The sequence below is a fragment of the uncultured Streptomyces sp. genome (assembly GCF_947488945.1).
GTDB lineage: Bacteria > Actinomycetota > Actinomycetes > Streptomycetales > Streptomycetaceae > Streptomyces.
On the sequence record NZ_CANLBS010000027.1, the window covers coordinates 1 to 56820 of the forward strand.

A 56820-nucleotide genomic window follows, 5' to 3' on the forward strand; every position below is an offset into this window, starting at 1 on the left:
ACGGCCACGCGCGAGGCGGGGTCCTCGCGCAGGAGCGCGTCGAGAATCGTGTCGCTGATCTGATCAGCGATCTTGTCCGGGTGACCCTCGGTCACGGACTCCGAGGTGAAAAGACGGCGGGACACATCGCTCCCTGGGGTTGCAGCGGCTGCTGGCTGATCATTTGTGGAACGGTCGGGAGCTGCGCCCGACACGTTCCGCGAGCAGTTTATCGGTCGTTACCGGAGGTCGGACCACGCGTCTCGCCCCTTGGGAGTTCTGTGACGTGCGGCACCGAGCGTCCCGGCGGGTGAATCCTTCCACGAAAGCGGCCGGTGAGTCCGGCACGACGCCCATTCGGACGCCGTGCTGTCCGGAACCGGTTGCCGGGCGCCCTCAGGCCAACTCCGCCGCCACCAGGTCCCAGACCGTGTCGGCGAGCGCTTCCTTGGGGCCGTGCGGCACGGGGGTCTCGCCTCCGGTGCGGGCGAGCACGACGGCCTCGTTCTCCTCGGAGCCGAAGGTCTTCGCCTCCCCCACCTCGTTGACCACCAGGAAGTCGCACCCCTTGCGGAGCAGCTTCTCGCGGCCGTGGGCGAGGACGTCGTCGGTCTCGGCCGCGAAGCCGACCACGACCTGGCCCTCGCGGGCCCGTTCGGCGGAGATCTCGGCGAGGACGTCGGGGTTGCGCACCAGGGCGACGGCGTCGGGCTCCACTCCGTCGCGCTTCTTGATCTTGCCGGTGGCGTAGGCGGCGGGGCGGAAGTCCGCCACCGCGGCGGCCATCACCACCGCGTCCGCGTCGGCAGCGGCCTTGAGGACGGCCTCGCGGAGCTGGACGGCGGTGCCGACCCGGACGACGTCGGCGCCCGCGGGGTCGGCGAGTCCGGTGTTGGCCTCGATCAGGGTGACCCGCGCGCCGCGCGCCACCGCGGTGCGCGCGAGGGCGTACCCCTGCTTGCCGGAGGAGCGGTTGCCGAGGTAGCGGACGGGGTCGAGCGGTTCGCGGGTGCCTCCGGCGCTGATCACCACGTGGCGGCCGGCCAGGTCCGGCGCGGTGGCGCCGCGGGCCAGCACCCGGCGGCACACCTCGAAGATCTCGGCGGGGTCGGGCAGCCGCCCCTTGCCGGTGTCCACGCCGGTCAGCCGGCCCACGGCGGGTTCGACGACGACCGCACCGCGGCGGCGCAGGGTGGCGACGTTCTCTCGGGTGGCCGGGTGCTCCCACATCTCGGTGTGCATGGCGGGCGCGAAGACGACCGGACAGCGGGCGGTCAGCAGCGTGTTGGTCAGCAGGTCGTCGGCGAGGCCGTGGGCGGCCTTGGCCAGCATGTCGGCGGTGGCCGGGGCGACCACGACGAGGTCCGCGCTCTGCCCGGTGCGCACGTGCGGCACCTCGTGGACGTCGTCCCAGACCCCGGTGGAGACCGGGTGGCCGGAGAGCGCGGACCAGGTGGCCGCGCCGACGAAGTGCAGGGACGCCTCGGTCGGGACCACGCGCACGTCGTGGCCGGACTCGGTGAGCCTGCGCAGCAGCTCGCACGCCTTGTAGGCGGCGATGCCCCCGCTGACCCCCAGGACGACCTTCGGCTTCTCCACTGCGTCTCCCCGCACTCGGCTGCGTGTCTCCCCCATGCTGCCTCACCGGGCGGCGGGAACCGCCACGGCCCCCGCCCCCGGCGGGGGCCGGGCCCGGACACACCTCGGGCCCGGCGGTGGTCCGCCGGGCCCGGGATGAAGGTGGGTCGTGCCTACTGCGCGGGGCCCTCGATGGCCTCGGACGTCAGGAGACCCGCGTTGATCTCGCGGAGCGCGATCGAGAGCGGCTTCTCGTGCACGTGGGTGTCGACGAGCGGACCGACGTACTCCAGGAGGCCTTCACCGAGCTGCGAGTAGTACGCGTTGATCTGGCGCGCGCGCTTGGCGGCGTAGATCACGAGGCTGTACTTCGAGTCGGTGGCTTCGAGGAGCTCATCAATCGGCGGGTTGATGATGCCCTCGGGCGTGGTGATGGAAGAGGACACTCTCTGCCTTCCGAAGGGGGTGACAGTCAGAGAAGATCTCTGACAGTGCTGCCGTACTGCTTCCGACGACGACGCCCGCTGGGCGTCGTCACGTCGTGCGCATGAGGTGCGTCGGGCGGACCGATGCGTTGGAGCCTGTGCGCCGGGACCGATCGGCGACCCTCAGTCGGTGACGGCGCGGTGGTCGGAAGCCTGCAGCATCAAGGTTAGCAGCTCACGTGCGACGTCCTCGACGGAGGTGTTGACGAGGGTGGTGTCGAATTCCGCCTCGGCCGCCAGTTCGACCTTCGCGGCCGCGAGCCGGCGCTCGATCACGTCGGGTGCCTCGGTGCCGCGACCGGTGAGGCGGCGGACCAGCTCGTCCCAGCTCGGCGGGGCCAGGAAGACGAGCCGGGCCTCCGGCATCGACTCGCGGACCAGTCGCGCGCCCTGCAGGTCGATCTCCAGCAGGACCGGCTCGCCCGCCTCCAGGCGGTCGAGCACGGCCCGGCGCGGTGTGCCGTAGCGGTTGCCCGCGAATTCGGCCCACTCCAGCAGTTCCCCGTTGGCGATCAGCTTGTCGAACTCCTGATCGTCCACGAAGAAGTAGTGGACACCGTTGCGCTCCCCGGGGCGGGGCTTGCGGGTCGTCGCCGACACCGAGAGCCACACCTCGGGGTGCACCGTGCGCATATGGGCGACGACCGTGCTCTTGCCGACCCCGGAGGGGCCGGAGAGCACGGTCAGCCGCGGACGTTCGTCCGGGGGTACGGGGGTCGTCCCCCGGGATGTTGCAGCCATGCAGCGATTATCCAGGTTCTCGGGGGTGCCTGAGAACCTCAGGCGGCCGAGCCGCCGAACTCACGCTCCAGGGATGCGATCTGGTTGGAGCCGAGACCCCGGACCCGGCGGCTCTCGGAGATCCCGAGACGCTCCATGATCTGCTTGGCGCGGACCTTGCCCACGCCGGGCAGGGACTCCAGGAGGGCGGAGACCTTCATCTTGCCGATGACCTCGTTCTCACGGCCCTGCTTGATGACCTCGTGGAGGGAGGCGCCGGAGTGCTTGAGTCGATTCTTGACCTCGGCCCGCTCCCGGCGAGCCGCGGCGGCCTTTTCGAGCGCGGCTGCGCGCTGTTCAGGGGTAAGGGGCGGAAGAGCCACGCCTACGTCACCTCGGATGTCGATCTGTCGGATTCGGACCGGTGGGGAACCTGAGTGCTCCCCACCTGGTGAGTCGACGAACAACGTGTGCTCGTTGACTCTCGACGGAGACTAGCGGCCAACCGCCCCGGAGTCAGCGAGAACGAACGAAAAGTCCTGGTCAGCCTTGGCCGACCAGGACATTTTTCGCATAACAACCGGGATTTCGGTCAGGAAGTGGTCAACACGCTGTTACGTGGTGACGTCAACGATGTTCGACCGCCGTACGGATCTCCTCCGCGAAGCGCTCCGCGGCGTCCCGCAGACCCCTCGCGTCGGGTCCGTGGCGCAGCACGCCGCGGCTCACGCTGGGCACCACGTCGCCGACGGACGCGCCGAACACGCCGGGAAGGTCGGCCGGGGTCGCGCCCTGGGCGCCGATGCCCGGGGCGAGCAGCGGGCCGTTGATCGCCAGGTCCACGCCGGCGTCGCCGAGGGTGGCCCCGACGACCGCGCCGACCGAGCCGAGCGGCGTGGCGCCCTCGTTCTCGGCGGCCATGTGGTCGAGCATCACCTGGGCCAGCGGGCGTCCGTCGGGGGCCGTGGCGCGCTGCACCTCGGCGCCCTCCGGGTTGGAGGTCAGGCCGAGCACGAAGACACCGGAGCCGGAGACGGCCGCGGCGTCCAGGGCCGGGCGCAGCGAGCCGAAGCCGAGGTACGGGGAGACGGTGACCGCGTCGGAGAAGAGCGGCGAGCCCTTGTCGAGGTAGGTGGAGGCGTACGCGGCCATGGTGGAGCCGATGTCGCCGCGCTTGGCGTCCATCAGGACCAGTGCGCCGGCCGCACGGGCTTCCTCGACCGCCTTCTCCAGGACCGCGACACCGCGCGAGCCGAACCGCTCGAAGAAGGCCGACTGCGGCTTGAGGACCGCGACCCGGTCGGCCAGCGCCTCGACGACCGTGCGGGTGAAGCGCTCCAGCCCGGCCACGTCGTCGCCGAGGCCCCAGGAGGCGAGCAGGGAGGCGTGCGGGTCGATGCCGACGCAGAGCGGCCCGCGGGTGTCCATGGCGCGGCGCAGCCGTGCGCCGAAGGGTTCGGTGGTCATGCGGCGGCCTTCCGGGTGTCGGCGCCGACGGCTTCGGCGAGGGTGGCGTACGGGGACGCGGCCAGGCGGGCGGCCAGCCCCTTGTGGACGGCGCGGGCGTAGAACGGGCCCTCGTAGATGAAGGCGCTGTAGCCCTGGACGAGGGTGGCGCCGGCCAGGATGCGCTGCCAGGCGTCCTCGGCGTTCTCCACGCCCCCGACCCCGACCAGCGTGATCCGGTCGCCCACCCGCGCGTACAGCCGCCCGAGGACCGCCAGGGAGCGTGCCTTGAGCGGGGCGCCGGAGAGTCCGCCGGTCTCGGCGGTCAGCGACGGGGCGGAGGTCAGGCCGAGTCCGTCGCGGGCGATCGTGGTGTTGGTGGCGATGATGCCGTCCAGGCCGAGTTCCACGGCGAGGTCGGCGACGGCGTCGACGTCCTCGTCCGCGAGATCCGGGGCGATCTTGACCAGCAGCGGCACCCGGCGACCGGTGACGGTGCGGTCGGCGGCCTCGCGCACGGCCGTGAGCAGCGGGCGCAGCGACTCGGTGGCCTGGAGGTTGCGCAGGCCGGGGGTGTTGGGCGAGGAGACGTTGACCACGAGGTAGTCGGCGTGGGCGGCGAGCGCCTCGGTCGACTTCACGTAGTCGGCGGCGGCCTCGGCCTCGGGCACTGCCTTGGTCTTGCCGATGTTGACGCCGACGGTGGTCCGGAAGACCGGGTTGCGGGCGGCGAGGCGGGCCGCGACGGCGGCGGAACCCTCGTTGTTGAAGCCCATCCGGTTGATCAGCGCCCGGTCGGCGACGAGCCGGAACAGCCGCTTCTTCGGGTTGCCGGGCTGGGGGTCGCCCGTGACGGTGCCGATCTCGACGTGGTCGAAGCCGAGCATCGCCATGCCGTCGACGGCGATCGCGTTCTTGTCGAAGCCCGCGGCGAGGCCGAAGGGGCCGTGCATCCGCAGCCCGAACGCCTCGGTGCGCAGCGCCTCGTACCGGGGGGCCAGCGCGGCGGCGACGAAGGTGCGCAAGCCCGGGACGGCGGCGACGAGGCGGATCCAGCGGAAGGCGGTGTAGTGCGCCTTCTCGGGGTCCATCCGCCGGAAGACGAGGCGGAAGAAGAACTTGTACATCGAAGGTGTCCTCACGGAGAGGGGGACACCGTTTCCGGTGTCCCCCTGCTGGCTGACGGGCGGCGGTCCCGGCCCGGGGCCGGTCGCGCCGACTAGTCGCGGGCCGCGGTCAGGTGTTCCGCGTGCTCCTGGAGCGAACGTACGCCGACTCCCCCGTGGGTGAGCGCCTCGATGCCCTGGACGGCCGCGGCGAGCGCCTGGACGGTCGTCAGGCAGGGCACGGAGCGGGCCACCGCGGCGGTGCGGATCTCGTAGCCGTCGAGACGGCCGCCGGTGCCGTACGGCGTGTTGACGATGAGGTCGACCTCGCCGTCGTGGATGAGCTGGACGATGGTCTTCTCGCCCTGCGGGCCCACGCCCTCGGACTGCTTGCGCACCGCGGTCGCGTGGATGCCGTTGCGCTTGAGGACCTCGGCGGTGCCGGAGGTGGCCATCAGCTCGAAGCCGAGGGCGACCAGCTCGCGGGCCGGGAAGATCATCGAGCGCTTGTCGCGGTTGGCGACCGAGATGAACGCGCGGCCCTTGGTGGGCAGCGGGCCGTAGGCGCCGGCCTGCGACTTGGCGTAGGCGGTGCCGAAGACCGAGTCGATGCCCATGACCTCGCCGGTGGAGCGCATCTCCGGGCCGAGGACGGTGTCGACGCCGCGGCCGTTGACGTCGCGGAAGCGCGACCACGGCATGACGGCCTCCTTGACGGAGATCGGCGCGTCGAGCGGCAGGGTGCCGCCGTCGCCGGTCCTGGGCAGCAGGCCCTCCTCGCGCAGCTCGGCCACGGTCGCGCCCAGCGAGATGCGGGCGGCGGCCTTGGCGAGCGGGACCGCGGTCGCCTTCGAGGTGAAGGGGACGGTGCGGGAGGCGCGCGGGTTGGCCTCCAGGACGTAGAGGATGTCGCCGGAGAGCGCGAACTGGATGTTGATCAGTCCGCGGACGCCGACGCCCTTGGCGATGGCCTCGGTGGAGGTGCGCAGCCGCTTGATGTCGAAGCCGCCGAGGGTGATCGGGGGCAGCGCGCAGGCGGAGTCGCCGGAGTGGATGCCGGCTTCCTCGATGTGCTCCATGACGCCGCCGAGGTACAGCTCGGTGCCGTCGTAGAGCGCGTCGACGTCGATCTCGATGGCGTCGTCGAGGAAGCGGTCGACCAGGACCGGCCGGGTGGGGCTGATCTCGGTGGACTCGGCGATGTACGAGGAGAGGCGGGTCTCGTCGTACACGATCTCCATGCCGCGGCCGCCGAGCACGTAGGACGGGCGGACCAGGACCGGGTAGCCGATCTCGTCGGCGATGGCCTTGGCCTCGTCGAAGGTGGTGGCGGTGCCGTGCTTGGGGGCGGGCAGGCCGGCCTCGGCGAGCACCCGGCCGAAGGCGCCGCGGTCCTCGGCGGCGTGGATCGCCTCGGGGGGCGTGCCGACGACGGGGACGCCGTTGTCCTTGAGCGCCTGCGCCAGGCCCAGCGGGGTCTGGCCGCCGAGTTGGACGACGACGCCGGCGATCGGTCCGGCGAGGGACTCCGCGTGCACGATCTCCAGCACGTCTTCGAGCGTGAGCGGCTCGAAGTACAGGCGGTCGGAGGTGTCGTAGTCGGTGGAGACCGTCTCCGGGTTGCAGTTGACCATCACGGTCTCGTAGCCGGCGTCGCTGAGCGCGAAGGAGGCGTGGACGCAGGAGTAGTCGAATTCGATGCCCTGGCCGATGCGGTTGGGGCCGGAGCCGAGGATGATCACCGCGGGCTTGGTGCGCGGCGCGACCTCGCTCTCCTCGTCGTAGCTGGAGTAGAAGTACGGCGTCTTCGCGGCGAACTCGGCGGCACAGGTGTCGACCGTCTTGTAGACCGGGCGGATGCCCAGCGCGTGCCGGACCTCGCGCACGACGTCCTCGCGGAGGCCGCGGATCTCGCCGATCTGGGCGTCGGAGAAGCCGTGCCGCTTGGCCTCGGCGATGAGGTCGGCGTCCAGGCGTTCGGCGGCGGCCAGTTCGTCCGCCAGCTCCTTGATCAGGAAGAGCTGGTCGACGAACCAGGGGTCGATCTTCGTGGCGTCGAAGACCTCTTCCTGGGTGGCGCCGGCCCGGATGGCCCGCATGACGGTGTTGATGCGGCCGTCGGTGGGGCGGACCGCCTCGGCCAGCAGCTCGGCCTTGTCGCCGGGCTCGCCGGTGAAGGCGAACTGCGAGCCCTTCTTCTCCAGCGAGCGCAGCGCCTTCTGCAGCGCCTCGGTGAAGTTGCGGCCGATGGCCATGGCCTCGCCCACCGACTTCATGGTGGTGGTGAGGGTGGAGTCGGCGGACGGGAACTTCTCGAAGGCGAAGCGGGGGGCCTTGACCACGACGTAGTCGAGGGTCGGCTCGAAGGAGGCCGGGGTCTTCTCGGTGATGTCGTTGGGGATCTCGTCGAGCGTGTAGCCGACGGCCAGCTTGGCGGCGATCTTGGCGATCGGGAAGCCGGTCGCCTTGGAGGCGAGCGCCGAGGAGCGGGAGACGCGGGGGTTCATCTCGATGACGATGATCCGGCCGTCGGCCGGGTCGATCGCGAACTGGATGTTGCAGCCGCCGGTGTCGACGCCGACCTCGCGGATGATCGCGATGCCGATGTCGCGCAGCCGCTGGTACTCGCGGTCGGTGAGCGTCATCGCGGGGGCGACGGTGATCGAGTCGCCGGTGTGGACGCCCATCGGGTCGAAGTTCTCGATGGAGCAGACGACCACGACGTTGTCGTTCCGGTCGCGCATCAGCTCCAGCTCGTACTCCTTCCAGCCGAGGATGGACTCCTCCAGGAGGACCTCGGTGGTCGGGGAGAGCGTGAGGCCCTGTCCGGCGATGCGGCGCAGCTCCTCCTCGTCGTGGGCGAAGCCGGAGCCGGCGCCGCCCATGGTGAAGGAGGGGCGGACGACGACGGGGTAGCCGCCGAGGGTGTCGACGCCCTGGATGACGTCGTCCATGGTGTGGCAGATGACCGAGCGGGCGGACTCGCCGTAGCCGATCTTGGCCTTGACGGCCTCGACGACGCCCTTGAAGAGCTCGCGGTCCTCGCCCTTGTTGATGGCCTCGACGTTGGCGCCGATCAGCTCGACGTTGTACTTCTCCAGCACCCCGTTCTCGTGCATGGAGATCGCGGTGTTGAGCGCGGTCTGGCCGCCGAGGGTCGGCAGGAGGGCGTCGGGGCGCTCCTTGGCGATGATCTTCTCGACGAACTCGGGGGTGATCGGCTCGACGTAGGTGGCGTCGGCGATCTCCGGGTCGGTCATGATCGTGGCGGGGTTGGAGTTCACCAGGATGACGCGCAGGCCCTCGGCCTTGAGCACGCGGCAGGCCTGGGTGCCGGAGTAGTCGAATTCGGCGGCCTGGCCGATGACGATCGGACCGGAGCCGATGACCAGGACGGACTGGATATCGGAGCGCTTAGGCACGCTGGCCCTCCATCAGGGTGACGAAACGGTCGAAGAGGTACGCGGCGTCGTGCGGGCCGGCGGCTGCTTCGGGGTGGTACTGGACGCTGAAGGCGGGTCGGTCCAGGAGCTGGAGCCCTTCGACGACCTGGTCGTTCAGGCAGACGTGGGAGACCTCGGCGCGGCCGAACGCGGTGTCGGAGACCTCGTCCAGCGGCGCGTCGACGGCGAAGCCGTGGTTGTGCGCGGTGACCTCGACCTTGCCGGTCGTGCGGTCCTGCACGGGCTGGTTGATGCCGCGGTGGCCGTACTTCAGCTTGTACGTGCCGAAGCCGAGGGCGCGGCCGAGGATCTGGTTGCCGAAGCAGATCCCGAAGAGCGGGGTGGAGCGCTCCAGGACGCCGCGCATCAGGGCGACGGGGTGGTCGGCGGTGGAGGGGTCGCCGGGGCCGTTGGAGAAGAAGACGCCGTCGGGGGCGGTGGCGTAGATCTCGTCCAGGGTGGCGGTGGCGGGCAGCACGTGGACCTCGATGCCGCGCTCGGCCATCCGGTGCGGGGTCATGCCCTTGATGCCGAGGTCGACGGCGGCGACGGTGTACTTCTTCTCGCCGATCGCGGGGACGACGTAGGTCTCCTTGGTCGCGACCTCGGCGGAGAGGTCGGCGCCGGCCATCTCGGGGGCCTGCCGCACGCGCGCCAGCAGTGTGGCGTCGTCGGCCAAGGCCTCGCCGGAGAAGATGCCGACGCGCATGGCGCCGCGCTCGCGCAGGTGGCGGGTGAGGGCGCGGGTGTCGACGCCGCTGATGCCGACGACGCCCTGGCGCTCCAGTTCGTCGTCCAGTGTGCGGCGCGAGCGCCAGTTCGACGGGGTGCGGGCGGGGTCGCGCACGACGTAGCCGGAGACCCAGATCCGCTGCGACTCGGCGTCCTCGTCGTTCACGCCGGTGTTGCCGACGTGCGGGGCCGTCATCACGACGACCTGCCGGTGGTACGAGGGGTCGGTCAGCGTTTCCTGGTAGCCGGTCATGCCGGTCGAGAACACCGCCTCGCCGAAGGTCTCCCCCACGGCCCCGTAGGCGCGGCCGCGGAAGGCGCGGCCGTCCTCCAGGACGAGTACGGCGGGAGACACCCTTTCCCTCTGCGGGGTCTGCCCCGGATTGGAGATCGTCATCGTGCGGTGCCTTCCGTAGTGCTGGTGAGGTGCGTGATCGCGTCGACCCAGGCCTGGTGTTCGGCCGCGTGGTCGGAGCGGAATCCGGAGTCGATGAGCCCGTCGCCGTGGGCCCAGGTGATGACCAGGAGGCCGCCCTCGGGCAGGACCTTCCCGGCGAGCGCCCGGTCGAGGCGGGCGCCCCGCAGCCGGTCGGCGGGGACGAAGAAGTCGGCGGCTCCGGGGCGCACGACGTCGAGTCCCTGGTCGGTGAGGGTGAGCTCCACCCTGCTGCGGGTGCCGAGGCCGTGGGCCACGATCCGGTCAAGCCACTGCTCGGAGGTGGTCGAGGCGTGGTAGCGGCCGGTGAGGGTCAGCAGCGGCGTGCGGTCCGCGAAGTCCTCGGGGGTGGTGGCGAGCTCGGGGAGTCCGGACTGCAGGCGTCCCCGCCATTTCCATCCCTGGCGCATCAGCCAGTAGACGAGGGCGACGAAGACCGCCAGGCCGATCACCCAGCTGATCCGGGCGGACCAGTCGGTGACCTCCGCGGACTTCTGCTCGGCGGCGAGCTGGTACAGGTGGGGCAGAGTTCTCACGTGAGCTTCCCGTCGACGACCGTGGCACGGCCCCGCAGGAAGGTGTGGGTGACGCGGCCCGGCAGCTCACGGCCCGCGTACGGGGTGTTGCGGCTGCGGGACGCGAAGCCCGCGGGGTCCACCGCTCCACGGTATGCCGGATCGACCAGGACCAGGTTGGCGGGCTCACCCGCCGAGACGGGACGGCCCTGTCCGGCGAGACGGCCGATGGCCGCGGGGCGGGCCGACATGCGGTCGGCGACGCCGGCCCAGTCGAGCAGTCCGGTCTCCACCATCGTCTGCTGGACGACGGAGAGCGCGGTCTCCAGGCCCACCATGCCCATGGCGGCGGCGGACCACTCGCAGTCCTTGTCCTCGTGCGGGTGCGGGGCGTGGTCGGTGGCGACGCAGTCGATGGTGCCGTCGGCCAGTGCCTCGCGCAGGGCCAGCACGTCGGCCTCGGTGCGCAGCGGGGGGTTCACCTTGTAGACCGGGTCGTAGGACCGGACGAGCTCGTCGGTGAGGAGCAGGTGGTGCGGGGTGACCTCGGCGGTCACCTTCCAGCCCTTGGACTTGGCCCAGCGCACGATCTCGACGGAGCCGGCGGTGGAGAGGTGGCAGATGTGCACGCGGGAGTCGACGTGGGCGGCGAGCAGCACGTCGCGCGCGATGATCGACTCCTCGGCGACCGCGGGCCAGCCGCCGAGCCCGAGTTCGGCCGAGACGACGCCCTCGTTCATCTGCGCGCCCTCGGTGAGGCGGGGCTCCTGGGCGTGCTGGGCGACGACTCCGTCGAACGCCTTCACGTACTCCAGGGCGCGGCGCATGATGACCGCGTCGTCGACGCACTTGCCGTCGTCGGAGAAGACGCGGACCTGGGCGGCCGAGTCGTGCATGGCGCCGAGCTCGGCGAGCTGCTTGCCCTCCAGGCCGACGGTGACGGCGCCGACGGGCTGCACGTCGCAGTAGCCGGACTCCCTGCCGAGGCGCCAGACCTGCTCGACGACGCCGGCGGTGTCGGCGACGGGGAAGGTGTTGGCCATGGCGTGCACGGCGGTGAAGCCGCCGACGGCCGCGGCCCTGGTGCCGGTGAGGACGGTCTCGGAGTCCTCCCGGCCGGGCTCGCGCAGGTGGGTGTGGAGGTCCACCAGGCCGGGCAGCAGGATCTGGCCGGCCGCGTCGATCACGGTGGCGTCGCCGGCGTCGAGGCCGGTGCCGACCGCGGCGACGGTCTCGCCGTCGAGGAGGACGTCCTGGGGCTCGCCACCGAGGACCTTCGCGCCGCGGATCAGGATCTTGCTCATGATTACTGGTTCCCCTCGGGACGGGCGGTGGTGGCGAACTCGGCTCCGCCGAGCAGCAGGTAGAGCACGGCCATCCGGATGGAGACGCCGTTGGCGACCTGTTCGACGGCGGTGCACCGGTCGGAGTCGGCGACCTCGGCGGTGATCTCCATGCCGCGGTTCATCGGGCCGGGGTGCATGACGACGGAGTGGCCGGGCATCTTGGCCATCCGCTCGCCGTTCAGTCCGTAGCGGCGGGAGTACTCGCGCTCGGTCGGGAAGTACGCGGCGTTCATGCGCTCGCGCTGCACCCTGAGCATCATGACGGCGTCGGACTTCGGCAGCACCTCGTCCAGGCCGTAGCTGACGTCGCAGGCCCACTGCTCGACGCCGACGGGCAGCAGGGTGGGCGGGGCGACCAGGGTCACGTGGGCGCCGAGCGCGGTGAGCAGGTGGACGTTGGAGCGGGCGACCCGGCTGTGCAGGATGTCGCCGACGATCGTGATCCGGCGGCCGTCGAGGTCGCGGCCGAGGCCTGCGTCCGGACCGACCAGCCTGCGGCGCATGGTGAAGGCGTCCAGCAGGGCCTGGGTGGGGTGCTCGTGGGTGCCGTCGCCGGCGTTGACCACCGCGCCGTCGATCCAGCCGGAGGTGGCCAGGCGGTACGGGGCGCCGGAGGCGTGGTGGCGGATGACGACCGCGTCGGCGCCCATGGCCTCCAGCGTGAGGGCGGTGTCCTTGAGCGATTCGCCCTTGGAGACCGAGGAGCCCTTGGCGGAGAAGTTGATGACGTCGGCGGAGAGGCGCTTGGCGGCGGCCTCGAAGGAGATGCGGGTCCGCGTCGAGTCCTCGAAGAACAGGTTGACGACGGTGCGTCCGCGCAGGGTGGGAAGCTTCTTGATCGGCCGGTCAGCGACCCGGGCCATCTCCTCGGCGGTGTCGAGGATCTGGACGGCGTCGTCGCGGGTGAGGTCGGCGGCCGAGATGAGGTGGCGCTTCATCTGGGTGTGCTCCGGGGGCTGGAGGTGTCGGGGCGTGCGGGGGTGCGGCAGCGGCCGTACGGCCGGGGCGGGGTCGTACGGGGCCCGCTACTGCCCCTCGGCCGGCGCGGACCGCCGGGTGCCGAGCAGCACGGTGTCGCGGCCGTCCTCCTCGGCGAGCTGGACCTTGACCGTCTCCCGGAGCGAGGTCGGGAGGTTCTTGCCGACGTAGTCGGCGCGGATCGGCAGCTCGCGGTGGCCGCGGTCGACGAGGACGGCGAGCTGGACGGCGCGGGGGCGGCCGATGTCGCCGAGGGCGTCCAGGGCGGCCCTGATGGTGCGCCCGGAGAAGAGCACGTCGTCGACGAGGACGACCAGCCGGCCTTCGACGCCGTCGCCGGGAATGTCGGTGCGGCCGAGGGCGCGCGGGGCGCGCAGCCGCAGGTCGTCGCGGTACATGGTGATGTCGAGCGACCCCACCGGGATCTTCCGGCCGGTGATCTCCTGGAGCTTGTCGGCCAGCCGCCGGGCGAGGTAGACCCCGCGCGTCGGGATGCCGAGCAGCACCACGTCTTCGGCGCCCTTGGCGCGTTCGACGATCTCGTGGGCGATGCGGGTCAGTACACGGGCGACGTCGGCGGCCTCCAGAACGGGCCGAGCCGCATTGCCGGTGTCGTCTTGCTGTGAGTCCATGGGAAAGGACCTCCTTCTCCGCCTCACTGGACGGACGTTAAAGGACGTCTGATGTACGCCGTCCACGTTACCAGGGCCTGAACGGGGCCCTGCGGCCACCCCCGGGAGGAAGTGGTCCGGACCTCTCGGCTTGACGCAGCCAAGTAACGCTGCGTAACCTCACAGTGAGTTACCAGCAACGCGGCCGTGCCGCAGAACGTTCCAGCGTCCGGGGAGCCATATGTCCAGCGAATACGCAAAACAGCTCGGGGCCAAGCTCCGCGCCATCCGCACCCAGCAGGGCCTCTCCCTCCACGGCGTGGAGGAGAAGTCGCAGGGCCGTTGGAAGGCCGTCGTGGTCGGTTCGTACGAGCGCGGCGACCGCGCGGTGACCGTGCAGCGTCTCGCCGAGCTGGCCGACTTCTACGGGGTCCCGGTGCAGGAGCTGCTGCCCGGCACGACGCCCGGAGGAGCCGCCGAGCCGCCGCCGAAGCTCGTGCTGGACCTGGAGCGCCTCGCGCACGTCCCGCCGGAGAAGGCCGGGCCGCTGCAGCGTTACGCCGCCACGATCCAGAGCCAGCGCGGCGACTACAACGGCAAGGTGCTGTCGATCCGCCAGGACGACCTGCGCACGCTGGCCGTGATCTACGACCAGTCGCCGTCCGTGCTGACGGAGCAGCTGATCAGCTGGGGCGTGCTGGACGCGGACGCGCGCCGCGCGGTCTCGCACGACGAGGGCTGAGCCCCCGCAGCAGAAACGTGCCGCCGGGCCGGCGGGGACCCCGAGGGGTCCCCGCCGGCCCGGCGTTCGTGCGTCCGGGGGCGGCTGCGCCCCGAGAGCCCGCCCGCACCGTGACGACGCAGGCCCGCGGTCCCGAGGGACCGCGGGCCTGCGTCGTCACCGCGGAAGGATTACTGCTCCTCCCGGCGGAGCTTCGGCTTGAGGTCCTTGAAACGGGCCAACAGCCCGTTCACGAAGGACGGCGAGTCGTCGGTGGAGAACTCCTTGGCGAGCTGGACGGCCTCGTCGATGACGACGGCGTCCGGGGTCTCGTCCATCCAGATGAGCTCGTAGGCGCCGAGCCGGATGATGTTGCGGTCGACGACCGGCATCCGGTCGATCTCCCAGTCCACGGCGTAGGTCACGATGAGGTCGTCGATCCGGGTCGCGTACTGCGCGTACCCCTCGACCAGTTCCATCGTGAACTCGCCCACCGGGGGCTGACGGTCGTCGGTCCGCGAGTGCCGGACCCAGTCCGCGAGAACCGTCTGCACGGACTCACCGCGCTGGTCGGCCTCGAAGAGGATCTGGAAGGCGCGCTTGCGGGCCTTGTTCCGGGCAGCCACGGTTAGCTGTTCACCCGGCCGAGGTAGTCGCCGGTACGCGTGTCGACCTTGATCTTCTCGCCGGTGGTGATGAAGAGCGGGACGCCGATCTCGTAACCGGTCTCCAGCGTGGCGGGCTTGGTGCCACCGGTGGAGCGGTCGCCCTGCACGCCCGGGTCGGTGTGCTGGATGGTCAGCTCGACGGCGGCCGGCAGCTCGACGTAGAGCACCTCGCCCTCGTGCTGGGCGACGGAGGCGGTGAAGCCCTCGATCAGGAAGTTGGCGGCGTCACCGACCGACTTGCGGTCGACCATCAGCTGGTCGTACGTGTCCATGTCCATGAAGACGAAGTACTCGCCGTCCATGTACGAGAACTGCATGTCACGGCGGTCGATGGTGGCCGTCTCGACCTTCACACCGGCGTTGAACGTCTTGTCGACGACCTTGCCGGAGAGCACGTTCTTGAGCTTGGTGCGCACGAAGGCAGGGCCCTTGCCGGGCTTGACGTGCTGGAACTCGACGACGGACCAGAGCTGGCCTCCGTCGAGCTTGAGCACCAGGCCGTTCTTGAGGTCGTTCGTGGAAGCCACGGTTGCGGAATCTCCTGGACTGAAAGCTGGTGGACAACCAACGAACGCGCGCTAGAGCGCGAGCAGCTCCTTGGTCGTAATGGTGAGTAGCTCGGGTCCGCCGTCCGCCTCGGGGCGCACGACGAGCGTGTCATCGATCCGGACACCGCCCCGGCCCGGGAGGTGGACCCCCGGTCCGACGGTGACCGGCACGCAAGCGTCCAGTTTACCCATGGCTTCCGGTGCCAACTGCGGGTCCTCGTCGATTTCGAGTCCCACCCCGTGCCCGGTCCGTGCCGCGAGCCCCTCACCGTGCCCCGCGGAGACCAGCGGGACGCGGGCCGCGGCGTCCACGTCGCGGCAGGCCGCGCCGGGCAGCAGAGCCTCCCGCGCACCGCGCTGAGCGGCGAAAACGAGGTCGTAGAGCTCGATCTGCCAGGCCGCGGGGGCGGTGCCGATGACGAAGGTGCGGCCGATCTCGCAGCGGTAGCCGCGGTAGTTGGCTCCCAGGGCGACGGAGAGGAAATCGCCCTCCTCCACCCGGCGATCGGTCGGCCGGTGGCGTCCCTGGCCCGCGTGCGGGCCGGCCGCCACGGACGTGGCGAAGGCGGGGCCGTCGGCCCCGTGGTCGACCAGCCGGCGCTCCAGCTCCAGCGCGAGATGGCGTTCGGTGCGGCCCACCAGGATCGATTCGAGGAGTTCACCGAGCGCCTGGTCGGCGATCTCGGCGGCGATCCGCAGGCAGCCGATCTCCTCCTCGTCCTTGACGAGACGGAGCTGTTCGACGGTGGTGCCGAGGTCGTCCAGCCGCAGGGCCGGGGCGGCGGCGCCCATCGCCCGGTGCCGGGCCACCGTCAGGTCGTGCTCCTCGACGGCGAGGCGGTCGGCTCCGGCGGCCGAGGCCAGGGAGGCGGCGGTGACCACCGGGTCCGCGCCGGACGCGGGCAGCGCGGTCACCCGCAGCGACTCGTCCGGCCCCGCGCCGGCGGGCCCCGGCGCGGGCGTGTGCGGACGGAGCAGGACGTCCTCGCGGGGACCGAGCAGCAGCACGGCGCCCGGCGGCGCCCCGCCGGCGAGATAGCGGACATTGGCGGGGCGGGAGACCAGGGCGGCCGCGGAGCCCGCGGCGGCGCACCGGTCACGGAGCAGCCCGCGGCGGACGGCGTACACCTCTGACATGCCCCGAGCGTACGAGCGAATCCGGTGGGCCGCCCGGCCTGCGCACCCGACCGGGGGCCCCGGCGGGCCGGGCGCGGGCCCGGCTACCAGGAAGGCGGGCTGGCCAGGGCGCGGGCGAGCACGTCGTCGAGGACCTGGGCGGTGGTCTCGACGTCGTAGGCGGAATTGTCGATGATCGGCAGCCCGGAGCCGTACCAGCCGGCCATCCGGCCGTGGATGCGGGCCACCTCCTCGTCCGAGAGGCGCCGGTTGCCGGAGCGGGCCGCGTTGCGCTCCAGGACGACCTCCAGGCCGGGCAGCAGGACGACGGGGAGCAGTCCGGGGCCCACATGGCGCTTCCAGCCGCCGAGGCCGACGGCCGGGCGGTCGGGGAAGACGGCGTCGTCGAGGATGCAGGAGATGCCGTTGGCGAGGAAGTTGCGGGCGGCGAAGCCGCAGGTGCGCCGCGCCAGCCGGTACTGCGCCTCGGACTGGTCGTTCCACCCGCTCTGCGGGTCGGCGAAACCGGAGCGGACCCACTCGCGGACGTCGTCGAGCGAGACGTGGGCGGTCGGCACCCGGCGGCGGGCGGCCCAGAGCCGCGCGACGGTGGTCTTGCCGGCGCCGGCCGGGCCGATGAGCAGAACGGCGAGGGTCGCGGCGCCGGTGCCCGAGGCCTGCTGGGCGGGGAGCGGGACGGGCCCGCCCGGGGGCAGCGCGAGGTGCCCGGTGGTGTCGCGCGGGACGGGCGCCGGCGCGTGCTGGGGGGCGGGGCCGCTCCAGCCCTGCGGCACGGGCGCCCCGGGTATCGGGGGCGGCGGCGGTCCGGGCGGGAGAGGGGGGCCGGGGTGCTGGTCGTGGTGCGGCCGGCCGGCGGGCCCGTGTCCGGGGCCGTGGGGCGGCGGCAGCGGGGCCCCCACTGCGTGCTGCATCCGGTGCCACTTTCGTCTCGTGCGTCCGACCGGCTGGTCGGACGGATACCGTACCGCCCCGGTCGCTCACGGTGTGAACGGACCGGGGCGGTGCCGAGTGCCCGGAAGGGGCGCGGGTGCGCGGTTGTGTCAGTCCGTCAGTTCCTCGGCCAGCGCGCGCAGGGCGAGCCGGTAGGAGCCGATGCCGAAGCCGGCCACGGTCCCGGTGGCGACCGGCGCGACCACCGAGGTGTGCCGGAACTCCTCGCGGGCGTACGGGTTGGAGATGTGCACCTCGATCAGCGGGGCGGTGCGCTGGGCGGCCGCGTCGCGCATCCCGTACGAGTAGTGCGTGAACGCGCCGGGGTTGAGGACGACCGGGACCGAGCCGTCCGCCGCCTCGTGGAGCCAGCGGATCAGTTCGCCCTCGTCGTTGGTCTCCCGGACGTCGACGTCGAAGCCGAGCTCGGCGCCCGTCTTCCGGCACGTCTCGACCAGACCGGTGTACGAGGTCGAGCCGTAGACGTCGGGCTCCCGGGAGCCGAGCCGGCCCAGGTTCGGGCCGTTGAGGACGAAGACCCGGCGGCTCACGCGGACACCTCCCCGTAGGCGGCCAGCAGGATCGCCGGGTCGGGGCCCTCCAGCACGGTGGGCTTGCCGAGGCCGTCGAGGACGATGAAGCGCAGCAGGTCGCCGCGGGACTTCTTGTCGACCTTCATGTTCTCCAGCAGCTTGGGCCACTGGTCGCCGCGGTAGGTGAGCGGCAGTCCGACGGACTCCAGGACGGCACGGTGCCGGTCGGCGGTCGCGTCGTCGAGGCGCCCGGCGAGCCGGCCGAGTTCGGCGGCGAAGACCATGCCGACGGAGACCGCGGCGCCGTGGCGCCACTTGTAGCGCTCGTTCTTCTCGATGGCGTGGGCCAGGGTGTGGCCGTAGTTGAGGATCTCCCGGCGCCCGGACTCCTTGAGGTCGCCGGAGACGACCTCGGCCTTCACACGGATGGAGCGCTCGATCAGCTCGGCGGTGTGCGGGCCTGCCGGGGTCCGGGCGGCCTGCGGGTCGGACTCGACCAGGTCGAGGATGACCGGGTCGGCGATGAAGCCGGCCTTGATGATCTCGGCCATGCCGGAGACGTAGTCGTGGACCGGCAGCGAGTCCAGCGCGGCGAGGTCGCACAGGACCCCGGCGGGCGGGTGGAAGGCTCCGACGAGGTTCTTGCCCTCGGCGGTGTTGATGCCGGTCTTCCCGCCGACGGCCGCGTCGACCATGCCGAGCACGGTGGTGGGGACGGCGATCCAGCGCACCCCGCGCAGCCAGCTCGCGGCGACGAAGCCGGCCACGTCCGTGGTCGCCCCGCCGCCGACGCCGACGATGACGTCGGTGCGGGTGAAGCCGGTCTGCCCGAGCGCCTTCCAGCAGTAGGCGGCGACCTCGACGGTCTTGGCCTCCTCGGCGTTGGGGAGCTGGATGGCGATGGCCTCGTACCCCTGGGCGGCGAGGTCCTCGCGGACCGCCTCACCGGTCTCGGCGAGCGCCTCGGGGTGCAGCACGGCGACGCGCTTGGCGCGGTCGCCGATGAGCCGGGGCAGCTCCCCGAGGAGCTGCCGGCCGACGAGCACCTCGTACGGGTCGGTGCCGGCGCTGCCGGCGACCTGGATGCGGGTGGGTCCCTGCTCGGTCATCGGTGTCTTCTCCCGGCCGTGCGGCGCCGGGGCCTCGCCCGGCCGCTCCGGCAGTTCCAGTGCTTCGAGTGCGTCGAGGACCGCGGTGGCGACCTCTTCGGGGGTGCGTCCGTCGGTGGCGACCGACGCGAGCGCCACCTCTTCGTACAGGTGGCGGCGGGCCTCCATCAACTCGCGCCACTGCTTGCGCGGGTTGACGGCGAGCAGCGGGCGGGCGGTGTTCAGGCCGGTGCGGCGGACCGCCTCCTCCACGTCCATGGAGAGGTAGACCACGGTGCGGCCCTTGAGCAGTTCGCGGGTGGCGGGGTCCAGGACGGTGCCGCCGCCGAGCGAGAGGACGCCGGTGTGACCGGCGAGGGCCTCGCGCACGGCCTCGCGCTCCAGTTGGCGGAAGCGCTCCTCGCCCTCGTCGAAGAAGATCTCCGCGATGGACTTGCCCGCGGTGGCGACGACGTCGGCGTCGGTGTCCCGGTAGCCGGTGCCGAGGGACGCGGCGAGCAGTCCACCGACCGTGGACTTGCCGACCCCCATGGGTCCGACGAGGACGATCAGCGGGCCGCTCATCGGATGCGCAGGTGGTCGAGGTAGGACCGCACGTTGCGCGCGGTCTCGCCCACGCTGTCGCCGCCGAACTTCTCGGCGACCGCGTCGGCCAGCACCAGGGCGACCATGGCCTCGGCCACGATGCCCGCGGCCGGCACGGCGCAGACGTCGGAGCGCTGGTGGTGCGCCTTGGCGGCCTCGCCGGTGACGACGTCGACGGTGGCGAGCGCGCGCGGCACGGTCGCGATCGGCTTCATGGCGGCCCGGACGCGCAGCAGCTCGCCGGTGGTGAGGCCGCCCTCGGTGCCGCCGGAGCGGCCGGAGGTCCGCCGGATGCCGTCCTCGGTGGAGACGATCTCGTCGTGCGCCTGCGAGCCGGGCACCCGGGCGAGGTCGAAGCCGTCGCCGACCTCGACGCCCTTGATGGCCTGGATGCCCATGAGGGCGGCGGCGAGCCGCGCGTCCAGCCGGCGGTCCCAGTGCACGTGGGAGCCGAGGCCGACGGGGACTCCGTACGCGAGCACCTCGACGACTCCGCCGAGGGTGTCGCCGTCCTTGTGGGCCTGGTCGATCTCGGCGACCATCGCCTTCGAGGCGTCGGCGTCCAGGCAGCGGACCGGGTCGGCGTCCAGCCTGTCGACGTCGGCCGGGACCGGCAGCACGCCGTACGGGGCCTTGGCCGCGGCGAGCTCGACGACGTGGCTGACGATCTCGATGCCGGCCGTCTCCTTGAGGTAGGAGCGGGCCACGGCGCCCAGGGCGACGCGGGCGGCGGTCTCCCGGGCGCTGGCGCGCTCCAGGACCGGCCGGGCCTCGTCGAAGTCGTACTTCTGCATCCCCGCGAGGTCGGCGTGGCCGGGGCGGGGGCGGGTCAGGGGGGCGTTGCGGGCCAGCGCGGCCAGCTCGTCCGGGTCCACCGGGTCGGCGGACATGACCTGTTCCCACTTCGGCCACTCGGTGTTGCCCACCATGACGGCGACGGGCGATCCCATGGTGAGACCGTGCCGCACTCCGCCGAGGAAGGTGACCTCGTCCTGCTCGAACTTCATCCGGGCACCGCGGCCGTAGCCCAGCCGGCGCCGCGCGAGCGCGTCGGCCACCATCTCCGTGGTGACCGGGACGCCGGCGGGAAGACCCTCCAACGTCGCGACGAGTGCGGGGCCGTGCGACTCCCCCGCGGTCAGCCAGCGCAACCTGCTCAACGGTGCTCCTCATGCTCGCGCGCAAAACTGCAACGGCGCGACCGGGTGCGCGGCCCTGGCCCGCCAACCCCGATCCTCCCACGACCGGGGAGGCCGACCGGCCGTCGGTCCATCAGCCGGGACGGGTCCGCGGGGCGGGCCGGCGGCCTGCGGGGTGTCAGCGTGCTGCGAGCGCGGCCTCACCGGCGTCGCGCATCGCCGCGAGCGGCGCCGGAAAGCGTCCGGTCATCTGTTCCACCTGGAGAACGGCCTGGTGGACGAGGAGGTCGAGACCTCCGACCACGGCCCCGGTCCGGGCGGACCAGGCGGTGGCCAGCGCCGTGGGCCACGGCTCGTACAGCACGTCGAAGAGGGTCCCCGGCGCGATGGGGACGGCGGTGGCCAGGGCGTCGGTGGCACCCGCGGGGGTGGTGGCGATCACCAGCGGGGCGCGCAGCCCCTCCTCGGCACGGGACCAGTCCTCGGTACGGACGTCCGCACCGAGGCGTTCGCCCCAGGAGCGCATCTCGTCGGCCCGCGCGGCGCTGCGGACGTAGGCGGTGACCGGTCCGGTGCAGATCTCGGCGAGCGCGGCGAGCGCGGAGGAGGCGGTGGCGCCCGCGCCGAGGACGGCGGCGGACTCCACCTTCTCGACGCCGCGCTCCCGCAGCGCCGCGACCATGCCGGGGATGTCGGTGTTGTCGCCGACCCGCCGGCCGTCCTCGGTGAGGACGACCGTGTTGACGGCCTCGACCGAGGCCGCGGTGTCGCTGATCCCGTCGAGCAGCGGGATGACCGCCCGCTTGAGCGGCATCGTCAGCGACAGCCCCGCCCACGTCGCGTCCAGGCCCTCGAAAAACGCCGGGAGCCCCGCCTCGTCGACCTCGAACCGGTCGTAGGACCAGTGGGTGAGGCCGAGTTCCGCGTACGCGGCCCGGTGCAGGACCGGGGAGAGCGAGTGGGCGATCGGGGAGCCGAGGACCGCGGCGCGGCGGGGCGGAGGGGTCACTGGCCGTTCTTCCGTTCTTCTTCGTACTCGGCCCTGTTGCGGTTGTGCTCCTCGTTCGTGACCGCGAAGAGCGTCTTGTCCTCGTTGATCGACACGAAGTAGTACCAGGGGCCGGGAGTCGGGTTCATCGCCGAGTGGAGGGCATCGGCGCCCGGGTTGCTGATCGGGCCGAGCGGGAGCCCCTTGATGTTGTACGTGTTGTACGGATCGTCGATCTTCCGAAGATCGTCGACGCCACCGACGTCGAGGGTGCTCTCGCCCTTGATGTAGTTGATGGTGGAGTCGAACTCCAGGCGTCCGACCGTCTCGCTGTTGTCGGGCTCCAGGCGGTTGTAGACGACCCGCGCCACCTTGTCGAAGTCGTGTTTGTACTTGCCCTCGACCTGCACGAGGCTCGCGACCGTGATCAGTTGCATCGGGGAAGAGAGACCGAGCTTCTTGGCCGATGCGGCCAGGCCGAGCTTGCCGTACTCCTCGTCCGCCCGGGCGACCATCCGCTTGAGTGCGGCCTCGGGCTTGGAACCCTTGGCGACCGGATAGGCGGCAGGGTAGAGGAAGCCCTCCAGCGGATCCTTGATGTTCGGGTTGTCGCTCGCCCAGTCCGGAAGCCCCAGACTCTCCGCGTGCGTCTTGGCGACCTGCTTGGTGGTGCCCTCCTTCAGGCCCAGGCGCTGGTCGATCATCTCGTAGACCTTGTTGTTACGGGTCCCCTCCGGGATGACCAGGGCGTTCTGGCTCTTGGGGTCCAGCATCATCTTCACGGCGTTGGCCGCCGACATCTGCTTGTTGAGCAGGTAGACGCCCGCCTGGATCGACTTGCCCCGGGGGTTGGCGTTCTGGGCGGAGACGAAGGCGTCGACGGACTTCACGACGCCCTGCTTCTTCAGCAGGTTGGCGATGTCGTAGCCGAGCGCTCCCTTGGGGACCTCCACCTCGACCTGCGGGCCGGTGCCCATGCCGGTGTAGTCGACCGGCGCGCCGAACTGGTCCTGCCAGAACTGGTAGCCGTAGTATCCGGCGCCGCCCACGCCGCCGACGAGCACCAGGGCGACCACGAGGCAGGCGCAGCCGTTGCGGCTCTTCTTCTTGCCCTTGCCCCGGCGCTCGCCGCCGCGTGTCCCGCGCGGTTCGTCGCCGGGCTCGTCGTCGTCCTCGTCACGGCCGGGCCGCCCGGGGTCGTCGGCGCCGGTGAAGAAGGGGTGGGTCTCCTCGTGCGGGGCGTCCGGGTCCCAGTCCGGCCCGGCCTGCGGCTCGGGCGCGGTACGCCGGCCGGGTGGTTGCGGCGGAGGGTACGCCTCGGGCGTGCCGTACCCGTCCTGCGGTGCCCCGTAGGGCTGCTCGGGCTGGTAGCCGTAGGGCTCGTAGGGCGGGGTGTAGGGCGCGGCCTGCTGCTGGTGGCCGGTGTCCCAGCCCTGGCTGTCGTACTGGGTCTGCTGCTGCGGGTACTGCGTCTGCTGCGGGTACTGCGGCGGCGGGGCCTGGTGCCCGTACGGGTCCTGGGGGGCGGAACCGTACGGGTCCTGGTGGCCGGCGGCGTACTGCTGCGGGTCGTGGCCCTGCTGGTCGTACGGCTGCTGCTGGTACTGCGTCTGGTACTGCTGCTGCGCGTACGGGTCCTGCGCGTACGGGTCCTGGGCGTGCGGGTGCTGCTGGGCTTCGTAGGGGCCCTGGCCGTGAGCGGCCCGGCCGCCGTCCCATTCCTGGTCCCCGTAGAGAGGATCGTCGGGACGCCAAGGTTCGGAGCCGGGGCTCCGGCCGTACTCAGTCATCGATCCCCTTGAGCCGCGAGACGACGGTCCGTCTCTTCGCTTCGCCGTGCGGATTGTTCGAACACCACCGCATCGCGCGGAACGTTACCGTATCGCGATCAGACAACCACTTCGACGCCCTCGCCGGGGGGGTTGCCCGACGCCCGTTCGGACTCCAGCGCGTTCTGCAGGATGATGACCGCCGCCGCCTGATCGATGACGGAACGGCCCTTCTTGCTGTTGACGCCGGAGGCGCGCAGTCCCTGGCCCGCGGTGACCGTCGTCATCCGCTCGTCGACCAGCCGCACCGGTACGGGCGCGATCCCCCGGGCCAGCACCTGGGCGAAGGCCCGGACCTTGACCGCGGCCGGCCCTTCGCCGCCCCCCAGGGAGCGGGGCAGGCCGACGACGACCTCGATGGGCTCGTACTCCTCGACGATCAGGCCCAGCCGCCGGTGGGCGGCCGGGACGTCGCGTCCCGGCACGGTCTCCACCGGCGTGGCCAGGATCCCGTCGGGGTCGCACGAGGCGACCCCGATGCGGGCGTCCCCGACGTCGATCGCGAGCCTGCGGCCGCGGCGCATCGGTCGTGCTCCCTCGGTCATGCGGTCTCGGTGACGAGGCGCTCGACCGCGGCCACGGCGTCGCCGATGGCCTCGGGGTTCTGGCCGCCGCCCTGGGCGACGTCCGGCTTGCCGCCGCCACCGCCGCCGAGGGTCTTGGCCGCGGCGCGGACCAGGTCGCCGGCCTTGAGACCGCGCTCACGGGCGGCCTCGTTGGTGGCGATGACGGTGAGCGGGCGTCCGTTGGCGGTGGTGAAGAGGGCCACCACGGCCGGCCGGCCGCCCTGGATGCGGCCCCGCACGTCGAGCACCAGCTTGCGCAGGTCGTCGGCGGAGGTGCCGTCGGGGACCTGACCGGTGACCAGGGCGACGCCCCGGACGTCCTTGGCCGACTCGACGAGCCCGGCGGCGGCCTGGAGGACCTTCTCCCCGCGGAACTTCTCGATCTCCTTCTCGGCGTCCTTCAGCTTGCCGAGCATGGCCGAGATCTTCTCCGGAAGCTCCTCGGGACGGCCCTTGACCAGCTCCTGGAGCTGGGCGACGACCGTGTGCTCCTTGGCCAGGAAGTTGTACGCGTCGACGCCGACCAGGGCCTCGATGCGGCGCACGCCGGAGCCGATGGAGGACTCGCCGAGCAGCTTCACCAGGCCGAGCTGCGCGGTGTTGTGGACGTGGGTGCCGCCGCACAGCTCTTTGGAGAAGTCGCCGATGGTGACGACCCGGACGCGCTCGCCGTACTTCTCGCCGAACTCGGCGATGGCGCCCTGCTTCTTGGCGTCGTCGATCGACATGACCTCGGCCTGCACGTCGAGTTCGCGGGCCAGCACCTCGTTGATCTTCTGCTCGACGTCGGTGAGGACCGTGCCGGGGACGGCGGCGGGCGAGCCGAAGTCGAAGCGGAAGCGGCCGGGCGAGTTCTCCGAGCCGGCCTGGGCGGCCGTCGGGCCGAGCGCGTCGCGCAGCGCCTGGTGGGTCAGGTGGGTGGCGCTGTGGGCACGGGCGATGGCACGCCGGCGGGTGGTATCGATGGAGGCGAGCACCGGAGCGCCCACCACGACCTCGCCGACCTGCACGACGCCCTTGTGGACGTGCACGCCGGGCACCGGCTTCTGCACGTCGCGGACCTCGATCACGGCACCGGTGTCGGTGCGCAGCCGACCGGTGTCGGCGAGCTGGCCGCCGCCCTCGGCGTAGAACGGGGTCCGGTCGAGGACGACCTCGACCTCGTCGCCCTCGGTGGCGGCCGGCGAGGGGACGCCGTCCACCAGCAGACCGACGACGACGGACTCGTTGGAGGTGGCGGTGTAACCGGTGAACTCGGTGGCGCCGGCGGTGTCGGCGACCTCGCGGTAGGCGGACAGGTCGGCGTGGCCGGTCTTCTTGGCGCGGGCGTCGGCCTTGGCCTTGTCCCGCTGCTCCTGCATGAGGCGGCGGAAGCCGTCCTGGTCGACCGTGAGTCCCTGCTCGGCGGCCATCTCCAGGGTCAGGTCGATCGGGAAGCCCCAGGTGTCGTGGAGCAGGAACGCCTTGTCGCCGGCGATGACCTTGCCGCCGGCGGCCTTGGTCTCGGTGACCGCGGTCTCCAGGATGTTGGTGCCGCCCTTGAGTGCCTTGAGGAACGCGGCCTCCTCGGCGAGGGCGACCGTCTCGATCCGCTTGCGCTCGGTGATCAGCTCCGGGTACTGCCGGCCCATCGTCTCGATGACGGTGGTGACCAGCTCCTTGACGACGGAGCCGGTGGCGCCCATCAGGCGCATGTTGCGGATGGCGCGGCGCATGATGCGGCGCAGCACGTAGCCGCGGCCCTCGTTGCCGGGGGTGACGCCGTCGCCGATCAGCATGACGGAGGTGCGCATGTGGTCGGCGACCACACGCATGGAGACGTCGGTGTGGTGGGCGGCGCCGTAGCGGACGCCGGTCAGCTCGGTGGCGGTGTCCATGACGACGCGCAGGGTGTCGGTCTCGTACATGTTCTGCACGCCCTGCAGGATCATCGCGAGGCGTTCGAGGCCGAGGCCGGTGTCGATGTTCTGCGAGGGCAGGTCGCCCAGGATCGGGAAGTCGTCCTTGCCGTCGCCGGCGCCGCGCTCGTACTGCATGAAGACCAGGTTCCAGATCTCCACGTACCGCTCGTCGTTGACGGCCGGGCCGCCCTCGGCGCCGAACTCGGGGCCGCGGTCGTAGTTGATCTCGGAGCAGGGGCCGCAGGGTCCGGGGACGCCCATGGACCAGAAGTTGTCCTTCTTGCCGAGGCGCTGGATGCGCTCGGCGGGCACGCCGATCTTCTCGCGCCAGATCGTCTCGGCCTCGTCGTCGTCGAGGTAGACGGTGATCCAGAGCTTCTCCGGCTCCAGGCCGAAGCCGCCGTCCGCCACGGGGTGGGTGAGCAGCTCCCAGGCGTAACGGATGGCTCCTTCCTTGAAGTAGTCGCCGAACGAGAAGTTGCCGCACATCTGGAAGAACGTGCCGTGCCGGGTGGTCTTGCCGACCTCTTCGATGTCGGGCGTGCGCACGCACTTCTGCACGCTGGTCACGCGCGGGGCGGGCGGCTTGACCTCACCGAGGAAGTACGGCTTGAAGGGCACCATGCCCGCGGGGACCAGCAGCAGAGTCGGGTCGTCCGCGATGAGCGACGCCGAAGGGACGACGGTGTGACCGCGCTCCTCGAAGAAGCTCAGCCAGCGGCGGCGAATTTCGGCCGACTCCATCAGTGGTCCTCATTCCGGTTGTGCGGGTGTGGGTGGTGCGAGGGGGAGGGGAGCGTGCGGGGGGCGGGCCCGCCCGCCTCGACGGCCCGGACGCGCCGTGCGGGGAGCACGGCGTCGACCGGTGCGTCCAGTCCGAGCGCGTCGCCCAGTTCGGCTTCGCGGCGGGCCATGCCGTCGCGGACGTCCAGGGCGAAGTCCTTGAGCCGGTGCCCGGTCTCGATCGCCTTGTCGGCGGCCTGCGCGGCGAGGCTCTCGGGACTGAGCTGCTTGATCTTGCGGTTGACCTTTGCGGTGGCGTACACCCCGGCGGCTGCGCCGGCGGTGAACCAGAACGTACGGCGGAACATCGCGGTTCAGTCCTTCTGTCGGCGGGAGCTCCGGCCGCTGCGCTTCCTGTCGCGTGCGGCCGGAACGGTGCGGCCGACGACCACCGTACGGCGGGCGGCTCCTCGGGCCCGCTCCGGCTCGGGGGCCGCCCGGCGGCCGAGGGCCTGCCGGACTCCGTAGCCGAAGGCCGCGACCTTCACGAGCGGGCCGCCGAACGTCGAGGCGACGGTGGTGGAGAGCGCCGAGGCGTTGGAGGTGACCTCCTGGACGTCCGAGGCGATCGCGTCCACCTTGTCGAGCTGCGTCTGCGCGGAGCGGACGGTCGCCGAGGCGTCCGCGAGCAGCGGAACGGCCTGTTCGGTCACGTCCGCCACGAGCTTGGTGGTCGCCCTGAGCGTCTGGGCGAGCCTCACCAGCACCACGGCGAGGAACGAAACCAGGATCGCCCAGAAGACGGCCACCAGGATCCCGGCCACCTCTCCACCGGACACTGTGCACCGCTCTCTGCTTGTCGCTTCGCCCCCGCGGGGGCTTGTCTCCGCTCGGTCCGCCGATCGCCGCCGTGCGGCGAAACGTCGTCCTGCGAGCCTATCGCGCCGGGCGTCGCGCCCCGAACCGCTTTACCCGCGCGCGAGGACGGGACGCCGGGACGAGATTGTACGGAGTGGATTCGAGCCAGTACTCTGCGTGTCTCATGCGACGCCCTCCGCACCAGTCCCCCGGGGCCGACGGTCCGGTGCCCCCGCCCGGCCCCGCCCGCTCCCCCCTCCCCGCCGAGCTGAACCTGTTCGTGGGACGGGAGAGAGAACTCGCGGCGCTCCGCGCCCTGTTGGAAGAGTCCCGGCTGGTGACCGTCGCCGGGACGGCCGGTGTGGGCAAGTCCCGCTGCGCGCTGCGTGTGGCCGCCACGGTGGAGAAACGGTACTGCCACGGGGTGCGGGTGGCCGAGCTGTCCGCCGTCACCGATCCCGCCCTGCTGGAGCACGCGCTCGTCGGCGCGGTCGGCCTCACCGACCACACCACCCGGCCGCCGCGCGCCGCGCTCCTGGACCACCTCGCCGAACGCGAACTCCTGCTCGTGCTCGACGGGTACGAACAGCTCGTGGAGCCGTGCGCCGAGCTCGTCCAGGAACTGCTGCGGCGCGCCCCCGGACTGCGGGTGCTGGCGGCCGGCCGGCAGCCGCTGCGGCTGGACGGCGAGGTGGCCTTCGCGCTGCCGCCCATGGCGGACGACGAGGCGCTCGCCCTGTTCACCGAGCGGGGGCGGGCGGTGCGGCCCGGTTTCGCGCCGGACGGCTCGGAGCGGGAGTCGGCGCGGGAGCTGTGCCGGCGGCTGGACGGGATTCCGCTGGCCCTGGAACTGGCGGCGGGCCGGCTGCGGGCGCTGTCCGTGGAGCAGGTGCTGCACCGGCTGGACGACCGGTTCCGGCTGCTGACCGGCGGGAGCCGGAGCGCGCCGCCCCGCCATCGGACACTGCGGACCGCGATCGGCTGGAGCCACGAGCTGTGCGCGCCCGAGCAGCGGTTGCTGTGGGCCCGGCTGTCGGTGTTCGCGGGCCAGTTCGACCTGGAGGCGGCGGAGTACATCTGCGGCGGCGACGGACTGCCGGCCGACTCGGTGCTGGACGTGCTGGACGCGCTGATCGCCCAGTCCGTGGTGGTCCGGGAGGACTCCCCCGCCGGTCCGCGCTACCGGCTGCTGGACACGGTCCGCGAGTACGGCGCCGAGTGGCTGGCGGCGGCCGGCGACACCGGCCGGCTGCGCCGCAGGCACCGCGACTGGTTCCTGGGACTGGCCACCTGGTGCGAGCTGGACTGGTTCGGGCCGCGCCAGGACGAGGTCGCGGCCCGGGTGGAGAGCGAACTGCCCAACCTCCGCCGGGCGATGGAGTGCTCGATGGAGTCCCCCGACGAGGTGCACCTCGCGCAGTACCTCGCCGGGACGCTCTGGTTCTACTGGGTCGGGTGCGGGCGGCTCGCGGAGGGCCGGCACTGGCTGATCCACGTGCTGGAGGAGGACTCCCCGGCGGACCCCTCGCGGCTGAAGGCGCTGTGGGTGCTCGGCTACGTCGCGGTGCTCCAGGGCGACCCGGCGGCGGCGGTCTCCGCGCTCCAGGAGTGCCGGGAGGAGGCGGAGCGGGCCGAGGACGCCTCGGCGGCCGCCTACGCGGTGCACCGCACCGGCTGCCTCGCGCTGGTGACCGACGACCTGGGCCGGGCCGAGGGGCTGCTGCGGGACGCGCTCGCCCGCTACCGGGAGGTCGGCGAGCTGAACAGCAACGTGCTGCTGGCGCAGGTGGAGCTGGCGATGGCGGTGGCGTTCCAGGGTGATCTGGAGGGGGCGGCGGAGATCTGCCGCGAGGCCCGGGAGATCTCCGAGGACCACGGCGAGCGATGGGCGCGGACGTACGCGCTGTACGTACTGGCCTACGCCGAGCTGCGGCAGGGCCGCACGGCGCGGGCACGGCAGATGCTGCGGGACGCGCTCGCCACCGGCTTCGCCTTCCGCGACCTGCTGGCCACGGTGCTGTCGCTGGAGCTGCTGGCGCTGGTCGCCGTGCTGGAGGGCGAACCGGCCGAGTCGGCGGTGCTCCAGGGCGCGGCCGACGGGGTGTGGCCCTCGGTGGGCATGCCGCGGTTCGGTTCGACCCACTACGGCCTGCCCCGCGTGGAGGGCGAGGAGCTGGCCCGCGCCGCGCTGGGCGACGCCCGGTACGCGGTGGCGGCGCGGACCGGCTCCCTGCTGCCGCTGGAGACGGCGGTGGCGCGGGCGCTGGCGGGCGGCGCGCCGGCGGGCGACGAGGGGGCCGCGGGGGCCGGCGCCGGGGCGGTGGTACCGAGGTCCGTGGGAACGCGAAGGCCCGCCGCCTCCCGGTTCGACCGGGAGGGGCGGGCCTGAGCTGCGGTGAGCGCTACGCCTGGATCAGCGGGCGTAGTACTCGACGACCAGCTGCTCGTCGCAGATGACCGGGATTTCCTTGCGGTTCGGGTCCCGGTCCAGGCGGAAGGCCAGGGCCTTCAGGTTCACCTGGAGGTAGCGCGGGGTCTCGCCGTCGGTGTCGTAGCCACCCTCACGGGCGACCTGGAACGGCACCTTGGAGCGGCTGCGCTCGCGGACCTGGACGACGTCGTCCGGACGGACACGGAACGACGGCTTGTCGACCTTGCCACCGTTGACCTCGATGTGGCCGTGCACGACCATCTGACGGGCCTGGTAGATGGTGCGGGCGATGCCCGAACGCAGGACCAGGGCGTCGAGGCGGCGCTCGAGCTCGACGACCAGCGCCTCGCCCGTCTTGCCTTCGGCCTTCTTGGCACGGTCGTAGGCGCGCGCCATCTGGCGCTCGCTGATGTCGTACTGCGCGCGGAGGCGCTGCTTCTCCAGCAGACGGACCTTGTAGTCCGAGTTCTGCTTGCGGCCGCGGCCGTGCTCGCCCGGCGGGTACGGACGAGCCTCGAAGTACTTGACAGCCTTCGGCGTCAGGGCGATGCCGAGGGCACGCGACTTCTTGACCTTGGGACGCGACTGGTTAGGCACGTTCTCCAGACCTCCGTTGTAGGTTAGGTTAGGCTTACCTTACTCAAGGAGATCGCATGTCTCGCCCTGGGAACACCAGTCACATCACGGACACAGCAGACAGCGGCAGCATCTCTGAGGATGCTGCTACGACGGAAGGCCGATCTGATCGTGGTCAGCCGCGTCCCAGCGGGCTTGAAACCACTCGGATGCCGTCAGCAGCCGAGCGCACACGAACTCTCGTACAGAGTACCTGCTCCGCGGTACTGGTCGTGACCGGCCTCGATCTGGCCCATCCGGACCACCTCGTCCCCGACTCCCGCGGCGTCGGTCCCGACGGCGACCTCTTCCTCACCTTCCCGGTGGAGTCCCCCGCCGTACGGGCCGCGAGCCTCGCCCGGAACGACGAGCTGCCGGCCGTGCTGGAGCTCTCGGACGTGGCCCCCGTCGCGGTCCCGCACCGGATCCGCGGCCGGGCCCGGGTGAGCGGCTGGCTCTCCTGCGTACCCGGACTCGCCGGCCCCGGCCGGATGGCACTGCGCCTGGAGTTCGGCGAGGCGTACGTCGACGACCTCTGGGGCGCCGAGGAGGTCGGGGCGGAGGCGTTCCGGGACGCGCGCCCCGATCCGCTCGCCGCGCACGAGACGGAGCTGCTCCAGCACCTGCACGCCGCGCACGGCGAACAACTGCGGACGCTGTGCGCGCTGCTCGGCGAGCGCTCCGCCGTCGCGGGCGGCCCCGGCGGTCCGGACGTCGTGCCGGTCGCCCTCGACCGCTTCGGGCTGCGGGCCCGTTTCCTGGAGGGCCGGGGCGCCTGCTTCGACGCGCGCTTCGACTTTCCCGAACCGGTGCGCGACACGGGCGAGCTGCAGCGCGCGATGTACCGGCTGTTCGAGGCGGCGGCCCACTGAGACCCGCCGGCGGCGCGCGCTCCCCTCAGGACCGGCCCGTGTCGCCCTCGGGCGTGCGGCCCAGCCGCTCGCGGACCCGGTCCACCACGTCCGCGTACCGCGCCTCGGCGCCGTACCGGGTCGGCGTGTAGTACTGACGGCCGCGGACCGCGTCGGGGGCGTACTCCTGGGCGGCGATGCCACCGGGGACGTCGTGCGGGTAGACGTACCCCTGGGCGTGGCCCAGCTTCGCCGCGCCCTGGTAGTGGCCGTCGCGCAGATGGGCGGGGACCGGGCCGGCCAGGCCCTTGCGGACGTCCTCCCGGGCGGCGGAGATGGCGAGGGTGGCCGCGTTGGACTTCGGCGCGAGCGCCAGCGCGATGGTGGCGTGGCTCAGGGTCAGCGCCGCCTCCGGGAAGCCGATCATGGCCACGGCCTGGGCGGCGGCGACCGCGGTCGGCAGCGCGTGCGGATCGGCGAGGCCGATGTCCTCGCTGGCGGAGATCATCAGCCGCCGCGCGATGAAGCGCGGGTCCTCGCCGGCCTCGATCATCCGGGCCAGATAGTGCAGGGCCGCGTCGACGTCGGAGCCGCGGATGGACTTGATCAGCGCGCTCGCCACGTCGTAGTGCTGGTCGCCGTCCCGGTCGTACTTCACGGCGGCCCGGTCCACGGTCGCCTCGACCGTCTCCAGGGTGATCTCCGCCTCGTGCGTGGAGAGCGCCGCACCGGCCGCGGCCTCCAGGGCGGTCAGCGCCCGGCGCGCGTCGCCGCCCGCGATGCGCAGCAGGTGGGCCTCGGCGTCCCCGGCCAGGGTCACCGCCCCGCCGAGCCCCCGCTCGTCGGTGACGGCGCGCCGCAGCAGCGCGCGCAGGTCCTCGTCGGTGAGCGGTTCCAGGGTGAGCAGCAGCGAGCGCGAGAGCAGCGGCGAGATGATCGAGAAGTACGGGTTCTCCGTGGTGGCGGCGATGAGCGTCACCCAGCGGTTCTCCACGGCGGGCAGCAGCGAGTCCTGCTGGGCCTTGGAGAAGCGGTGGATCTCGTCCAGGAAGAGGACGGTCTCCTTGCCGAAGCCCCCGGTGGCGCGGCGCGCGCTCTCGATGACCGCGCGGACCTCCTTGACGCCCGCGGTGATCGCGGAGAGCTCCACGAAGCGCTTGTTGGTCGCCTTGCTGACCACGTAGGCGAGGGTGGTCTTGCCGGTGCCGGGCGGGCCCCACAGGATCACCGAGGACGGGCCCGCCGGGCCGCCGCTCTCCCCCACCAGCCGGCGCAGCGGCGAGCCCGGTTTGAGCAGGTGCTGCTGGCCGACGACCTCGTCCAGGACTCGGGGACGCATCCGGACAGCGAGGGGGCTGCTGGACGGGTCCTTCTCCTGGCGGTCTTCGGCTGCGGCGGTGAAAAGGTCGGGCTCCACGTCCCAAAGCCTATGCCCCGCCACCGACAACGCGGACGGGGCGGCCGGGCGCGGGGCTCCGGCGAGGAGTGGCGGACGCCCGGCGTGCGGGGATCAGCTGGTCCAGAAGTCCCACCAGCGGGTCAGGATCAGCATGCCGATGACACCGATCCAGAGCACCGGCGGCACCCAGTGGAACTCGGTGAGCCCGTTGCGCAGCCAGGCGGGGGCGGGCAGGATCCGGTGCTTGATGTTGTGGATCGTGACGTAGCAGAACATCGTGATGGTGGCGACCCAGGCCAGGCAGCACCAGAGGCAGAGCGAGTTGATGTTGTAGAGCGACTGGTACTGGAGCCAGGTGCAGAAGCCGACGCCGAAGAGGGTGCCCGCGTTGAGGCCGAGCCAGTACCAGTCGCGGAAGCGCGCGCCGGCCAGCAGCGCCATGCCGATGCCGACGACCACGGCGTAGGTGACGAGTCCGAGCATCGGGTTGGGGAAGCCGAAGGCCGCCGCCTGCTCGCTCTTCATGACGTTGCCGCAGGCGACGACGGGGTTGAGGCTGCATCCCGGGGTGAAGCTCGGGTCTTCCAGCAGCTTGAACTTGTCGATGGTGATGACCCAGGAGGCGAGCAGCCCCGCCGCACCGGTGATCACCAGCAGCAGGGCGAACGCGCGGCCGGCGCCCGTGAGGCGCTTTCCGCCGTCCTCCGTCCGGTCCGGGCGGGACCGGTCTACCGTTGCAGTCGTCATATCTCGTTCCGTCACTGGATCGTCGGCCGGGGCACCGTCATTGTGCCGCACCGAGGGCCGGATCATCCGTTCGATGGACATAAGAACGTGCGGGAAACGCGGGGGTGCGGCGGCGGTGACATGGGCTCTCCCCGGTGGACCACCGCGCAGCCCGCGGGGGCGTTCCGCCCGATTCCGCCCGCACGGATGAACGACGCGTTTCCGGGTTGACGACCTGCGCCCGCCGGACGGGCTCCGGCGCCGCGCGCGGCCCCTCGGAACACGCCTACGGGCCGGGGCGTGGGCCCCGGCCCGTAGGCGTGTTCCGTCCGCGCGGCGGCGGCCCCGCCTCAGACCAGGCGGGCGCGGATCGCCTCGACGACGCCGTCCAGCGGCACCGCCGTCTGCTCGCCGGACTCCATCTCCTTGAGCTGCACCACGCCCTCGGCGAGGTCGCGCTCGCCGGCGACGACGGTGAGGCGCGCACCGGAGCGGTTGGCGCTCTTCATCGCACCCTTCAGCCCCCGGCCGCCGAACGCGAAGTCGGCCGCCACGCCGGACCGGCGCAACTCGGTGACCACGCCGAACAGCACTCGCCGGGCCTCCTCGCCGAGCGGCACCGCGTAGACGCTGGTGGGGGCGGGGATGTCCAGCTCGACGCCCTCGGCCTCCAGCGCGAGCACCGTGCGGTCCACGCCGAGCGCCCAGCCGACGGACGGCAGCGCGGGGCCGCCGATCATCTCGGAGAGCCCGTCGTACCGCCCGCCGCCGCCGACCGCGGACTGCGAGCCGAGCCCGTCGTGGACGAACTCGAAGGTGGTGCGGGTGTAGTAGTCCAGCCCGCGCACCAGCTTCTCGTCGTCCTCGAACGCGACGCCGGCCGCGGTCAGCAGGGCGCGGACCTCCTCGTGGTACGCCTTGCAGGCGTCGCAGAGGTGGTCGCGCAGCATCGGGGCGCCGGCCAGCTGCTTCTGCACCTCGGCGCGCTTGTCGTCGAGGACCCGCAGCGGGTTGATCGCGCTGCGGCGGCGGGTCTCCTCGTCCAGGTCGAGCCCGGCCAGGAAGCCCTGCAGCGCCTCGCGGTAGACCGGGCGGCACTCCTTGTCGCCCAGCGAGTTCAGCAGGACGCGGAACTGCGCAAGCCCCAGCGACCGGTACGCCTGGTCGGCCAGGATGATCAGCTCGGCGTCCAGCACCGGGTCCTCGGCGCCGATCGCCTCCGCGCCGACCTGCGAGAAGTGGCGGTAACGGCCCTTCTGCGGACGCTCGTAGCGGTAGTACGAGCCGGAGTACCAGAGCTTGACCGGGAGGTTGCCCAGCTTGTGCAGGTTGGCCTCCAGCGCCGCGCGCAGCACCGAGGCGGTGCCCTCGGGGCGCAGCGCCAGTTCGGAGCCGCCCTTGGTGGTGAGGGTGTACATCTCCTTGGTGACGATGTCGGTGGACTCGCCCACCCCGCGGGCGAAGAGGTTCACGTCCTCGAAGCCGGGGGTCTCGATGTAGCCGTAGCCCGAGGCGCGCAGCGGCGCGGAGATGGCCTCACGGACCGCCAGGAACTTCGCGGAGTCCGGCGGGATGAGGTCGTAGGTGCCCTTGGGGGCCTGGAAGGTGCTCACAGAAAGGTCTCTCGTCTACATTCCTCGGCGGGGCGCGGCCATCCCGTGCAGATACGGGTTGGCGACGCGCTCACGGCCGATGGTCGTCTGGGGGCCGTGGCCGGACAGCACCACGGTCGAGTCGTCGAGCGGCAGGCACACGCGGGCCAGCGACTCCAGCAACTCGGTGTGGTCGCCGCCGGGCAGGTCGGTGCGTCCGACGGAGCCGGCGAAGAGCAGGTCGCCCGAGAACAGGACCGGCGGCACGTCACCGGACCCGGGCATCCCGAAGGTCACCGACCCCTTCGTATGGCCGGGCGCGTGCGAGACGCCGAACTCCATTCCGGCCAGCTCCAGCAGCGCGCCGTCGGCGAGCTCCTTGACGTCGTCCGGCTCCCCCACCGTCAGCTCGCCCATCAACGGCATCCCGATGGAGCGGCCGAGCGCCTTCTCCGGGTCGCTCATCATGTAGCGGTCGCGGGGGTGGATCCACGCGGGGACGTCGTGGGCGCCGCAGACCGGGACGACGGAGGCGACGTGGTCGATGTGCCCGTGGGTGAGCACGACGGCGACGGGCTTGAGGCGGTGCTTGCGCAGTGCGTCCTCGACTCCCTGTGCGGCCTGGTGGCCGGGGTCGATGATCACGCACTCCTCACCGGCGGCGGGGGCGACCAGGTAGCAGTTGGTCCCCCAGGCCCCGGCGGGGAACCCGGCAATGAGCACGTTCGTCCTTAAAGTCGTCCGTCGGAATCCGGCCGCGGCAGCCGATGCGGCAGACGAGAGCCTACCGGCGCTCCTCATTCCACAGCTAACCCATATACCGTACGGGCACATCCAGGCCCGTTCAGACGACGTACAAGGAGACCAACCGGTGGTCAGCAGCGATCAGCGGCGGCGGCAGCTCGCCCGGGAGAAGTTCGAGCGGCAGCAGCAGCGCCGTGAGGAGGCCCGGCGCAGGACCAGGCGTCTCACCGCCATCATCGCCTCCGCGGTCGCCGTGGTCGCGGTGATAGGAGTCGGCAGCTACCTCGTCGTCTCCGGCGACGACGACACCAAGACCGACGCCGCGGCGGCGTCCGCCTCGTCCTCGCCGTCGGCCGCGCCGAGCGAGAGCGCGGTCCCGGAGCCGGAGATGGCGATCGACAAGAAGGCGTCGTACACCATGTCCCTCGCGACGGGTCAGGGCGACATCGCGTTCACGATGGACGCGGCGAAGACCCCGCACACGGCGAACTCCTTCAAGGCGCTCGCCGACAAGAAGTTCTTCGACGGCACCACGTGCCACCGCCTGACCACCCAGGGCATCTTCGTCCTCCAGTGCGGCGACCCCAACGGCGACGGCACCGGCGGGCCGGGGTACACGATCCCGGACGAGAACCTCGACGCGCTCGGCAAGGCCGGCTCCGACGGCACGGTGACCTTCCCGGCGGGCACGGTCGCGATGGCCAACACCGGGCAGCCGAACAGCGGCGGCAGCCAGTTCTTCCTCGTCTACAAGGACACCAAGCTGCCCCCGACGTACACCCCGTTCGGCACGATGGACGACGCCTCGCTGAAGGTGGTCGAGAAGATCGCCGCGGGCGGGGTCGCGGGCGACGCCGGTGACGGCGCCCCGAAGAAGCCGGTCGCGGTGGAGAAGGCGACCGTCGCGAAGAAGTGACGGCGGGTCCTCCCGCTCCGGCGGCCGGGTGCGCCCGGCCGCCGGAGCCTCCCGGACCGCACCGGAGAATTTCGGCCGTGCGGAGTGCGGACAGCCGGGCTGCCCGTCGCCTAGATTGGCGTGGTGCAGGGCGGGCGGTGCCCGCCCCCGAGAAAACTGTGGACGATGCCCGGGGGTGAATCCTCGTGGGCATCAGGTGGAGGAGGCGCTGTGAGCAGCGACCCGTGGGGCCGCGTCGACGAGACGGGCACCGTGTACGTGCGTACGGCCGACGGAGAGCAGGTCGTCGGATCGTGGCAGGCCGGTTCGCCCGAGGAGGCGTTGGCCTATTTCGAGCGCAAGTACGAGGGCTTGGTGGTCGAGATCGGCCTCCTCGAAAAGCGGGTGAAGACCACCGATCTGTCGTCCAAGGACGCGACGGCGGCCATCGACCATCTGCGTCAGCAGGTGGACGAGCACCACGCCGTGGGCGACCTGGCGGCCCTGCGCGTCCGGCTGGACGCGCTGGTCGCGACCGTCGGCGCGCGCCGCGAGGAGCGCAAGGTCCTCAAGGCCCGGCAGGCCGAGGAGGCGAAGGCGTCCAAGGAAGCCCTGGTCACCGAGGCCGAGCAGCTCGCGCAGAGCGAGCAGTGGCGTTCGGCCGGTGAGCGGCTGCGGGCGCTGGTGGACATCTGGAAGGGTCTCCCCCGCCTGGACCGCAAGTCGGACGACGAGCTGTGGCACCGCTTCTCGCACGCCCGGTCCGCGTTCTCCAAGCGCCGCAAGGCCCACTTCGCCTCGCTGGACGCCCAGCGCGAGGAGGCCCGCAAGGTCAAGGAGAAGCTGGTCACGGAGGCCGAGTCGCTCGCCCGCTCCACCGAGTGGGCCGCGACGGCCGCGCGTTACCGCGACCTGATGACGGAGTGGAAGGCGGCGGGCCGCGCCCAGCGCGAGGCCGAGGACGAGCTGTGGAACCGTTTCCGCGGCGCCCAGGACGTCTTCTTCGCGGCGCGCGGTGAGGTCTTCGCCGAGCGTGACGCCGAGCAGGGCGAGAACCTCAAGGTCAAGGAGGAGATCGCCGCCGAGGCCGAGAAGCTGGTCCCGGTGAAGGACCTCAAGGCGTCCCGCGCCGCGTTCCGGGCGCTCAACGAGCGCTGGGAGGCCGTCGGCCACGTCCCGCGGGACGCGCGGCCGAAGGTCGAGGGCCGGATGCAGGCCGTCGAGCGGGCCCTGCAGGAGGCCGAGGAGTCGGAGTGGCGCCGGACCAACCCGGAGGCGCGGGCCCGCGCCGCGGGTCTGACCGGTCAGCTCCAGGCGGCCGTGGACAAACTGCGCGGACAGATCGACGCCGCGCGTGCCTCGGGCAACAACGCCCGTGCGGACAAGCTGTCCCGTGAGCTGGAGGGCCGGCAGGCGCTGCTCGACCAGGCGCTCAAGGGCCTGGAGGAGTTCGGCGGCTGACACCGCCCGCGCACCGCGCACGACGAGCAGGGCCCCGGTAGCACGTAGCCGGGGCCCTGCTCGCTGTTGTGCGTGCCCCGGCTACGGCCTGCGCGCCGAGGTGACGCGGTAGACGTCGTAGACGCCCTCCACGCTGCGCACGGCCTTCAGGACGTGGCCCAGGTGCTTCGGGTCGCCCATCTCGAAGGTGAAGCGGGAGGTGGCCACCCGGTCGCGGGAGGTCTGCACCGCCGCCGACAGGATGTTGACGTGCTGGTCGGAGAGGATCCGGGTGACGTCGGACAGGAGGCGGGAGCGGTCCAGCGCCTCGACCTGGATGGCGACCAGGAAGACGGAGGACTGGGTGGGCGCCCACTCGACGTCGAGAATGCGCTCCGGCTGCTGCGAGAGCGAGTCGACGTTGACACAGTCCGCGCGGTGCACGGAGACACCGCTGCCGCGGGTGACGAAGCCGATGATGGGGTCGCCGGGTACCGGGGTGCAGCAGCGGGCCAGCTTCACCCAGACGTCGTCGACGCCCTTGACCACCACGCCGGGATCGGCGTTGGCGCGGCGCTTGGAGCGGCCTCGCGAGGGGGGCGCGCTCTCGGCCAGGTCCTCGTTGGCCTCGTCCTCGCCGCCCAGCCCCTGGACCAGCTTCTGCACCACGCCCGCGGCGGCCACGTGGCCCTCGCCGATCGCCGCGTAGAGCGAGGAGATGTCGGGGTAGCGCATCTCGTGGGCGAGGGTGACCAGGGAGTCGCCGGTGAGGATGCGCTGGATCGGCAGGTTCTGCTTGCGCATCGCGCGGGCGATGGAGTCCTTGCCCTGCTCGATCGCCTCGTCCCGGCGTTCCTTGGAGAACCAGGCGCGGATCTTGTTGCGGGCGCGCGGCGACTTGACGAAGCCGAGCCAGTCCCGCGAGGGTCCGGCGCCGGCCGCCTTGGAGGTGAAGACCTCCACCAGGTCGCCGTTGTCGAGGGTCGACTCCAGCGGGACCAGGCGCCCGTTGACGCGTGCTCCTATCGTCCGGTGGCCGACCTCGGTGTGGACCGCGTACGCGAAGTCGACGGGGGTCGCGCCGGCGGGCAGCGCTATCACGTCGCCCTTCGGCGTGAAGACGAAGACCTCGTTGCGGGAGAGGTCGAAGCGCAGGGATTCGAGGAACTCGCTGGGGTCCTCGGTCTCCTTCTGCCAGTCCAGCAACTGCCGCAGCCACGCCATGTCGTTGACGGTGTCCTGGCCGCGCCCGGTGTTCTTGGGGACGTCGGTGCGCACCTTGGAGGCTCCGGCGACGGCCTCCTGCTTGTACTTCCAGTGCGCGGCGATGCCGTACTCGGCGCGGCGGTGCATGTCGAACGTGCGGATCTGGAGCTCGACGGGCTTGCCGCTGGGGCCGATGACGGTGGTGTGCAGCGACTGGTACATGTTGAACTTCGGCATGGCGATGTAGTCCTTGAACCGGCCGGGGACCGGGTTCCATCGCGCGTGCACGGTGCCGAGCGCCGCGTAGCAGTCCCGGACGGTGTCGACCAGGACGCGGATGCCCACCAGGTCGTAGATCTCCGCGAAGTCACGGCCGCGGACGATCATCTTCTGGTAAACGCTGTAGTAGTGCTTGGGCCGGCCGGTGACGGTGGCCTTGATGCGGGCGGAGCGCAGGTCGGCCTGGACCTCGTCGGTCACTATGGCGAGGTACTCGTCGCGCTTGGGTGCGCGCTCGGCGACCAGCCGCACGATCTCGTCGTACATCTTGGGGTAGAGGATCGCGAAGGCGAGGTCCTCCAGCTCCCACTTGATGGTGTTCATGCCCAGCCGGTGGGCGAGCGGGGCGTAGATCTCCAGGGTCTCGCGGGCCTTCTTCTCCTGCTTCTCCCGCTTGAGGTAGCGCATGGTGCGCATGTTGTGGAGCCGGTCGGCGAGCTTGATGACGAGGACCCGCGGGTCCTTCGCCATGGCGACGACCATCTTGCGGACCGTCTCGGCCTGCGCGGCCTCGCCGAACTTCACCTTGTCGAGCTTGGTGACGCCGTCGACGAGGAGGGCGACCTGGTCGCCGAAGTCCCGGCGCAGGGTGTCCAGGCCGTACTCGGTGTCCTCGACGGTGTCGTGCAGCAGCCCGGCCATCAGCGTCGCCGGGTCCATGCCGAGCTCGGCGAGGATCGTGGTGACGGCGAGCGGGTGGGTGATGTAGGGGTCGCCGCTCTTGCGCTTCTGGCCGCGGTGCCACCGCTCGGCGACCTGGTAGGCGTGCTCGATCTGACGGAGCGTGGCGCTCTCGATCTTGGGGTCGTTGCCCCTGACCGTGCGCAGCAGCGGTTCCAGGACCGGGTTGTACGTGCTGGTGCGCTGGCCGCCGAGGCGGGCCAGGCGGGCCCGGACGCGGTTGGACGATCCCCCGGAGCGGGCGGCCGCTCCGTTGGTGGGAACGGGCTTGGCCGGGGGGCGCACGGGTGCCTTGGCGCTGTCCGGGACGGGCCGGGGGGCGGCCTGCGCGGCGGGCGCCTGCTCCGGGCCGCCCGCGGGGCCCTGCGGTGCGGGCCGGGGCCCGTCCGCGGGCACGCCGGACTGCCCTGCGGCGGGGGTCGCCGCGGGCTTGTCGGGCTGCGGTGCGTCGACTGGCTTGGCCTCGTCTGGCAAGAGCGCTCCTCGTGCGGTTCCGGGCTCCCCGGAAGGCCATCGTATCGAGCCCCCGGCCGGACCTCGCCCGGGGACGGCGGGACTTCCGCAACGCGGAACGGGCACCCGGATGTTCCCGGGTGCCCGTTCGCCGCGTGTGCGGGCGGTCAGACGGTGATCAGCGCTTCCAGCGGAGCGCCGTCGAGCGCCGCCTCCAGGCGGGCCCGGCCGTCCAGGAAGCCGAGCTCCATGAGGACCGCGACGCCCGCGACCTGCGCGCCCGCGCGACGGATCAGTTCCAGCGACGCCTCGGCGGTGCCGCCGGTGGCGAGCACGTCGTCGATGACCATGATCCGGTCGTCGGCGCTGAGGTCCTCCGCGTGGATCTCGATCTCGGCGGTGCCGTACTCCAGCTCGTACGCCTGGCTCAGGGTGGCGCCGGGGAGCTTGCCCGCCTTGCGGACCGGGACGAAGCCCAGGCCGGCGCGGACGGCGACCGGTGCGGCCAGGATGAAGCCGCGGGCCTCCAGGCCGACGATCCGGGTCGCGCCGTGCTTGGCGCACAGCTCGGCCAGCGCGTCGGTGAGCGCGGAGAAGGCGGCCGGGTCCGCGAGCAGCGGGGTGATGTCCTTGAAGACGACCCCCGGCTTCGGGTAGTCCGCGACGTCGCGGATACGGCTGAGCAGCAGCTCGCGGACCGATTCGGTGGTGCTGGTCATCGGCGCCTTCCTCCGTGCCGGCCCGCCGTGGCCCCGGCGGTCTCGGCGTCCTCGTCGGCGCCGTCCTGCGTGTCGTCGTCGTACTCCTCGGTCTCACCCTTGGCCGCGGCGGCGGCGCGCTTGGCGAGGATCCGCTTGCGCAGCGCCTTCATCTGCGGGTCGCGTTCCTTGAGGTCGGCGACGAGCGGGGTGGCGATGAAGATCGAGGAGTAGGCGCCGGCGGCGAGGCCGACGAAGAGCGACAGCGAGATGTCGTTCAGCATGCCGGCGCCGAGGACGCCGCCGCCGATGAACAGCAGGCCGCCGACCGGCAGCAGCGCGACCACGGTGGTGTTGATGGAGCGGACCAGCGTGCTGTTGATCGACTTGTTGGCGATCTCGCTGTAGGTGTAGCGGGTCTGCTTGGTGATCCCCTTCTGGCCCTCCTTGAGGCTGTCGAAGACGACGACCGTGTCGTAGAGGGAGTAACCGAGGATGGTGAGCAGGCCGATCACGGTGCCCGGGGTGACCTCGAAGCCGACCAGGGCGTAGACGCCGACCGTGATGGTGATGTCGTGGATCAGGGCGACGAGCGCCGCCACGGCCATCCGCCACTCGAAGGCGATGGCCAGGTAGATCACCACCAGGACCATGAAGACCCCGAGGCCGGTCCACGCCTTGTTGGCGATCTGCTCGCCCCAGCTCGGGCCGACCAGGTCCGCGTTGATCTTGTTCTCCGGGACGCCGAGGTCGTCGGAGAGCTGGGTCTTGATCTCGTTGGCCTTGGCGGTGTCGACCTCGGTGATCTGGATGCGCAGACCGCCGTTGCCGAGCTCCTGGACGATCGCCTCGTGGCCGGAGGCCTCGACGGCGGCGTCGTGCGCGGCGGAGGTCGAGATCTTGGCCTTGGTGTCGGTGGTGAAGACCGCACCGCCCTTGAACTCGATGCCCATGTTCAGGCCGCCGACCGCCAGGCCGAGGATGGCCGTGATGGTGATCAGGATCGAGACGCCGTACCAGATCTTGCGCTTGCCGATGAAGTCGTAGCCGACCTCACCTCGGTACAGCCGGGCGCCGACGTTGCCGAGTCGCGACATCTCACGCCTCCTTCGGGTCGGTGGAAGCGGGGACACGGCGCGAGCGGCGCAGCGGGGGCTTGGCGCCGAGCCGCTTCGGGTCCAGGCCGGACCACGGGTGACCGCTGGAGAAGAACTTCGTCCGGCCCATCAGCGTCATGACCGGCTTGGTGAAGAGGAAGACCACCACGACGTCGAGCAGCGTGGTGAGACCCAGCGTGAAGGCGAAGCCCTGGACCTTGCCGACGGTGACCACGAAGAGCACCGCGGCGGCGAGGAACGACACGAAGTCGGAGACCAGGATGGTGCGCCGGGCGCGCGGCCAGGCGCGCTCGATGGCCGGGCGGAGGGTGCGGCCCTCGCGGATCTCGTCTCTCACCCGTTCGAAGTACACGATGAACGAGTCCGCGGTGATGCCGATGGCGACGATGGCTCCGCAGACGGCCGGCAGGTTCAGCGCGAAGCCGATGGCCGGGCCGAGCAGGGCCATGATCGTGTAGGTCAGGATGCCGGAGGCCAGGAGGCTCAGCAGCGCGATGACCGCGAGACCGCGGTAGTAGGCGACCAGGTAGATCACCACGAGCGCGAGTCCGATGGCGCCGGCGATCAGGCCCGCCTGGAGCTGCTCCCCGCCGAGGGCGGCCGTCACGGTGGTGACGCTCGCCTCCGTGAAGGTCAGCGGGAGCGCGCCGTACGACAGGATGTTGCCGAGGTCCTCGGCCGACTGCTGGTCGAAGTTGCCCGAGATCTGGGCGTTGGCCGAGAGGGCCGTGGCGACCGAGGGCGCCGAGACCACGTCGCCGTCGAGGACGATGGCGAACTGGTTCATCGGCGACTGCTGCTGCGAGAGCGTCGTCGTGATCTTGTTGAACTTCTTGGCGCCCTTGTCGGTGAACTCCATCGACACGATCCACTCACCGGTGGTCTGGTCGATGGCGCCCTGCGCGTTGTCGACGTCGCTGCCGGAGACCGCGGCCGGGCCGAGCAGGTACTTCTCGTACGAGCCGGGGGTGTTGGAGCCGCAGGCGACGATCGAGTCGGTGGCCTTGGCGTCCTGGCCGGCCGCCGCGCGCTGCTTGGGGTCGCTGCAGTCGAGTGCGGCGAACTCCTCCTGCAGCTTGGCGGTGGCGGGGTCCACGGAGGCGGACGGGGAAGCCGCGTCCGCCGCCGCGTCCGAGGCGGCGGCCGAGGCCGTCGCGCCGGGCGAGGCGGTCTCGTCCTTGGTGAGCGCGCCGGTGACGGCGCGCCCCTGGGTGGAAGCACTCGCCGACGGGGTGGCCGACGCGTCGGACTTCTCCCCGTCGGTGGCGGTCTCGCCGGTGGCGGAGGCGGAGGGCGAGGGCGACGCGCTGCCGGAGGGAGAGGCGCTCGGAGCCGCCGAAGCGTCGGTACCGCCGTCGGCGACCGTCAGAACGGGCCGGAAGTAGAGCTGGGCGGTGGTGCCGACCTGCTCACGGGCCTGCTCGGAGTTGGTCCCCTTGGGGATGTTCACGATGATGTTGCTGGAGCCCTGGGTCTGAACCTCGGCCTCCGACACACCGAGACCGTTGACACGCCGCTCGATGATGCCCACGGCGGTGTTCATGTTGGTCTCGTTGATCGCGTCGGGCTTGCCCGGCTGGCTCTTCGCCTGGAGCGTGATCGACGTCCCGCCCGCCAGGTCGATGCCCAGGCGCGGCGTGGTGTGGCCGGACAGGAACATCCCGCCGGTGAGCGCGACCATGGCGATCAGGATCAGGGCCAGTGAACGCCCCGGCCTCCCCTGACCGCCCGACGGCCCGCGGCCCTTCTTCGGTGCTGCCACCTTCTCGTTTCTCCCTGTCCAACCGCTCCGCGACGGGTGGTGCCCGCGCGGCCACGAAGTGTAGTGGGGGCCTGCCCCCGCAGAAGAACGGACGGCCGGGGGACGCGGCGCGCCGACCGGCGTGCGGCATCCCCCGGTTCAGCCGCTACTTGGCGTCGGTGTCGCCGTCGTCGGCCTTCTTGACCTCGTCGGACTTCTTGACGTCCTCGGGCTTCGTGTCCCCGGCGTCCTCGGACTTCTTGCCGAGGTCGATCTTGGCCACGTCGTCGCCGGTCAGCGAGGAGGCGTCGTCCGGCACCAGGGTGCCGTCGGAGTCGAGGTGCTCGTCGTCGCCGTGGACGATGCGGTTGTACTCCGCGTCGTCGAGGACGGCGCCGATGGCGTTCTTCGCGTAGACGGCGTGCACGCCGGGCGCGACCTCGAGGGTGACCGTGTCGTCGTGAAGCTCCTTGACGGTGGCGTACATGCCCCCGATCGTCCGGACGCCGGTGCCGGGCTGCATCTCGTTGCGCATCTGCGCTGCCGCCTGCTGCTTCTTCTTGGCGGACCGGGTCATCAGGAACATGGCCCCGATGAGCACGATGAAGGGGAGGAGAGTCACGATATTCACGGGACGGAAATTCCTTCGCACGACCGCGCTGGAATGCGGCCTGTATCTACGGGGGTGGGCATACCGGCCTGTACGGTCGGCATCGGCGGAGTCTAAGCGAGTCCGCATCGTTGGAACAACGTCCAGGATGGCACCCTGGTTCCGCCCCCGGTCAAGCTGTGACGGATCACGCCCCGAACAAGCCCGCTTGTCCCTTTGCGCCGTGCTGCGGCGGCACCAGCCCGAGGTGCGCCCACGCCGCGGGCGTCGCCACCCGCCCCCGCGGCGTCCTGGCCAGCAGTCCTTCCCGTACGAGGAAGGGCTCGGCGACCTCCTCGACCGTCTCCCGCTCCTCCCCCACGGCGACCGCGAGCGTGGACAGGCCGACCGGGCCGCCGCCGAAGAGCTTCAGCAGCGCGCCGAGCACCGCGCGGTCGAGCCGGTCGAGGCCGCGTGCGTCGACCTCGTAGACCTTGAGCGCCGCCCCGGCGATCTCCCGGTCGATCACGCCGTCCGCCTTGACCTGGGCGTAGTCCCGGACGCGGCGCAGCAGCCGGTTGGCGATGCGGGGGGTGCCGCGGGAGCGGCCTGCGATCTCGGCGGCGCCCGCGGTGTCGATGGAGACGTCGAGCAGTCCGGCCGAGCGGTGGACGACCCGTTCCAGCTCGGCGGGGGCGTAGAACTCCATGTGTCCGGTGAAGCCGAAACGGTCCCGCAGCGGGGGTGGCAGCAGTCCGGCCCGGGTGGTGGCGCCGACCAGGGTGAACGGCGGCAGTTCGAGCGGGATGGCGGTGGCGCCGGGACCCTTGCCGACGATGACGTCGACCCGGAAGTCCTCCATCGCCATGTACAGCATCTCTTCGGCGGGCCGGGACATCCGGTGGATCTCGTCCAGGAAGAGGACCTCGCCCTCCTGGAGGGAGGAGAGGATCGCGGCGAGGTCGCCGGCGTGCTGGATGGCGGGGCCGGAGGTGATGCGGATCGGGGCGTTCATCTCGGCCGCAATGATCATGGACAGGGTGGTCTTGCCGAGTCCGGGGGCGCCGGAGAGCAGCACGTGGTCGGCGGTGGCGCCGCGGGCGCGGGCCGCCTTGAGCACCAGGTCGAGCTGTTCGCGTACCTTCTCCTGGCCGACGAACTCCTCCAGGTCCTTGGGACGCAGGGCGGCCTCGACCGCGGTGTCCTCGCCGTCCGCGCCCGCGCCGACCAGCCGGTCGTCGTCGAAGCCGGCGGCCCCGGCGGGGGCGTCCAGCTCGGGTCCGGTCTCGTCCCAGTTCATCGGGTCAGTCCTGCCTCGGGGGTGTCGGGTGCCGGATCAGCGGGTGCGGTTGAGGGTCTGCAGCGCGGCGCGCAGCAGCTGCGGCACGGGCGGCCTCGTCCCCCCGGCGACCGCGGCCTCCGCCTGCGGGGTGACGGCCGCTACCGCCTCCTCGGCCTCGCGGCTCGCGTAACCGAGGCCGATGAGCGCCGCCTGGAGCTGCTCGCGCCAGTCCGGGGCCGCGTGGACGACGGGCCCCTGCTGCCCGATGTGGGCGCCCACGGGCCCGCCGAGCTTGTCCTTGAGCTCCAGCAGCAGCTTCTGGGCGCCCTTCTTCCCGATGCCGGAGACCGCCATCAGCGCCTTCTCGTCGCCGGTGGAGAAGGCGAGGCGCAGGGCGTCCGGGCTGTGGGTGGCGAGCATGGCCTGGGCGAGCCGGGGGCCGACGCCGCTCGCGGTCTGGAGCGTTTCGAAGACCTGGCGCTCGTCGTCGTCGGCGAAGCCGTACAGCGTGAGCGAGTCCTCCCGCACCACGAGGGAGGTGGCGAGCCGGGCCTGGCCGCCGAGGCGCAGGTCGGCGAGGGTGCGCGGGGTGCACTGGACGGCCATGCCGATGCCGCCGACCTCGATCACGGCCGTGGTCGTGGCGAGGGCGGCCACCGGGCCGGAGACGAAGGCGATCATGCGGTGCGGCCTTTCAGCGTGCGGTGGGCGGCGACGGCCTGCTGCAGACGGTTCTGCGCGGGGGTGCGCCAGATGTGGCAGATGGCCAGGGCGAGGGCGTCGGCGGCGTCGGCGGGTCTGGGCGGGGCGTCGAGCCGGAGCAGCCGGGTGACCATGGCTCCGACCTGCGCCTTGTCGGCCCGGCCCGACCCGGTGACGGCGGCCTTGACCTCGCTGGGGGTGTGCAGGGCGACAGGGATGCCCCGCCGCGCCGCGCAGAGCATGGCGACGGCGCTGGCCTGGGCGGTGCCCATCACGGTGCGGACGTTGTGCTGGGCGAAGACCCGCTCGACGGCGACGAACCGCGGGCGGTACTCGTCGAGCCAGCGCTCGATGCCCTGCTCGACGGCGACCAGCCGGTCGCCGAGCTCGGCGTCGGACGGGGTGCGCACAACGCCGACGCCGAGCATGGTCAGGGGCCGGCCCGCGACGCCCTCGACCACGCCGACCCCGCACCGGGTCAGCCCCGGGTCCACGCCGAGTACCCGCATGGGGCTCCCCCTGTCCTCACCGCTCGGTCAACTGTTCCCGCAGGCTACCGGGCGGCAGTGACAAGGCGACGGGCCGACGGGGGTGTGTCCCCGTCGGCCCGTCGTGCTCCGCGTCGGCGGAGGACGTCACTGCGGCGCCCGGTCAGTCCTCGGAGGCGTCCAGCTTCTCCATGACCTCGTCGGACACGTCGAAGTTGGCGAAGACGTTCTGCACGTCGTCGCTGTCCTCCAGCGCGTCGATGAGCTTGAAGATCTTGCGGGCGCCCTCCTCCTCCAGCTCCACCTGCATGGTGGGGAGGAAGTTGGCCTCGGCCGAGTCGTAGTCGATGCCGGCCGCCTGGAGCGCGGTGCGGACCGCGACCATGTCGGTGGCCTCGCTGACGACCTGGAAGCTGTCGCCGAGGTCGTTGACCTCTTCGGCGCCCGCGTCCAGGACGGCGCCGAGGACGTCGTCCTCGGAGAGCTCGCCCTTCGGCAGGACGACGACGCCCTTGCGGTTGAACAGGTACGACACGGAGCCGGGGTCGGCCATCGAGCCGCCGTTGCGGGTCATCGCGACCCGGACGTCGGACGCGGCGCGGTTGCGGTTGTCGGTGAGGCACTCGATGAGCACGGCGACCCCGTTGGGGCCGTAGCCCTCGTACATGATCGTCTCGTAGTCGGCGCCGCCCGCTTCGAGACCGCCGCCGCGCTTGACGGCGGAGTCGATGTTCTTGTTGGGGACCGAGCTCTTCTTCGCCTTCTGGATGGCGTCGACGAGCGTCGGGTTGCCGTCGGGGTCCACGCCGCCCGAGCGCGCCGCGACCTCGATGTTCTTGATCAGCTTCGCGAAGAGCTTGCCGCGCTTGGCGTCAATCACGGCCTTCTTGTGCTTCGTCGTAGCCCATTTAGAGTGGCCGGACATCTGCCTTCTCCTTCGCGTCACCCAAAACCAAACCGAACCCGAGAGATCCTACCGGGGTCCGGTCAGCGCACTGCGCGCACCATCTCGACGAACAGCTCGTGGACACGATGGTCGCCCGTCAGTTCGGGGTGGAACGACGTGGCGAGGGCGTTGTCCTGCCGCACCGCGACGATGTGCCCGCCGTGCTCGGCGAGGACCTCGGCCCGCGCCCCGACGGACTCGACCCAGGGCGCCCGGATGAAGACGCCCTCGACCGGGCCGCCCGGCACCGCCGCGAACTCGACGGCGGCCTCGAAGGACTCGTTCTGGCGGCCGAAGGCGTTGCGCCGCACGATCATGTCGATCCCGCCGACCGTCTCCTGGCCCGCGCGGGGGTCGAGGATCTTGTCGGCCAGCAGGATCATGCCGGCACAGGTGCCGTAGACCGGCATCCCGGCGCGCACGCGCTCCCGCAGCGGCTCCATCAGGCCGAACAGGACCGCGAGCTTGGACATGGTGGTGGACTCGCCGCCGGGCAGCACGAGGCCGTCCACCCCGGCGAGTTCCTCGGGGCGCCGCACCGGCCTGGCCACGGCGTCCGCCGAGGCCAGGGCGATCAGGTGCTCCCGCACGTCGCCCTGCAGCGCCAGGACGCCGACGACGGGCGTGTCGTCCCTCATCGGGTCACCAGCCGCGGTTGGCGTAGCGCTCGGCCTCGGGCAGCGTGTCGCAGTTGATGCCGACCATGGCCTCGCCGAGGTTGCGGGAGGCGTCCGCGATGACCTTCGGGTCGTCGTAGAAGGTGGTGGCCCTGACGATCGCGGCGGCGCGCTTGGCGGGGTCGCCGGACTTGAAGATGCCGGAGCCCACGAAGACGCCCTCGGCGCCGAGCTGGCGCATCAGGGCCGCGTCCGCGGGGGTCGCGACGCCGCCGGCGGAGAACAGCACCACGGGCAGCTTGCCCAGCTCGGCGACCTCCTTGACCAGCTCGTACGGGGCGCGCAGGTCCTTGGCGGCGGCGTACAGCTCGTTGTTGTCGAAGCCGCGCAGCCGGGCGATCTCGTTCTTGATCTGGCGCAGGTGGCGGACGGCCTCGACGACGTTGCCGGTGCCGGCCTCGCCCTTGGATCGGATCATCGCCGCGCCCTCGGCGATGCGGCGCAGCGCCTCGCCGAGGTTGGTGGCGCCGCAGACGAACGGCGTGGTGAAGGCGAACTTGTCGCTGTGGTTGACCTCGTCGGCCGGGGTCAGGACCTCGGACTCGTCGATGTAGTCGACACCGAGGGACTGGAGCACCTGGGCCTCGACGAAGTGGCCGATGCGGGACTTGGCCATGACCGGGATGGAGACGGCCCCGATGATCTCCTCGATCATGTTGGGGTCGGACATCCGGGCCACGCCGCCGTCCTTGCGGATGTCGGCGGGCACCCGCTCCAGCGCCATGACGGCCACGGCGCCCGCGTCCTCGGCGATCTTCGCCTGCTCGGCGTCGACGACGTCCATGATCACGCCGCCCTTGAGCTGCTCGGCCATGCCGCGCTTGACGCGGGCGGTGCCGGTGGCGGGGACGGCGGACTGGGGGGTGCTGGGAAGCGTGGACACGGGACCTCACTCGGTGAAAATGCGCTGATTCCTGCACCGCCGAGCAAACGCCCCACAACCGGTCCACCACAAGGGCCAATGAACAACCGGTGGACCGCTTCCCCGCCGGGCGTCCGCATCGTGAACGGGGCGTGAACCGGGCGGCACCGCCCGCGGCCCCCCCCGTCCGCGCCGCCCGCACCGGCCCGCAGCGCCACCACCGCCGCGTCCGGGCCGGGAGCGGCCGTCAGGTGCCGGGGCGGTCCGCCAGCGCGACCGGCGGGGTGTCGTCCATCTCGAAGGCGAGCGGGAACGGCGCGTGGCCGGCCAGCCGGAACCAGCGCACCGTGCGGTGCCGGCGCAGCGCGCGGGCGGCCCGCACCGCGTCGTTGTGGAACCGCCGGGCCATCGGCACCCGGCGGACGGCGGCGGCGAGTTCACCGGCCGCCTCGACGCCGCCGGGGATCTCCCTGACCGCCTCGACCTGGGCGCTCTCGCCGAACACCGCGCGCAGCGCGGCACTCAGCTCGCTCTCCGCCACTTCGCGGTGGTCCCGCTCCGCCTGCCGGGCGGCGTGCGCGGCCTCGTACAGCAGGATCGAGGAGGCGGGATCGAGGACGCCGGAGGTGGCCAGTTCCTGGGCGACCGAGGCGCGGCGCAGCAACTGCGCGTCGAGCGCCGCCCGCGCGGCGTCCAGGCGGGCGTGCAGCCGGTCGAGCCGGCCGGCCGTCCAGCTCAGGTACACGCCGATCACGACGAGGGCGACGACGATCCAGATCAGGGTGGGAGTCACGGACGCACACGCTACCGGCGCACGGCCCGCCACCGGGCATCCGTCCCCGGCCGCCCGCGCGACCGGGGCAGGCGCCCGGCGGGGCCGTACCGGCTCCGGACCGGGCGCCGGGCGCCCCGGTGGTAGGCGCGGGGAACGGGTCAGTCGCGGACCGCGGGCTCGCCGGTGTCCCGGTCGCGGCCGAGGCCGAACCGGGCCCGCAGGCCGGTGCGTTCGTCGGTGTCGACGGCGGCCGCGCCGTCCGCCACCGTCTCGTACACCGCGAGGATGTCCGCGCCGACGGTCGACCAGTCGAACCGCCGTACGTGGGCGCTGCCGCGCTCGCGCAGGTCCGCGCGGCGCGCGGGGTCGGCGAGCAGGCCGATCGCCGCCGAGGCCAGCGCGTCGGCGTCCTCGTTGGCGAAGAGCTCGCCGGCCGCGCCCCGGTCCAGCACCTGGGCGAACGCGTCCAGGTCGGCGGCGAGCACCGGGGCGCCCGCCGACATCGCCTCGACCAGGATGATCCCGAAGCTCTCGCCGCCGGTGTTGGGGGCCACGTACACGTCGACGCTGCGCAGCAGGCGGGCCTTGTCCTCGTCGCTGACCATGCCGAGGAACTCGACCCGGTCGCGCATCTCCCGCGGCAGGCCGGCGACGGCCTCCTCCTCGTCGCCCCGCCCGGCCACCAGCAGCCGGGTCTGCGGGTGCGCGGCGAGGATGGCGGGCAGCGCCCGCACCAGCACCGGGAGGCCCTTGCGGGGCTCGTCGATCCGGCCGATGAAGCCGAGGGTGCCGCCCTGCCACTCGGGCCGGGGCTCCGCGCGGGCGAAGAAGTCGACGTCCACCCCGTTCGGGATGACCACCGCGTCACCGCCGAGGTGCTCGACCAGGGTCCGCCGGGCGTACTCGCTGACCGCGATCCGGGCGCTGATCTTCTCCAGCGCCGGCTGGAGGATCGGGTACGCCGCGATCATCGCGCGGGAGCGCGGGTTGGAAGTGTGGAACGTGGCCACGATCGGTCCCCGCGCGGCCCAGCAGGCGAGCAGGCCGAGCGAGGGGGAGGCGGGCTCGTGGATGTGGATGACGTCGAAGGTGCCGTCGTGCAGCCAGCGGCGCACCCGTGCGGCCGACAGGAAGCCGAAGTTCAGCCGGGCCACCGAGCCGTTGTACGGGACGGGCACGGCCCGGCCGGCCGACACGACGAACGGCGGCAGCGGGGTGTCGTCGTCGGCGGGGGCCAGCACCGAGACCTCGTGGCCGAGGCGGATCAGATGGTCGGCGAGGTCCCGGATGTGGAACTGCACGCCGCCGGGGACGTCCCAGGAGTAGGGGCAGACGATGCCGATCTTCACGGCGTCGCCTCCCGGGGTTCCAGGTCGGAAAGCCAGAGCCGCTGCAGCATGTGCCAGTCCTCGGGATGGGCGCGGATGCCGGTGGCGAAGGCGTCGGCCAGCGCCTGGGTCATGACGGCCGTCTTCTCCTTGCGGGTGCCCGTCGGCGGCACCTCGACCGCCGGGTGCACCTGGGCCTGCATCACCGGGGTGGAGCCGAAGGCGAGCGTGGCGGGCAGCAGCACCGCGCCGGTCTGCTGGGCCAGCAGGGCGGGCCCGGCCGGCATCCGGGCGCGGTCGCCGAAGAAGTCGACCTCGACGCCGGAGGCCGACAGGTCCCGGTCGGCGACCAGGCAGACCAGGCCGCCGGAGCGCAGCCGCCGGGCGAGGGTGCCGAAGGCGGCGCCGCCGTCGTGCGGCACGACCTCCATTCCGAGGCCCTCGCGGTAGGCGACGAACCGGTCGTAGAGCGATTCCGGCTTCAGCCGCTCGGCGACCGTGGTGAAGGGGACCTTCAAAGAGGTGGTGACCCAGGCCCCGGCCAGGTCCCAGTTGGCCAGGTGCGGCAGTGCGAGCACCACCCCGCGCCCGGCCGCGAGGCCTTCGGTGAGCCGGTCGGAGTCGGCGACGTGCACGCTCTCCGCGATCCGCCGGGGACTCCATTCCGGCAGCCGGAACGACTCCATCCAGTACCGCATGTAGGAGCGCATCCCGGCCTTCGACAGCTCGGCGAGGCGTTCCGGCGTGGCGTCGGGCACGACCCGCGCCAGGTTGGACTCCAGCCGGAGCACGCCGGCGCCCCGCCGCTTCCAGGTCTGGTCGGCGAGGGTGCGGAACAGCGCCTTCGCGGCGGGCTCGGGCAGCTTCTTCACGGCGGTCCAACCGAGACCGTACAGTCCGTCGCCGAGGCGGTCCTTGAGGCCGGTGGAGTCGCGGCCGGCCGGGTCGCCGGTCACCGCTCTGCCCCGGGGCTCCCCGGCGCGGGGGGCCCGACCGGTCCGGCGGCGGCAGCCGCGTCGGCCTCGGCGGACTCCCGGCGCACGGTGACGACCCGCTGGACCAGGGTGATCAGGCTGCCCGCGGCGACGATCCACAGCGCGATCGGGAGCAGCACGTCGATGCCCGGCACGCCGAACGCGTGCAGGCCGGCCAGTCCGGCGGCGACCAGCGAGATCACCAGCCGCTCGGCCCGCTCGACCAGGCCGTTGACGGCGACCGGCAGCCCGATCGACTCCCCGCGCGCCTTGGTGTACGAGACGACCTGGCCGCTGGCGAGACAGAAGATCGCGACGGCGCACAGGATGTTGTCGTCACCGGTGCCCGCGTACCAGAGGGCGAAGCCGCCGAAGATGGCGCCGTCGGCGACCCGGTCCAGCGTGGAGTCGAGGAACGCGCCCCACCGGCTGGAGATCCCCGCCTGCCGGGCCATGTTGCCGTCGACCAGGTCGGAGAAGACGAAGACGGTGATGACGATGGTGCCCCAGAAGAACTCCCCCATCGGGAAGAAGACCAGCGCGCCCGCCATCACCCCGGCCGTGCCGATGAGGGTGACCGCGTCGGGACTGACTCCGAGGCGGAGCAGCAGAGCGGCGAACGGCGTGAGGACACGCGTGAAAAAGGCACGCGCGTACTTGTTCAGCATGGCCTTCCAGAGGGTCGGTGGGCCGCGCGGCCCCTGCGGCCACCGGCGGGCCCATCGTAGTCACCAGCGGGGCGGCGCACCGGACGGGCACCCGGGCCGGGGCGTCCGGGGGCGCGGGGCGTGATGCTGCGCACGCGGGCGTGCGCGGGCGCACGGGTCGCACACCGGCACCGGGTCGGCATCAGCACGCTCTTCCGGCGTGCGCGGGCGCACGGGTCGCACGCGACGGCGGCGCCCCGCTTGCGGGCGTGTCCCCGCCCGCGGCCGCCCGCCGCCGCCCGTCCGGAAGGTGACGGGCGGTACGGCCGTCCGGACGCTACGCTGTGGGCGCAGCTCAGAAGGTATGCCGCGTACGGAAGTTGGGCACACCGCAGGAGCAGACGTGCGGCGAGTGGGGGCGACACAGTGGCCAACGACGGATTCGACTTTTCTCCCGGGGCCCAGATCCCGATCCAGGGATCGGGCGCGGGCATGGTGGCGACCAGCGCCATCGCGTCGGCGGCGTACCGCGACAGCCCGGTCGAGGAGATCCTCAAAGCCAACAGCGAGTGGCACCAGTCCAAGGTCGAGGAGGGCGCATCCAAGCTCTTCAAGTCCGGCTACTTCAAGCCGAATCTGGGCGAGGCGTTCTCGCGGGCGGTCACCGAGCGGATGCTCGGCGGGGCCCGCGCGGCACTGATCCAGTCGTTCGGCACCGACTCGCAGACGGTCGTCGAGCACTGCCTCTCGGCCATCCGGCTGCGCAAGGCCAGGGACACCCAGCTCACTCTGGTCACCGCCGTGTTCGGGGTGCTGTTCCTGCCCGGCATGCTGCTGTGGGTGCTGGCCTTCCGGCTCCGCGACGCCCTCAACCGGTCGAAGGACGCCGCGTTCAAGGCGCTCGGCACCCTCGTCCTGGTGGTGTTCGGCGGACTGGCCGTGGTGGCCCTGGTCGCCCTCCCGGTCAGCGGGATCGCCGGCCTCTACCTGCGCGGCGCGATCGTGGCCCCGGTGATCGGCTGGCTGATCGCCAAGCGGATCGCGGAGAAGTCGGCCCGTGACATGCGCACCCGCTGGGAGGGGCTGCTCTCCGGGGCCGGCGTGGCGGCCAAGATCCCCGAGGCGGTGCCGAAGAACCCCAGCGAGACCACCCGCGAGGCACTGCGCCAGGGGCTGGAGAAGCTCTCGGCCGAGCAGCAGTCCAACTCCGCCTTCTACGCCGGCCCCAAGGGCATCCTGGGCATGGGCACCCGGTGGGGCAGCTGGCAGCTCGCCGAGGAGCTGACCTCGAAGGACCCGACGAAGGACTTCCACCAGTTCCGCAGCTGGGACCTGATCCGGGTGATCCACGACCAGTTGAAGATGCTGGAGCGCGGGCCGCTGAACACCGGCGGTTTCCCCAAGCCCTCCGTCACGCACTGGATCGTCTCCCCCGTCGGTGAGAACGCCGACTCGGTGACCCGGCCGGCGGGCGAGGACGTCGCCACCTTCCAGGTCAAGCCGCACGAGATACAGCGCATCTGCAACCACCAGCAGTTCGGCAGCGGCGCCCGCCACTATCTCGGCGTCCAGTTCGTCCTGTGGGACGGCCAGCTCGTCCTCACCATGATGATCACCGTCACCGTGCTGCACGAGACGCTGCGCATCGAGGTCACCGGCCACGCCCTCGGCCCGGTCCACGGGCTGTTCACCACCAAGCCGGAGGCGAAGACCCGGACGGTCAACAAGACCGTGCGGTTCTGGGAGACCCGCAAGATCAACCTGCCGCTGGTGGACGCCAAGGAGGTGATCCGGCTCGCCCTGCGGGCGCCGCTCACCTGGTACCCGCCGCTCCTCGACTACCTCGGCGGCAAGATCGTCCTGCCGGAGCCCTTCGGCCTGCGGCACGCCTGGGCCGCCAAGCCCTGGAACCACCGCTTCATGGCCGACGACGCCATGCGCGCGGCCACCCCGGTGCTGCGCGTGGTGCACTCGGCGGCACTGAAGGTCCTGGCCGAGAACGGCGTGGACACCGAGCGCTTCGACAACCGCTCGATGGTGCTCAGCGGCCTCGTCCAGGACGCGGCGCCCCGCAAGGCCGACATCTACGACGCCTGAGGGCCCGCACCACGCGCGGGGGCGCGCACCGGAGGCTCTCCGGTGCGCGCCCCGTGCGTGGTGCCCGCGTCAGCCCTGCGGCCAGGCCGCCGCCAGCATCGTCCGGGTGTCCCCGAGAAGCTGCGGCAGCACCTTGGTGTGCCCGACCACCGGCATGAAGTTGGTGTCCCCGCCCCAGCGCGGCACCACGTGCTGGTGCAGGTGGGCCGCGATCCCGGCGCCCGCCGCCTCGCCCTGGTTCATCCCGATGTTGAAGCCGTGCGCCCCGGAGGCAGCCCGCAGCGCGGCCATGGCCCGCTTGGTGAAGTCGGCCAGCTCGGCCGTCTCCGGCCCGTCCAGCTCGGTGTAGTCGGCCGCGTGCCGGTAGGGCACCACCATCAGGTGGCCGCCGTTGTACGGGTACAGGTTCAGCACCGCGTAGACGTGCTCGCCGCGCGCCACGACCAGGCCGTCCTCGTCCGATTTCGCCGGGATCGTACAGAACGGACAGCCGTCGCCCGCGGCCCCGCCGCTGGGCTTGTTCTCGCCCTGGATGTACGCCATACGGTGGGGCGTCCACAGGCGCTGGAACGCGTCGGGCGTCCCCACTCCGATCTGCTGCTCCGGCTCACTCGTCATGGCCGCCAGCATATTGCTTCGCCCCCGCCGCGCGTGTCGTCGGGGCCCCGGCGCCCGGCGCCCGGCGATGCTGACGCCATGAGCGACCACCCGCCGGCCCCCGTGCCGGCCCGCTTCCAGGAGTGGGAGCAGCGCACCGAGGTGCCGCTGTTCGCCGCGTCGCTGCTCTTCCTGCTCGGCTACGCGACCCGTGTGCTGACCCCGCACGACGCCGAGCCGTGGCACGGTCTCGCCCTGGCCCTGGTCGCCGCGACCTGGCTGCTCTTCGCCCTGGACTACGCGGTCCGGCTGCGCCTGAGCGGTCTCGGCCACCGCTTCGTCCGGGTCCACTGGCTGGACACGGTGGTCCTGGTACT

The 56820-nt window shown here is 72.0% G+C and carries 53 protein-coding genes and 1 pseudogene (1 of these 54 only partly in view); 7 read left to right on the plus strand and 47 right to left on the minus strand.

Annotated elements, in window-relative coordinates:
• From Q0994_RS29920 to pyrR, 13 genes are all read right to left on the minus strand, one after another.
• Window positions 1-125, minus strand: a 125-nt coding sequence (locus tag Q0994_RS29920) for an S-adenosylmethionine synthetase N-terminal domain-containing protein (RefSeq protein ID WP_299541135.1), incomplete at its 3' end; no start/stop codon positions are given.
• Window positions 126-375: 250 nt separating this feature from the next.
• Entirely contained in the window at window positions 376-1578 is a 1203-nt protein-coding gene (coaBC, locus tag Q0994_RS29925) for a bifunctional phosphopantothenoylcysteine decarboxylase/phosphopantothenate--cysteine ligase CoaBC (protein ID WP_299540839.1), read from the minus strand.
• A gap of 152 nt (window positions 1579-1730) precedes the next feature.
• The gene (gene rpoZ, locus Q0994_RS29930; RefSeq protein WP_003970369.1) at window positions 1731-2003 is read right to left on the minus strand and encodes a DNA-directed RNA polymerase subunit omega; all 273 of its coding nucleotides are present in this window, start codon (window positions 2001-2003) and stop codon (window positions 1731-1733) included.
• Between the two features lie 162 nt (window positions 2004-2165).
• On the minus strand, window positions 2166-2783 hold the full coding sequence (gene gmk / locus Q0994_RS29935; protein WP_299540914.1) for a guanylate kinase: 618 nt from the start codon (window positions 2781-2783) through the stop codon (window positions 2166-2168).
• A gap of 38 nt (window positions 2784-2821) precedes the next feature.
• Window positions 2822-3145 carry an integration host factor gene (locus tag Q0994_RS29940; protein ID WP_299540917.1) on the minus strand — a complete coding sequence of 108 codons (324 nt, stop codon included), beginning with the start codon at window positions 3143-3145 and terminating at the stop codon, window positions 2822-2824.
• A gap of 244 nt (window positions 3146-3389) precedes the next feature.
• On the minus strand, window positions 3390-4229 hold the full coding sequence (gene pyrF, locus Q0994_RS29945; protein WP_299540921.1) for an orotidine-5'-phosphate decarboxylase: 840 nt from the start codon (window positions 4227-4229) through the stop codon (window positions 3390-3392).
• Window positions 4226-5335: a quinone-dependent dihydroorotate dehydrogenase gene (locus Q0994_RS29950; protein WP_299540924.1), complete on the minus strand. Its 1110-nt coding sequence runs from the start codon at window positions 5333-5335 to the stop codon at window positions 4226-4228. The genes pyrF and Q0994_RS29950 overlap by 4 nt, the downstream gene beginning before the upstream one ends.
• Window positions 5336-5427: 92 nt before the next feature.
• Window positions 5428-8736 carry a carbamoyl-phosphate synthase large subunit gene (gene carB / locus Q0994_RS29955; RefSeq protein WP_299540927.1) on the minus strand — a complete coding sequence of 1103 codons (3309 nt, stop codon included), beginning with the start codon at window positions 8734-8736 and terminating at the stop codon, window positions 5428-5430.
• Complete coding sequence (carA, locus tag Q0994_RS29960) at window positions 8729-9886, minus strand: glutamine-hydrolyzing carbamoyl-phosphate synthase small subunit (RefSeq protein WP_299540930.1); 1158 nt, start codon at window positions 9884-9886, stop codon at window positions 8729-8731. The genes carB and carA overlap by 8 nt, the downstream gene beginning before the upstream one ends.
• Window positions 9883-10461 (minus strand): hypothetical protein, encoded by a 579-nt coding sequence (locus tag Q0994_RS29965; protein WP_299540933.1) that lies wholly within the window; start codon window positions 10459-10461, stop codon window positions 9883-9885. Before Q0994_RS29965 ends, carA begins: the two co-directional genes overlap by 4 nt.
• A complete protein-coding gene (locus Q0994_RS29970; RefSeq protein WP_299540935.1) occupies window positions 10458-11744 on the minus strand; it encodes a dihydroorotase in 1287 nt (428 codons plus the stop codon). The genes Q0994_RS29965 and Q0994_RS29970 overlap by 4 nt, the downstream gene beginning before the upstream one ends.
• Before the next feature lie 2 nt (window positions 11745-11746).
• Window positions 11747-12724: an aspartate carbamoyltransferase catalytic subunit gene (locus tag Q0994_RS29975; protein ID WP_299540937.1), complete on the minus strand. Its 978-nt coding sequence runs from the start codon at window positions 12722-12724 to the stop codon at window positions 11747-11749.
• Between the two features lie 87 nt (window positions 12725-12811).
• On the minus strand, window positions 12812-13396 hold the full coding sequence (pyrR, locus tag Q0994_RS29980; protein ID WP_299540939.1) for a bifunctional pyr operon transcriptional regulator/uracil phosphoribosyltransferase PyrR: 585 nt from the start codon (window positions 13394-13396) through the stop codon (window positions 12812-12814).
• A 220-nt stretch (window positions 13397-13616) separates the two neighbouring features.
• Between pyrR and bldD the strand changes: the two genes are divergently transcribed.
• Window positions 13617-14117, plus strand: a complete 501-nt coding sequence (gene bldD, locus Q0994_RS29985) for a transcriptional regulator BldD (RefSeq protein WP_003970358.1) — start codon at window positions 13617-13619, stop codon at window positions 14115-14117.
• Between the two features lie 170 nt (window positions 14118-14287).
• On the opposite strand, the gene nusB is transcribed toward bldD, so the two are convergent.
• The 13 genes from nusB to Q0994_RS30050 form a co-directional block, all read right to left on the minus strand.
• A complete protein-coding gene (nusB, locus tag Q0994_RS29990; protein ID WP_299540947.1) occupies window positions 14288-14722 on the minus strand; it encodes a transcription antitermination factor NusB in 435 nt (144 codons plus the stop codon).
• Between the two features lie 2 nt (window positions 14723-14724).
• Complete coding sequence (gene efp / locus Q0994_RS29995; protein ID WP_299540949.1) at window positions 14725-15291, minus strand: elongation factor P; 567 nt, start codon at window positions 15289-15291, stop codon at window positions 14725-14727.
• 51 nt (window positions 15292-15342) lie between these two features.
• Window positions 15343-16449: a M24 family metallopeptidase gene (locus Q0994_RS30000; protein WP_299540951.1), complete on the minus strand. Its 1107-nt coding sequence runs from the start codon at window positions 16447-16449 to the stop codon at window positions 15343-15345.
• Between the two features lie 83 nt (window positions 16450-16532).
• Window positions 16533-17360: a Pro-rich N-terminal domain-containing protein gene (locus tag Q0994_RS30005; RefSeq protein ID WP_299540954.1), complete on the minus strand. Its 828-nt coding sequence runs from the start codon at window positions 17358-17360 to the stop codon at window positions 16533-16535.
• A 129-nt stretch (window positions 17361-17489) separates the two neighbouring features.
• A complete protein-coding gene (gene aroQ / locus Q0994_RS30010) occupies window positions 17490-17930 on the minus strand; it encodes a type II 3-dehydroquinate dehydratase (RefSeq protein WP_299540957.1) in 441 nt (146 codons plus the stop codon).
• Window positions 17927-19585: a 3-dehydroquinate synthase gene (aroB, locus tag Q0994_RS30015; RefSeq protein ID WP_299540960.1), complete on the minus strand. Its 1659-nt coding sequence runs from the start codon at window positions 19583-19585 to the stop codon at window positions 17927-17929. Before aroB ends, aroQ begins: the two co-directional genes overlap by 4 nt.
• Window positions 19582-20766: a chorismate synthase gene (aroC, locus tag Q0994_RS30020; protein WP_299540962.1), complete on the minus strand. Its 1185-nt coding sequence runs from the start codon at window positions 20764-20766 to the stop codon at window positions 19582-19584. Before aroC ends, aroB begins: the two co-directional genes overlap by 4 nt.
• Window positions 20767-20923: 157 nt before the next feature.
• On the minus strand, window positions 20924-21754 hold the full coding sequence (locus Q0994_RS30025) for a shikimate dehydrogenase (RefSeq protein WP_299540965.1): 831 nt from the start codon (window positions 21752-21754) through the stop codon (window positions 20924-20926).
• Window positions 21751-23523: an endolytic transglycosylase MltG gene (gene mltG, locus Q0994_RS30030; protein ID WP_299540968.1), complete on the minus strand. Its 1773-nt coding sequence runs from the start codon at window positions 23521-23523 to the stop codon at window positions 21751-21753. Before mltG ends, Q0994_RS30025 begins: the two co-directional genes overlap by 4 nt.
• Window positions 23524-23621: 98 nt before the next feature.
• Window positions 23622-24107: a Holliday junction resolvase RuvX gene (ruvX, locus tag Q0994_RS30035; RefSeq protein WP_299540971.1), complete on the minus strand. Its 486-nt coding sequence runs from the start codon at window positions 24105-24107 to the stop codon at window positions 23622-23624.
• A complete protein-coding gene (gene alaS / locus Q0994_RS30040; protein WP_299540974.1) occupies window positions 24104-26773 on the minus strand; it encodes an alanine--tRNA ligase in 2670 nt (889 codons plus the stop codon). Before alaS ends, ruvX begins: the two co-directional genes overlap by 4 nt.
• Complete coding sequence (locus tag Q0994_RS30045) at window positions 26773-27120, minus strand: DUF6167 family protein (RefSeq protein WP_299540977.1); 348 nt, start codon at window positions 27118-27120, stop codon at window positions 26773-26775. Before Q0994_RS30045 ends, alaS begins: the two co-directional genes overlap by 1 nt.
• A 6-nt stretch (window positions 27121-27126) precedes the next feature.
• Window positions 27127-27576, minus strand: coding sequence for a DUF948 domain-containing protein (locus tag Q0994_RS30050; protein WP_299540980.1), 450 nt, complete (start codon window positions 27574-27576; stop codon window positions 27127-27129).
• Between the two features lie 218 nt (window positions 27577-27794).
• Here Q0994_RS30050 and Q0994_RS30055 point away from each other — a divergent pair.
• A pseudogene (locus Q0994_RS30055) lies at window positions 27795-30009 on the plus strand (AAA family ATPase).
• A 14-nt stretch (window positions 30010-30023) separates the two neighbouring features.
• Here the strand turns inward: Q0994_RS30055 and rpsD are convergent.
• Window positions 30024-30638, minus strand: a complete 615-nt coding sequence (gene rpsD, locus Q0994_RS30060) for a 30S ribosomal protein S4 (protein ID WP_018524225.1) — start codon at window positions 30636-30638, stop codon at window positions 30024-30026.
• Window positions 30639-30826: 188 nt separating this feature from the next.
• Here rpsD and Q0994_RS30065 point away from each other — a divergent pair, with 188 nt between their 5' ends.
• Window positions 30827-31528, plus strand: a complete 702-nt coding sequence (locus tag Q0994_RS30065) for a DUF2470 domain-containing protein (RefSeq protein WP_299540982.1) — start codon at window positions 30827-30829, stop codon at window positions 31526-31528.
• A 25-nt stretch (window positions 31529-31553) separates the two neighbouring features.
• Here Q0994_RS30065 and Q0994_RS30070 read toward each other — a convergent pair whose 3' ends face one another.
• The 4 genes from Q0994_RS30070 to Q0994_RS30085 all read right to left on the minus strand — a co-directional run bounded on the left by Q0994_RS30070 (window position 31554) and on the right by Q0994_RS30085 (window position 35947).
• Entirely contained in the window at window positions 31554-32924 is a 1371-nt protein-coding gene (locus Q0994_RS30070; RefSeq protein WP_299540984.1) for a replication-associated recombination protein A, read from the minus strand.
• 93 nt (window positions 32925-33017) lie between these two features.
• On the minus strand, window positions 33018-33653 hold the full coding sequence (locus Q0994_RS30075) for a vitamin K epoxide reductase family protein (protein WP_299540986.1): 636 nt from the start codon (window positions 33651-33653) through the stop codon (window positions 33018-33020).
• Window positions 33654-33982: 329 nt separating this feature from the next.
• Window positions 33983-35245, minus strand: a complete 1263-nt coding sequence (gene hisS / locus Q0994_RS30080) for a histidine--tRNA ligase (protein ID WP_299540988.1) — start codon at window positions 35243-35245, stop codon at window positions 33983-33985.
• A 15-nt stretch (window positions 35246-35260) separates the two neighbouring features.
• The gene (locus Q0994_RS30085; protein WP_299540990.1) at window positions 35261-35947 is read right to left on the minus strand and encodes an MBL fold metallo-hydrolase; all 687 of its coding nucleotides are present in this window, start codon (window positions 35945-35947) and stop codon (window positions 35261-35263) included.
• Between the two features lie 148 nt (window positions 35948-36095).
• Here Q0994_RS30085 and Q0994_RS30090 point away from each other — a divergent pair, with 148 nt between their 5' ends.
• Together Q0994_RS30090 and Q0994_RS30095 are read left to right on the plus strand one after the other, a co-directional pair.
• Entirely contained in the window at window positions 36096-36884 is a 789-nt protein-coding gene (locus tag Q0994_RS30090; protein WP_299540992.1) for a peptidylprolyl isomerase, read from the plus strand.
• Window positions 36885-37094: 210 nt separating this feature from the next.
• Window positions 37095-38324, plus strand: a complete 1230-nt coding sequence (locus tag Q0994_RS30095; RefSeq protein ID WP_299540994.1) for a DUF349 domain-containing protein — start codon at window positions 37095-37097, stop codon at window positions 38322-38324.
• Window positions 38325-38405: 81 nt separating this feature from the next.
• Here the strand turns inward: Q0994_RS30095 and Q0994_RS30100 are convergent, their stop codons facing one another.
• From Q0994_RS30100 to pgsA, 15 genes are all read right to left on the minus strand, one after another.
• Entirely contained in the window at window positions 38406-40943 is a 2538-nt protein-coding gene (locus Q0994_RS30100; RefSeq protein ID WP_299540996.1) for a bifunctional (p)ppGpp synthetase/guanosine-3',5'-bis(diphosphate) 3'-pyrophosphohydrolase, read from the minus strand.
• A gap of 146 nt (window positions 40944-41089) precedes the next feature.
• A complete protein-coding gene (locus Q0994_RS30105; RefSeq protein ID WP_299540999.1) occupies window positions 41090-41641 on the minus strand; it encodes an adenine phosphoribosyltransferase in 552 nt (183 codons plus the stop codon).
• Window positions 41638-42717 (minus strand): protein translocase subunit SecF, encoded by a 1080-nt coding sequence (gene secF / locus Q0994_RS30110; protein ID WP_299541001.1) that lies wholly within the window; start codon window positions 42715-42717, stop codon window positions 41638-41640. The genes Q0994_RS30105 and secF overlap by 4 nt, the downstream gene beginning before the upstream one ends.
• A 1-nt stretch (window position 42718) precedes the next feature.
• Window positions 42719-44500, minus strand: coding sequence for a protein translocase subunit SecD (gene secD / locus Q0994_RS30115; RefSeq protein WP_299541003.1), 1782 nt, complete (start codon window positions 44498-44500; stop codon window positions 42719-42721).
• Between the two features lie 145 nt (window positions 44501-44645).
• Window positions 44646-45110, minus strand: a complete 465-nt coding sequence (yajC, locus tag Q0994_RS30120) for a preprotein translocase subunit YajC (protein WP_299541006.1) — start codon at window positions 45108-45110, stop codon at window positions 44646-44648.
• 166 nt (window positions 45111-45276) lie between these two features.
• Window positions 45277-46368, minus strand: coding sequence for a Holliday junction branch migration DNA helicase RuvB (gene ruvB / locus Q0994_RS30125; protein ID WP_299541009.1), 1092 nt, complete (start codon window positions 46366-46368; stop codon window positions 45277-45279).
• A gap of 36 nt (window positions 46369-46404) precedes the next feature.
• Window positions 46405-47031, minus strand: a complete 627-nt coding sequence (gene ruvA, locus Q0994_RS30130; RefSeq protein WP_299541011.1) for a Holliday junction branch migration protein RuvA — start codon at window positions 47029-47031, stop codon at window positions 46405-46407.
• Complete coding sequence (ruvC, locus tag Q0994_RS30135; RefSeq protein ID WP_299541014.1) at window positions 47028-47561, minus strand: crossover junction endodeoxyribonuclease RuvC; 534 nt, start codon at window positions 47559-47561, stop codon at window positions 47028-47030. The genes ruvA and ruvC overlap by 4 nt, the downstream gene beginning before the upstream one ends.
• A 142-nt stretch (window positions 47562-47703) precedes the next feature.
• Complete coding sequence (locus Q0994_RS30140) at window positions 47704-48465, minus strand: YebC/PmpR family DNA-binding transcriptional regulator (RefSeq protein WP_299541017.1); 762 nt, start codon at window positions 48463-48465, stop codon at window positions 47704-47706.
• 62 nt (window positions 48466-48527) lie between these two features.
• A complete protein-coding gene (gene pdxT / locus Q0994_RS30145; RefSeq protein ID WP_299541020.1) occupies window positions 48528-49124 on the minus strand; it encodes a pyridoxal 5'-phosphate synthase glutaminase subunit PdxT in 597 nt (198 codons plus the stop codon).
• A gap of 4 nt (window positions 49125-49128) precedes the next feature.
• A complete protein-coding gene (pdxS, locus tag Q0994_RS30150; protein ID WP_299541023.1) occupies window positions 49129-50046 on the minus strand; it encodes a pyridoxal 5'-phosphate synthase lyase subunit PdxS in 918 nt (305 codons plus the stop codon).
• Between the two features lie 226 nt (window positions 50047-50272).
• The gene (locus tag Q0994_RS30155) at window positions 50273-50818 is read right to left on the minus strand and encodes a hypothetical protein (protein ID WP_299541026.1); all 546 of its coding nucleotides are present in this window, start codon (window positions 50816-50818) and stop codon (window positions 50273-50275) included.
• Between the two features lie 140 nt (window positions 50819-50958).
• A complete protein-coding gene (locus Q0994_RS30160) occupies window positions 50959-52149 on the minus strand; it encodes a glycosyltransferase family 4 protein (protein ID WP_299541029.1) in 1191 nt (396 codons plus the stop codon).
• The gene (locus tag Q0994_RS30165; protein WP_299541031.1) at window positions 52146-53084 is read right to left on the minus strand and encodes a phosphatidylinositol mannoside acyltransferase; all 939 of its coding nucleotides are present in this window, start codon (window positions 53082-53084) and stop codon (window positions 52146-52148) included. The genes Q0994_RS30160 and Q0994_RS30165 overlap by 4 nt, the downstream gene beginning before the upstream one ends.
• A complete protein-coding gene (gene pgsA / locus Q0994_RS30170) occupies window positions 53081-53770 on the minus strand; it encodes a phosphatidylinositol phosphate synthase (protein WP_299541034.1) in 690 nt (229 codons plus the stop codon). The genes Q0994_RS30165 and pgsA overlap by 4 nt, the downstream gene beginning before the upstream one ends.
• Window positions 53771-54175: 405 nt before the next feature.
• On the opposite strand from pgsA, the gene Q0994_RS30175 reads away from it, so the two are divergent.
• Window positions 54176-55846, plus strand: a complete 1671-nt coding sequence (locus Q0994_RS30175; protein ID WP_299541037.1) for a hypothetical protein — start codon at window positions 54176-54178, stop codon at window positions 55844-55846.
• Between the two features lie 69 nt (window positions 55847-55915).
• Here Q0994_RS30175 and Q0994_RS30180 read toward each other — a convergent pair whose 3' ends face one another.
• Window positions 55916-56476 carry an HIT domain-containing protein gene (locus Q0994_RS30180; protein WP_299541039.1) on the minus strand — a complete coding sequence of 187 codons (561 nt, stop codon included), beginning with the start codon at window positions 56474-56476 and terminating at the stop codon, window positions 55916-55918.
• 66 nt (window positions 56477-56542) lie between these two features.
• On the opposite strand from Q0994_RS30180, the gene Q0994_RS30185 reads away from it, so the two are divergent.
• Window positions 56543-56820, plus strand: partial view of a potassium channel family protein gene (locus tag Q0994_RS30185; RefSeq protein ID WP_299541042.1) — the 5' end (the start) only. It continues 397 nt past the right edge of the window; only the first 278 of its 675 coding nucleotides appear in the window; the start codon lies at window positions 56543-56545; its stop codon lies beyond the right edge, outside the window.

Bases quoted from the DNA above. Each gene is read 5' to 3' on its own strand.
- gmk (WP_299540914.1), bottom strand. From the start codon at position 2,783: ATGGCTGCAACATCCCGGGGGACGACCCCCGTACCCCCGGACGAACGT.
- pyrF (WP_299540921.1), bottom strand. From the start codon at position 4,229: ATGACCACCGAACCCTTCGGCGCACGGCTGCGCCGCGCCATGGACACC.
- Q0994_RS29950 (WP_299540924.1), bottom strand. From the start codon at position 5,335: ATGTACAAGTTCTTCTTCCGCCTCGTCTTCCGGCGGATGGACCCCGAG.
- carA (WP_299540930.1), bottom strand. From the start codon at position 9,886: ATGACGATCTCCAATCCGGGGCAGACCCCGCAGAGGGAAAGGGTGTCT.
- Q0994_RS29970 (WP_299540935.1), bottom strand. From the start codon at position 11,744: ATGAGCAAGATCCTGATCCGCGGCGCGAAGGTCCTCGGTGGCGAGCCC.
- Q0994_RS29975 (WP_299540937.1), bottom strand. From the start codon at position 12,724: ATGAAGCGCCACCTCATCTCGGCCGCCGACCTCACCCGCGACGACGCC.
- pyrR (WP_299540939.1), bottom strand. From the start codon at position 13,396: ATGGACTCACAGCAAGACGACACCGGCAATGCGGCTCGGCCCGTTCTG.
- bldD (WP_003970358.1), top strand. From the start codon at position 13,617: ATGTCCAGCGAATACGCAAAACAGCTCGGGGCCAAGCTCCGCGCCATC.
- Q0994_RS30000 (WP_299540951.1), bottom strand. From the start codon at position 16,449: ATGTCAGAGGTGTACGCCGTCCGCCGCGGGCTGCTCCGTGACCGGTGC.
- Q0994_RS30005 (WP_299540954.1), bottom strand. From the start codon at position 17,360: ATGCAGCACGCAGTGGGGGCCCCGCTGCCGCCGCCCCACGGCCCCGGA.
- aroB (WP_299540960.1), bottom strand. From the start codon at position 19,585: ATGAGCGGCCCGCTGATCGTCCTCGTCGGACCCATGGGGGTCGGCAAG.
- mltG (WP_299540968.1), bottom strand. From the start codon at position 23,523: ATGACTGAGTACGGCCGGAGCCCCGGCTCCGAACCTTGGCGTCCCGAC.
- ruvX (WP_299540971.1), bottom strand. From the start codon at position 24,107: ATGACCGAGGGAGCACGACCGATGCGCCGCGGCCGCAGGCTCGCGATC.
- alaS (WP_299540974.1), bottom strand. From the start codon at position 26,773: ATGGAGTCGGCCGAAATTCGCCGCCGCTGGCTGAGCTTCTTCGAGGAG.
- Q0994_RS30045 (WP_299540977.1), bottom strand. From the start codon at position 27,120: ATGTTCCGCCGTACGTTCTGGTTCACCGCCGGCGCAGCCGCCGGGGTG.
- Q0994_RS30065 (WP_299540982.1), top strand. From the start codon at position 30,827: ATGCCGTCAGCAGCCGAGCGCACACGAACTCTCGTACAGAGTACCTGC.
- Q0994_RS30075 (WP_299540986.1), bottom strand. From the start codon at position 33,653: ATGACGACTGCAACGGTAGACCGGTCCCGCCCGGACCGGACGGAGGAC.
- Q0994_RS30105 (WP_299540999.1), bottom strand. From the start codon at position 41,641: ATGACCAGCACCACCGAATCGGTCCGCGAGCTGCTGCTCAGCCGTATC.
- secF (WP_299541001.1), bottom strand. From the start codon at position 42,717: ATGTCGCGACTCGGCAACGTCGGCGCCCGGCTGTACCGAGGTGAGGTC.
- ruvB (WP_299541009.1), bottom strand. From the start codon at position 46,368: ATGAACTGGGACGAGACCGGACCCGAGCTGGACGCCCCCGCCGGGGCC.
- ruvA (WP_299541011.1), bottom strand. From the start codon at position 47,031: ATGATCGCCTTCGTCTCCGGCCCGGTGGCCGCCCTCGCCACGACCACG.
- ruvC (WP_299541014.1), bottom strand. From the start codon at position 47,561: ATGCGGGTACTCGGCGTGGACCCGGGGCTGACCCGGTGCGGGGTCGGC.
- Q0994_RS30140 (WP_299541017.1), bottom strand. From the start codon at position 48,465: ATGTCCGGCCACTCTAAATGGGCTACGACGAAGCACAAGAAGGCCGTG.
- pdxT (WP_299541020.1), bottom strand. From the start codon at position 49,124: ATGAGGGACGACACGCCCGTCGTCGGCGTCCTGGCGCTGCAGGGCGAC.
- pgsA (WP_299541034.1), bottom strand. From the start codon at position 53,770: ATGCTGAACAAGTACGCGCGTGCCTTTTTCACGCGTGTCCTCACGCCG.
- Q0994_RS30180 (WP_299541039.1), bottom strand. From the start codon at position 56,476: ATGCTGGCGGCCATGACGAGTGAGCCGGAGCAGCAGATCGGAGTGGGG.